At 60.0% G+C, this 41,124-nt stretch carries 28 protein-coding genes and 1 pseudogene; 9 read left to right on the top strand and 20 right to left on the bottom strand.

The features are described 5' to 3' along the window. The 4 genes from IHN22_RS05520 to IHN22_RS05505 all read right to left on the bottom strand — a co-directional run. Positions 1 to 744 (bottom strand): 3-hydroxyacyl-CoA dehydrogenase NAD-binding domain-containing protein (locus IHN22_RS05520; protein WP_191434008.1); only part of this gene is annotated, 744 nt, incomplete at its 3' end. Between the two features lie 74 nt (positions 745 to 818). Beyond that, the gene (locus IHN22_RS05515) at positions 819 to 1,595 is read right to left on the bottom strand and encodes an enoyl-CoA hydratase-related protein (RefSeq protein ID WP_087398400.1); all 777 of its coding nucleotides are present in this window, start codon (positions 1,593 to 1,595) and stop codon (positions 819 to 821) included. A gap of 300 nt (positions 1,596 to 1,895) precedes the next feature. Beyond that, complete coding sequence (gene bsh / locus IHN22_RS05510) at positions 1,896 to 2,867, bottom strand: choloylglycine hydrolase (RefSeq protein ID WP_191434006.1); 972 nt, start codon at positions 2,865 to 2,867, stop codon at positions 1,896 to 1,898. Between the two features lie 123 nt (positions 2,868 to 2,990). Continuing rightward, positions 2,991 to 5,348, bottom strand: a complete 2,358-nt coding sequence (locus tag IHN22_RS05505; RefSeq protein WP_300985569.1) for a vitamin B12-dependent ribonucleotide reductase — start codon at positions 5,346 to 5,348, stop codon at positions 2,991 to 2,993. A 163-nt stretch (positions 5,349 to 5,511) separates the two neighbouring features. Here IHN22_RS05505 and IHN22_RS05500 point away from each other — a divergent pair, with 163 nt between their 5' ends. Further along, the gene (locus IHN22_RS05500) at positions 5,512 to 6,429 is read left to right on the top strand and encodes a CPBP family intramembrane glutamic endopeptidase (protein WP_191434002.1); all 918 of its coding nucleotides are present in this window, start codon (positions 5,512 to 5,514) and stop codon (positions 6,427 to 6,429) included. 1 nt (position 6,430) lies between these two features. On the opposite strand, the gene IHN22_RS05495 is transcribed toward IHN22_RS05500, so the two are convergent. Next, positions 6,431 to 7,960 (bottom strand): putative polysaccharide biosynthesis protein, encoded by a 1,530-nt coding sequence (locus IHN22_RS05495; protein ID WP_300985565.1) that lies wholly within the window; start codon positions 7,958 to 7,960, stop codon positions 6,431 to 6,433. A 149-nt stretch (positions 7,961 to 8,109) separates the two neighbouring features. Between IHN22_RS05495 and IHN22_RS05490 the strand changes: the two genes are divergently transcribed. Next, positions 8,110 to 8,820: a DUF554 domain-containing protein gene (locus IHN22_RS05490; RefSeq protein ID WP_191434000.1), complete on the top strand. Its 711-nt coding sequence runs from the start codon at positions 8,110 to 8,112 to the stop codon at positions 8,818 to 8,820. Between the two features lie 192 nt (positions 8,821 to 9,012). Here IHN22_RS05490 and IHN22_RS05485 read toward each other — a convergent pair whose 3' ends face one another. The 7 genes and pseudogenes from IHN22_RS05485 to IHN22_RS05460 form a co-directional block, all read right to left on the bottom strand. Then, on the bottom strand, positions 9,013 to 10,494 hold the full coding sequence (locus IHN22_RS05485; RefSeq protein WP_191433998.1) for an S-layer homology domain-containing protein: 1,482 nt from the start codon (positions 10,492 to 10,494) through the stop codon (positions 9,013 to 9,015). Further along, a complete protein-coding gene (locus tag IHN22_RS05480) occupies positions 10,488 to 16,601 on the bottom strand; it encodes an InlB B-repeat-containing protein (protein WP_191433996.1) in 6,114 nt (2,037 codons plus the stop codon). The genes IHN22_RS05485 and IHN22_RS05480 overlap by 7 nt, the downstream gene beginning before the upstream one ends. Positions 16,602 to 17,036: 435 nt before the next feature. Continuing rightward, positions 17,037 to 17,339: a helix-turn-helix domain-containing protein gene (locus IHN22_RS12790; protein WP_300985578.1), complete on the bottom strand. Its 303-nt coding sequence runs from the start codon at positions 17,337 to 17,339 to the stop codon at positions 17,037 to 17,039. Between the two features lie 744 nt (positions 17,340 to 18,083). After that, positions 18,084 to 18,242, bottom strand: a pseudogene (locus tag IHN22_RS12785) (helix-turn-helix domain-containing protein); the annotation flags it as partial. Between the two features lie 308 nt (positions 18,243 to 18,550). Further along, the gene (locus IHN22_RS05470; protein ID WP_191433992.1) at positions 18,551 to 19,579 is read right to left on the bottom strand and encodes a glycosyltransferase family 2 protein; all 1,029 of its coding nucleotides are present in this window, start codon (positions 19,577 to 19,579) and stop codon (positions 18,551 to 18,553) included. 12 nt (positions 19,580 to 19,591) lie between these two features. Further along, positions 19,592 to 20,761 carry a UDP-galactopyranose mutase gene (gene glf / locus IHN22_RS05465; protein WP_191433990.1) on the bottom strand — a complete coding sequence of 390 codons (1,170 nt, stop codon included), beginning with the start codon at positions 20,759 to 20,761 and terminating at the stop codon, positions 19,592 to 19,594. Between the two features lie 139 nt (positions 20,762 to 20,900). Next, entirely contained in the window at positions 20,901 to 21,473 is a 573-nt protein-coding gene (locus tag IHN22_RS05460) for an inorganic diphosphatase (RefSeq protein ID WP_191433988.1), read from the bottom strand. Between the two features lie 336 nt (positions 21,474 to 21,809). On the opposite strand from IHN22_RS05460, the gene IHN22_RS05455 reads away from it, so the two are divergent. The 7 genes from IHN22_RS05455 to IHN22_RS05425 all read left to right on the top strand — a co-directional run bounded on the left by IHN22_RS05455 (position 21,810) and on the right by IHN22_RS05425 (position 28,476). After that, on the top strand, positions 21,810 to 22,691 hold the full coding sequence (locus IHN22_RS05455; RefSeq protein WP_191433986.1) for a phosphate ABC transporter substrate-binding protein: 882 nt from the start codon (positions 21,810 to 21,812) through the stop codon (positions 22,689 to 22,691). A gap of 87 nt (positions 22,692 to 22,778) precedes the next feature. Then, positions 22,779 to 23,645, top strand: coding sequence for a phosphate ABC transporter permease subunit PstC (gene pstC, locus IHN22_RS05450; protein WP_191433984.1), 867 nt, complete (start codon positions 22,779 to 22,781; stop codon positions 23,643 to 23,645). A 9-nt stretch (positions 23,646 to 23,654) separates the two neighbouring features. Next, on the top strand, positions 23,655 to 24,521 hold the full coding sequence (gene pstA / locus IHN22_RS05445) for a phosphate ABC transporter permease PstA (protein WP_191434009.1): 867 nt from the start codon (positions 23,655 to 23,657) through the stop codon (positions 24,519 to 24,521). A gap of 12 nt (positions 24,522 to 24,533) precedes the next feature. Beyond that, on the top strand, positions 24,534 to 25,295 hold the full coding sequence (gene pstB / locus IHN22_RS05440; protein ID WP_087187821.1) for a phosphate ABC transporter ATP-binding protein PstB: 762 nt from the start codon (positions 24,534 to 24,536) through the stop codon (positions 25,293 to 25,295). 12 nt (positions 25,296 to 25,307) lie between these two features. Continuing rightward, positions 25,308 to 25,958 (top strand): phosphate signaling complex protein PhoU, encoded by a 651-nt coding sequence (gene phoU, locus IHN22_RS05435; protein WP_087269114.1) that lies wholly within the window; start codon positions 25,308 to 25,310, stop codon positions 25,956 to 25,958. Between the two features lie 29 nt (positions 25,959 to 25,987). After that, the gene (locus IHN22_RS05430; RefSeq protein WP_087269117.1) at positions 25,988 to 26,656 is read left to right on the top strand and encodes a response regulator transcription factor; all 669 of its coding nucleotides are present in this window, start codon (positions 25,988 to 25,990) and stop codon (positions 26,654 to 26,656) included. A gap of 89 nt (positions 26,657 to 26,745) precedes the next feature. Beyond that, positions 26,746 to 28,476 carry a sensor histidine kinase gene (locus tag IHN22_RS05425; RefSeq protein WP_191433982.1) on the top strand — a complete coding sequence of 577 codons (1,731 nt, stop codon included), beginning with the start codon at positions 26,746 to 26,748 and terminating at the stop codon, positions 28,474 to 28,476. 113 nt (positions 28,477 to 28,589) lie between these two features. Here IHN22_RS05425 and arcC read toward each other — a convergent pair whose 3' ends face one another. From arcC to IHN22_RS05385, 8 genes are all read right to left on the bottom strand, one after another. Continuing rightward, the gene (arcC, locus tag IHN22_RS05420) at positions 28,590 to 29,531 is read right to left on the bottom strand and encodes a carbamate kinase (protein WP_191433980.1); all 942 of its coding nucleotides are present in this window, start codon (positions 29,529 to 29,531) and stop codon (positions 28,590 to 28,592) included. A gap of 341 nt (positions 29,532 to 29,872) precedes the next feature. Further along, a complete protein-coding gene (gene ygeW / locus IHN22_RS05415) occupies positions 29,873 to 31,072 on the bottom strand; it encodes a knotted carbamoyltransferase YgeW (RefSeq protein WP_087187816.1) in 1,200 nt (399 codons plus the stop codon). A gap of 105 nt (positions 31,073 to 31,177) precedes the next feature. Further along, positions 31,178 to 32,569 carry a YgeY family selenium metabolism-linked hydrolase gene (locus IHN22_RS05410; protein ID WP_191433978.1) on the bottom strand — a complete coding sequence of 464 codons (1,392 nt, stop codon included), beginning with the start codon at positions 32,567 to 32,569 and terminating at the stop codon, positions 31,178 to 31,180. Positions 32,570 to 32,634: 65 nt separating this feature from the next. Next, positions 32,635 to 33,870 carry a diaminopropionate ammonia-lyase gene (gene dpaL / locus IHN22_RS05405; protein WP_087187814.1) on the bottom strand — a complete coding sequence of 412 codons (1,236 nt, stop codon included), beginning with the start codon at positions 33,868 to 33,870 and terminating at the stop codon, positions 32,635 to 32,637. A gap of 298 nt (positions 33,871 to 34,168) precedes the next feature. Then, positions 34,169 to 36,739 (bottom strand): selenium-dependent xanthine dehydrogenase, encoded by a 2,571-nt coding sequence (gene xdh, locus IHN22_RS05400; RefSeq protein WP_191433976.1) that lies wholly within the window; start codon positions 36,737 to 36,739, stop codon positions 34,169 to 34,171. A 16-nt stretch (positions 36,740 to 36,755) separates the two neighbouring features. Continuing rightward, complete coding sequence (locus IHN22_RS05395) at positions 36,756 to 37,307, bottom strand: 4Fe-4S binding protein (protein ID WP_191433974.1); 552 nt, start codon at positions 37,305 to 37,307, stop codon at positions 36,756 to 36,758. Positions 37,308 to 37,465: 158 nt separating this feature from the next. Further along, on the bottom strand, positions 37,466 to 40,462 hold the full coding sequence (gene ygfK, locus IHN22_RS05390) for a putative selenate reductase subunit YgfK (RefSeq protein ID WP_191433973.1): 2,997 nt from the start codon (positions 40,460 to 40,462) through the stop codon (positions 37,466 to 37,468). 66 nt (positions 40,463 to 40,528) lie between these two features. Beyond that, positions 40,529 to 41,124 (bottom strand): amidohydrolase family protein (locus IHN22_RS05385; protein WP_191433971.1); only part of this gene is annotated, 596 nt, incomplete at its 5' end.

The raw sequence follows: 41,124 nt of genomic DNA, 5'->3' as shown, positions 1-41,124 counted from the left end.
CTCGTTGTACAGGGTGTCCATGATGGCCAGGCACACGTCCAGGCCCACCAGATCGCCCAGAGCCAGGGGGCCCATGGGGTGGTTGGCGCCCAGCTTCATGGCGGTGTCAACGCCCTCCACGGAGGCCACGCCGGTGTATACCAGATCGATGCCCTCGTTGATCATGGGGATCAGGATCTTGTTGACCACGAAGCCGGGGGCCTCGTTAACCTCGACGGGCTCCTTGCCGATCTCCACGGACAGGTCCCGGATGGTGTTGAAGGTCTCATCGGAGGTGTGAGCGCCCCGGATGACCTCCACCAGCTTCATGACGGTAGCGGGGTTGAAGAAGTGCATACCGATGAACTTGTCGGGCCGCTTGGTGGCGGCGGCGATGGCGGTGATGGAGATGGACGAGGTGTTGGAGGCCAGGATGGTCTCGGGCTTGCAGATGCTGTCCAGCTCGGCAAAGATGCTCTTCTTGATGTCCAGGTTCTCAATGGCGGCCTCAACCACCAGGTCGGCGTCGGCAGCAGCCTTCAGATCGGTGGTGAAGGTCATGTGAGCCAGGATGTCGGCCTTCTTGGCCTCATCCATCTTGCCCTTGGCCACCAGCTTGTCCAGGCTCTTGTTCAGACGGCCCTCGGAAGCCTTGATGATGTCGTCGTTGATGTCGCGGACGGTAACATCAAAATCCTTCTTGGCGAAGACCTGAGCGATGTCCAGGCCCATAGTGCCGCCGCCGATGACAACAATCTTTTTCATGACAAAAAACCTCTTTTCAATCTGTTTTTAATTTTAAAGAAAGGATGTATCGAACTGAAACAGAGGATGCTTCCTTACTTGTTCTGGAAATGCTTCTCAGCCCGCTTCTCCAGGAAAGCGCCCATGCCTTCGTCCTTGTCGGCAGTGCCGCAGCAGACACCGAAAGCCTCGGCCTCAAAAGCGGAGCCGGTGGCGATGTCGGTCTGCATACCCATACGGATGCAGCGCTTGGACTCCTGCACGGCGATCTGAGCGTTGGCGCAGATGGCGTTGGCCAGCTCCATGGCCTTGTCCATCAGCTCCTCAGCGGGATAGACCTCGCTGACCAGGCCGATGGCCTTGGCCTCGTCGGCCTTGATGACCTTGGCGGTGAGGATCAGCTCCATAGCCTTGGAAACGCCCACGATGCGGGGCAGCCGCTGAGTGCCGGCGAAACCGGGGGTGATGCCCAGGCCCACCTCGGGCTGACCAAACTTGGCCTTCTCACTGGCCAGGCGGATGTCGCAGGCCATGCTCAGCTCGCAGCCGCCGCCCAGAGCGAACCCGTTGATGGCGGCGATGACCGGCTTGGCCATATTCTCCAGCTTCAGGAACACACCGCCGCCGTGCACGCCAAACTTCTTGCCGTCGATGGAAGAGAAGTTCTTCATCTCGCCGATGTCAGCGCCCGCCACAAAGGAACGGCCCGCGCCGGTGAGGATCATGACATAGATCTCATCGTCCGCTGCCACCTGATCGATGACCGCGTCCAGATCGCTCAGAACCTGGCTGTTCAGCGCGTTCAGCGCCTCCTGCCGGTCAATGGTGACCACGCCCACGTGGCCCTGCTTTTCCAGCTTCACAAAACCCATTATGTTCTGCCTCCTTGTCCTGTAACCTATCTAGAATTGTTATATTTTTAACAAGTTCTCACCTAATAAGTATAACGCACCGCCGCCCAACAGGCAAGTAAAATGCAAGAGAAATTCGTTATTTTTTTATCAATGATTATAGCCAATATGCACAACTCGGTTTCAGAAAGCCGCCTTAACTCTCGGCCGAATTGGCAAACCACATGGTTTTTGGCCCGGTTTTCCCTTTTTTCGCCCTGTTGGCAAGGCGCCGCATTTATGCAATATGTACAAGTGCCGGGGCAAACGCCCCGGCGGGGCTCACGGCACAAAGTGGATCTGCTGCTCCGTGACCAGAGGATGGCAGATCAGCGTTTCTCCCTCCCGCTTTGCCTCGTCCATGGACACCGCGGTGATCTGACTGTTGTCATAGGTCTTGTAGTAATAGGTGCCCGTCCAGCCGTCAATGCAGCAGGAGTAATCCGTGAGGTCCCACTTCCCCTCCGGTGTCCGCACTGCACCCCGGGGCATGGCCACCGCGTCCAGGATGTGAAAGACCTGGCTGACACTGGATATCTCGTCCCGCTCGCAGACGCTGTTCCACTTAAGGAAGGCGGCCCGGACAAAGCGGGAGGCAGGTGACCAGTCTCCCGGCAGGCCCAACGTGCCCATTCCCTGGCCAAAGGGACGCAGTTCCACTCCTCCGAAGCGGTTCTCCGGCTGGGCGGCGGACAGGCCCATATACTGGTTCAGATTGGTCAGGTGGAAATCAAAGGTGGGGTTGTTGGTAAGCACCCCCACCGGGTCCTCAAACAGTCTCAGGCCGTCGGCCATAGGCTCCGCCACCAGGGCCCGCTTTCCGTCGGCCAGGTGCCAATGGAGGGGGGCGTTTGGCATATTGGGGGCAAAGGGGGTATCCAAAATACGGACAGAGCGCAGCTTTTCCTCCGCCTGGTCCACGCTGTCGCAGCTGCCCAGCAGCCAGGGGATCAGCTCATAGGGGGCGGCGGGGGTACCGTCCTTCGAGCCGCAGGGATAACAGGCGTTACCCGGGAAGTTGAGGCCTGCCATATAGAGGCCCTTCTCGTTGACCCCCTCAGCATAGAGGGGGTAGTCCTCCGCCACTGTGGCCATGCCGATGATGGCATAGTGCTTCTTCAGGGCAGGCATGGCTTGAAAGGAAAATGGGTAATTACGTGGAGTAATGACCACCTGCTGGCCAAACTGGTATTCCAGATCCAGGTTCCGCCCAAAATAAGTGTGGTCGGTGGTAAAGGTCAGGCTGGTACACATGGCTGACGCCTCCTGTATTCAAATGAAATGCCTTCCGGCGCATCCCTTAGTGTGACTGTCCCCGCTTCAGGTTATCCGGATTCTGTTGCAAAAAGGGCCTGCCGGAGCAGGCCCTTTTCTGTTTTAGCCGCACTTGGAGTAGCCGCAGTCACGGCAGGTGACGCAGCCGCCTTCGTGCTCCAGCTTTGCTCCGCATTCGGGGCAGAACTTGGCCAGCTTGGCCTCGGCGGGAGTCATGCCCGGCCGGGGAATGGGCGCCGCTTTGGTGGTGGCGCTGATGGGGGCGGGAACAGTCTCGCGATTGCCCTGGGACACCTTGAGCACCTTCTCCAAGGATTTGGCAATGGCGTCGGGGCAGGAGGTCACCGGTACGCCGGACTGCCGCAGGCAGGAGGGGCAGCGGATACCCTTGAGCTGCTGGATGATCTCCTTGGGGTCCATGCCGGAACGGATGCCCACGCTGACCAGCCGGGCCGTAGCCTCGCTCTGGCTGGGGCAGCCGCCCGCTCGTCCGGTGTTGGTAAACACCTCACAGATGCCGTTCTCGTCGTAGTTGACGGTAATATAAAGGTTGCCGCAGCCGATGCGCACCTTCTCGGTGAAACCGGTGGTCACCGCCGGACGGGGCCGGGGCTGGATGTGACCGTAGGCCTCCTGAGGAATCTGGCACTCCTCGCACACCCGGCCAGTGGGGGCGGGGGCGGGCTCCTTGCCGTCGTTGACCTTGCCGATATTGAGCACCTGCTCGTTGCGGCTGCCGTCCCGGTAGATGGTGGTACCCTTGCAGCCCAAGGTGTAGGCCAGGCGGTAGACCTCGGCCACCTCGGCCTTGGTGGCGGAGTTGGGGAAGTTCACCGTCTTGCTGACGGCGTTGTCGGTGTACCGCTGGAAGGCGGCCTGCATCTTCACGTGCCAGATGGGGGACACGTCGTGGGCGCACACAAAGACCCGCTTGATGTCCTCGGGAATGCCGTCCACATGGGCCAGGGAGCCCTGCTCCACGATCTTGCGCATCAGCTTCTCGGAATAGATCCCCGCCTCCTCCAGCTTGTCCTTCAGGATCTGGTTGGTCTCGATGAGGTGGGTGTTGTCCATCACATTGCGGATATAGGCGTAGGCAAACACCGGCTCCACGCCGGAGGACACCCCGGCGATGATGGACAGGGTGCCGGTGGGGGCGATGGTGGTGACGGTGGCGTTGCGGATGGGCTTGCCGTCCTTGTAGATGCTCTGGTCAAAGAGGGGGAAGGCGCCCCGGCTCTCGGCCAGGCGTTCGCTCTCCTGGTGGCCGATGGTGTTGATGGTGTCCATGATCTCCTCGGCCAGAGCCACGCCCTCCTCGCTGTTGTAGGGCACTCCCATATGCAGGAGCATATCGGCAAAGCCCATGACGCCCAGGCCGATCTTCCGGGTGGAGCGGGTCATCTTGTCAATCTCGGGCAGGGGGTACTGGTTGACCTCAATGACGTTGTCCAGGAAGTGGACGGCGGTACGGATGGTCTTTTCCAGCTTTGCCCGGTCCAGCACCCAGCCCGCCACGGTCTTGGTGATGTGGTTGACCAGGTTGATAGAGCCCAGATTGCAGCTCTCATAGGGCAGCAGGGGCTGCTCACCGCAGGGGTTGGTGGACTCGATCTCGCCCTGGCTGGGCACCGCGTTGTCCCGGTTGAGCCGGTCCAGGAAGATGATGCCCGGCTCGCCGGTCTGCCAGGCGGAGGTGACGATGGTGTCAAAGACCTCCCGGGCCTTCAGTTGGCCCACCACCCGGCCGGTGGCCGGGTCCACCAGATCGTACATCCCGTCCGCACTCACCGCCTCCATAAAGGCCTCGGTGATGCCCACGGAGATGTTGAAGTTGGTGATCTCGGAGGTATCGTTCTTGCAGGTAATAAAGTCCATAATATCGGGGTGATCCACCCGGAGGATGCCCATGTTGGCGCCCCGGCGGGTGCCGCCCTGCTTCACCGCCTCGGTGGCGGCATTGAACACTTTCATAAAGGAGATGGGGCCGCTGGCCACACCGCCGGTGGAGTTGACGGTGGAACCCTTGGGCCGCAGCCGGGAGAAGGAAAAACCGGTGCCGCCGCCGCTCTTGTGGATGAGGGCGGCGTTCTTAATGGCGTCAAAGATGTCCTCCATAGAGTCGGCCACCGGCAGCACAAAGCAGGCGGACAGCTGCCCCAGAGGGCGGCCGGCGTTCATCAGGGTGGGGGAGTTGGGCAGGAAGTCCAGATTGGTCATCATCTCATAGAATTCCGCCGCCGTAGCCACCACATCGGCCTTGGGGTCAAAATGGCGGTCGCCTTCGGCTACCGCGTTGGCCACACGACGGAACAAGCCATCCACCGTCTCGGTGGGATTCCCCTGCTCATCCCGGGCCAGATAACGCCGCGCCAGTACAGCCTTGGCGTTTTCAGAAATGGGCATATCGTATCTCTCCTCTGAGTGTATTTCAGTTCTAAGCACAAGATATTGTATCATGAAAAACGCCCATGTCAATATGTCCGATTTCTTGCCCTTTTCACCCGTTCTTGCTATAATGGAGCCCGGAAGCCCTTGTGCCTGAAGCAGGTGCGAATTTCGGACCGTGCTTTGACGGCCCGGCTGGGCTCAATTTGGATTTATTTTTGTGCGAGGTGACGGAATGGATCTCCATCAACCGGACCGGGCCCAACTGCTGCGCCCCCACTGTCAATGGTTCTCCCGGCTGGGATGGGCCCTGTTTGCCCAGATGGCCGCCATGCTGGCGGTCCAGCTGCTGGTGGCCGGCATCGTCCCCAGCGTTTTGAATCACCCCATCTCCCGCTGGTGCCTCTCCGTGGGCTCAGCCTACGGCGCGGGTGTGCCCGCCTTCTGCCTGGTGCTGCGCGGCGTGCCCGCCCCGGGCCCCTCCGCACGCCGCCCCATGGGGCCGCTGAACCTGGGCAAAGCCCTGGTGACCACCCTTGGTCTGGTCTATTTGTCCAATCTGCTCACCCTGCTTCTCACCCAACTGATTGGGATTCTCCGGGGCCAGGCAGTCACCAATCCGGTGGACAGTCTGGCCGGCTACCCTACGGTACTGAACCTCCTGCTGGGCTGCATCATTGCGCCCCTGTCAGAGGAATATCTCTTCCGCTATTTGCTGCTGAACCGACTGCGGCCTTATGGGGATAAATTTGCCATCCTGGCCTCCGCCCTGTGCTTCGGCCTGTTTCACGGCAATCTGAATCAGCTGTTCTATGCCTTTGCCGTGGGGGCTCTCTTTGCCTATGTGGTGCTCCGAACCGGCTGCCTGTGGCAGTCCATCCTGCTCCACGCCCTGATCAATTTTACCTCGGTGGGCCTGGTGCCCCTGCTGGAGCTGCTGGGCCAGACCGGAGAACTGCTGACCTCCCTGCTGGTGCTGGGGTCCATCGTGGTGGGCATGACCTTTCTGGTCACCAGCTGGCGGGATATCAAACTGGAACCAGGCCTGGTCCCCTTCTCCGAGGGCATGAAATGGCGGCTCTTCTTTGAAAATCCCGGCGTCATCGCTTTCTGTCTGCTGGCACTCATCCTGATGGCCAGCTATGTTCTGTAACCTACCTCAAGCGGAAAAGGCGATTTAGCCGCACCCCCTGGGCCTGGAGGGCCGCCAGGTAGAGCACCACACCGAAGAGGGTGCAGGCCCCCACCGCCGTCCACTCCCCTACTCCGCTGTCCAGCAGCACCCGAAAGAGCAGGTTGCCGGTGAGGCCGGTCAGCAGGGCCGCCAGGCCGGGGGCTACCCCCCAGTCAAAGAGCCGCAGCTTCAGTCCGGTAACCCGCCGCACCTGGAACCAGTTCAGGAGCGCTCCCAGGGCGGAGGAGGCCACCACCCCCACCCAGTAGCCGCCGATCCCCACACCGGGGAGTCCCAATAACAGATAGGTGCAGCCCAGCTGCAGCCCGCCGGACAGAATGGAACTGCGGGCTGCAGCTTTTTGTCTGCCCAGTCCGTTGAGGGCGCACCCCAGCACTGCCTGCCAGCAGGACAGCAGCACCCCCACTGACAGGGGGAGCAGATACCGGCCCACCCCCTCCTCCCGAAAGAGCAGCTGGCCCAGGGTGGGGCCCACCACTACCAGCAGAGCCATGGCAGGAAACATAAGCACCGAGGTGGCCAGCATAGACCGGTCGATCCGCCGCCGGATCAGCGGGGTGTTGCCCAGAGCTGCCCCCTGGGCCAGCTTGGGCATGAGCACCAGCCCCAGGGCGCCGATGAAGGCAGTGGGCAGGCAGAGCATGGGCATGGTCATGCCGCACAGCACACCGAACTCCTCCATGGCCCGGCTCACCTCCGCTCCGGCGGCCACCAGCCGCTGGGGGATGAGCACCGCGTTGGCCGAGCCCATCAGGTTGCCCAGCAGACTGGTGAACCCCACCGGCAGGGCGATGGCCAGGATCTGCCGGTTCATCCGCCGGGAGGCCCCCGGCTCTCCCAGCTTCTCCCCTGCCAGCCTGCGGCGGGCCAGCAGCATCAGCGTGATGGAGGAAAAGAGCTCGCACACGATCATGCCCACCACGATAATGGCCACGGTCCGCTCCGGATTCTGGGGCAGGAAGAGCACCAGCAGCCCGAGAACCGCAGCCGCCCGGATGACCTGCTCGCACAGCTCCACCGCCGCCGGGGGCCGGATGGCGCCGGTACCGTAGAAGAAATGCTTGTGCAGGTTCTCCACGCCGGTAAGGAGAATACAGGGCAGCAGCAGCAAAAGCCCCATCTGAGTACGGGCATCCCCCAGCAAGTACACCGAAATGGGATCATACAGCAGGGCAGTGACCGTGGCCAGCACTCCAAACAGTCCCAGGAAGCACAGCAGGCACCGGCGGAGCACCTGGGCCGCCGCTCCCCGCTGTCCCCTGGCATAGTATCCGGCAGACAGGTTGGATACCGCTGCCGTCAGCCCCACCGCTGTCAGAGAGAGCAGCACGGAATAGACCGGCATAATGAGCTGGTAGAGGCCCATGATCTCCGCCCCGATGAGGCGGGAAAGTAAAATCCGGTAGACAAAGCCCAAAAACTGCCCGGCAATGCCGGTACCGGTGAGCAGCAGGGTGCCGTAGAGCATGGATGTCCGGTCGAGCTTCAATGGGCCCTCCCCCTTTCAATGGTCCACTTCCACTCTATTCCGCATGGTTGTCCGGCATACATCCAGAAACCTTTTGACAAATGACGGCAAAGGTTTTATCATAGAACCGTATATTTTAGTGAATTGCAGTATAAAAGTGAGGAATCCCTATGATCGCCACCGTCATCAATGTGGTCCTGATCCTGCTGGGCAGCATTCTGGGCCTTCTGTTCAAAAACCGCATCAGCGCCCGGTTTGCCTCGGGTATCACCTTTGCGCTGGGCCTGTGCGTGCTGGGTATTGGCACTACCAGTATGATTGGCACAGCCGACACTTTATGTGTCATCGTGTGTATGGTAATCGGTACCCTGTTGGGAGAGCTCATCAACATTGAGAAACGTATGGACTCGGTGGGAGACGTGCTTCGCCGCAAACTGATCCGCGGAGAGAGCAACAGCCGCTTTGTGGAAGCCTTTGTAAACTGCTCTGTCCTGTACTGCGTGGGGGCAATGGCCATCAACGGCGCCATGGAGGCCGGGATGAACGGCAATTATGATATCATCATCTCCAAGGCGGTGATCGACGGGGTCAGTTCCATTACCTTTGCAGCCGCCATGGGCATCGGGGTGGCCTTCGCTGCCCTGCCCACCTTCCTCTACCAGGGTGCACTCACTATTATTTTCAGCATCGTGGGACAAGGGATAGACCCGGCCATTGTCACCGAGATGAGCGCCGTGGGCGGCACCATCATCGTGGGTATCGGCATCAATATGCTGGGCCTGCCCAAGGAGAAGCTGCGGGTGGGCAATATGCTGCCCGCCATCTTCCTGCCTCTGGCCTATATTCCCATCCGGGACTGGCTCATGGCAACGCTGGGCTGAGCGGCATAAAAGGCAGACACATGGTAGTTTCCCACGTGTCTGCCTTTGTCTTGCCCACTTAACTTTATCAAAGATCTTGCCGTTTCCGACGCTCTACAGGCCGAATATTTGGATAGGAAGAGGGGCTTCCCAGCGAAAACCATCGCTTGGGAAGCCCCTCTCGTTTTTTACCAAACGGGAACAGATGAAACCTTATTCATCAACAAGCCCTTCGCAAAACCGCATCAGGATCACAGCAACCTCGGCACGGGTAGCATCTCCTTCAGGGCTGAGGGTACGGTCACTGGTACCGTTGATGATTTCAGCGCCCACAGCCCACTGCATGGCGGGAATGGCATATTCGCCCACATCGGCAGCGTCCGTGTAGGAGAGAATGTTGGTGTTCTCTCCGATGCTCACATCGTAACCCTTGTACTGTGCATAGCGGTGGAGCATGGTAGCCATCTGCTCTCGGGTGATGAGATCGTCAGGCCCAAATTTGTTGTTTCCGTATCCGGTAATAATGCCTTCACTGGCGGCCCACCGGACTGCCTCGCCGTACCAGGAATCCAGATCCACATCATCGAACGGCACGGCATAATCCACCACAGGGCTGCCCTCCAGCCGCCACAGAATGGTGGCAACCATGCTTCGGGTGGTGGTCATATCCGGGCTGAAGGTGATGCTGCTGGTGCCGTCCATCAGGCCGTGCTGATAGACGTAATACACGCCGTCCTCATACCAGATATCCGCGGGCACATCCACGAAGGGAAGGTCAATCTGAGTCATCTCATTAAAGGTGGCTTTCACCGTAACGGCACTGTCCGGCATGGTAAAGGTGTATGTACCATCCTTCTCCTCATCCAGCGTGATGGTTTTTCCATCCTGCTGCGTTACGGTAAGGCTGTCAAGCCGATAGCCGTCGTCCGGGGTGACGGTCAGAGTGACCGTCGTGTCGGCGTTGGCGCTGTTCCGGTCCGCGCTGACGGTGCCGTGGTCGCTGTCCTCCACGGTGATCTTGTAGCTGGAGACACCGCCGCCTCCGCCACCGCCACCACCGCCGCTGGACCGCACTTCAAAGGTGGCCGCAACGGTCAAAGCGGTATCGGTTTCCGCAACCGTATAGGTACTGCCGCTGGTAAAGTTCTTGCCGTTCACCGTGAGGGTACTCAGGCGATAGCCGCTGTCGGGCTGTCCGGTAATCACCAGTTTGTCACCGGCAACCACCTTCACGCCGCTCTTCAGGGCAACGCCGTCACGGGTGACCGTCACAGTACCGTTTTCAGCGGTTTCGATGGTCAGAGGAATGCCAGCCAGAATATCCACTGTCAGGCCGATCTCCTCCTGCACATTGGGAATAAACACGGTCACAGTACCGTCGCCGTTGGGTGTGATGGTCGCATCCTCCCGGGCCACAGTCACAGTCTTGATGGCACTGTCCGCAGCAGGCGCCACAGTGAAGGTCACATCGCCGCCCCGGCGGATCTCATTTTCCGGCGCGCCGGGATAGGTATCTGCAGGGTTCCGCTGATCGATGGTAACGGTATAGCCTTCGCCGCCTGCGGGAACCACAAAGCCCTGGTACGTCTCAAACTCCACGGTAACGGTGGTATTTTCGCCGAGGGAGTCAATGGTCAGGGTGTTGGTGAGGTTGCCTTCCACCACTTCGCCGTTGATGGTCCACGCCTTTACCATGTAGCCAGAATCCGGGGTAGCGGTGAACTGGATCTCGCTGCCGCCGGCAAACTGCACCGCGGTATCGGCAGCAATGGGAGGCCGTTCCCGCCAACCACGGAATACTCCACCTCATACAGAAGCGCCTCAGTGAAGGCCGCACCCACGGTGATGTTGCTGCCCACCGTCAGGGTGATGGTCTTATCGCTGCCGGACGCGTCGCCCGTCCACTCCTTGAGCATCCAGTAGTCGTCTGCCGTGGCGGTAAAGGTCACCTGGGTACCGTCAGGCACGGTGTCGCCGGAGTTAAGGGGCTGACCGTCCACAGCGGCGGTGATGCTGCCGTGGGTGGTCTCTTCAATGGTAACGGTGTACTGGGGAATGGCCTCCAGATTTGCCGTCACATTCCATGTGCCTGCGGTCAGAACGGGCACAGTGACGGTGGTCTTGTCTGCACTGATCTGGGCATCAGCCGGCAGGCCGGTCCAGTCCTTCACGCGGTAGCCCTCCGCCGGGCTGACCGTAAAGACGATCTCCTGGCCGCCGGAGAGTTGGTCGCCGGACTGGAAGCCGCGGCCATCTGCGGTGGCGGTGATGGTACCCATGGCATCGTCATTCACCCCGTAGTTCACGGGAATGCCGGCAATGGCGGCAAAGCGGGCCTCCACGTTCACATTGTCGGAAAGGGCGTCGGTGGTGTAGGTGAGATCGGTATGCTCGATCTTTGCGCCGTCCACATACCAGCCCTCAAGGCTATAACCGCTGTCGGCAACAGCAGTAAAGGTAACGGCGGAACCGAAGTCCACATAATCGCCGCTCTTCAGTTCGGCAGCTGCGCCGTCCGCGGTGCCGCTGGCAGTCAGGCTGCCGTTGTCCGCGGAGAAGGTTACCACCGGCTTCTTGGCAAAGGTGATCTCAAAGGTGGTATCAGCAGTAATTGCATACTGGGCGGTCTGCACGCCGTTGACCTTGCCGGTATTCTCATAGAGGACATCGTCCGTGCCGCTGACGGAGATGGTATCCACCACATAGCCGTCATCCGGGGTGGCGGTAATGGTGATGGTCTCGCCATAGCGGGCGGGATCGGTAGCCGAGGCGGTGCCGCCGGTGCCGGTTCTCAGGGTCACCTGCTGCTCCACGCCCCAGAGTTCCACAGCCACGGTGCAGTCGTCGGTGGCCGCATAGGTAAAGGTGTTGCCGGTCTCACCGGGCTGCTCCACACCGTTCACCGTCCAGCACTTCACTTCGTAGTGCTCGTCAGGAACCACGGTAAAGGTAACAGGTCCGGACACGGCAGCGCCGCTCTCGATGGAATATTCGCCCATCTTGGCGGTCAGTGTGCCGTGGGCAGGATCGGCAAAGCTCACCTTGGGCAGGCCGGAGGTGTACTGAACCGTCACATTCAGGTCCTGCATCGGGGTAAGGGTGAGGGTGTTGCCGGTTTCCGGCTGTACCACACCGTTGACGATCCACTCCTTCACCCGGTAGCCCTCATCAGGCTTAGCGGTAAAGGTGATGGTGCCGTCCTCATAGACCACGCTGGGCTTGCTGTCATCATACAGCTCCATGCCCTTGCGCTCCGCCGCAGCGGAGATGGTGCCGTGGGTGCCGCTGCCGTCACCGACAGTATCCACCACGGAGTAGGTGACTGAATACTGATTCAGCGCCGTCCAGGTGTAGTTGACGTCAACATCGGCCGTGACATCGCTGACGGTATAAGAATAGGTGTCGGTACCATCCAGATCGGGGTACTGCGTGATCACATAGCCCTTGTCGGGGACCAGAGTGATGGTGAGGTCGTCGTAGTAGCGCAGGACGTCGGTACCGCTGTTGACGGTGCCGCTGCCGCGCTGGACGGTGATGGTGCCGTTTCCGCCAAAGGCCGAGCCGGTCAGGTCGTATTTCTCGATGGTCTTGAAGGCGGCCTCCACATTGCTGTTGGCCCGGAGGATCAGCTGATATGCGTCCTCCGTAACAATGCCCAGGGAATCCAGTTCCTGAAAGCTGGTAATACCGTTTTCGGTAACGGCCCATTTCTGGATACGGCTGTCGTTTCCTGCCGCCGCGTCAAAATCGACGGTGGTCCCCGGGGTCAGGGTGGTGCCGGACTGGACGGCAATACCGTTGGCCTCGGCCGTCAGGGTGCCGCTGCCGCCATCCACACTCTGGGTACCGTAGGTGAGGGTATAGGCCAGGAAGGACTCAAAGACCGCGCCTACGGTCACATCATTGTCGATCTTCAGGCTGATGGAAGTGACGTCGTTCTTGTAGTCCGCAAACGCGTCCGTCCAGTTCTCGAAGGTGTAATACCGATCGGCCTCCGCCTCAAAGGTCAGTGTGGTGCCCTTGGGAACGCTGATCTTGCCGTTCTCATCCGGAGTCAGAACCGTGTCGCCGTCTTTGACGATAATGGAGCCGCCGGCGGTGACGTTCAGCGTAACGGTCTTGGCAACCTCAGCCATCGGCACGAACACAGCGGACACATGGTGCTCTGCGGCATAGGCGTGGAAGGTGAAGGTATTGCCGGCGGCGGCGTAGGTCTTGTCTGTGCCGCTTCCGTCGGTCACTTTCCACTCCTTGAGGGCATAGCCGTCAGCGGGAGCGGCGGTAAAGATGATCTCATCGTCGCTGCCGAAGGTAGCGCCGGTGGAGGGGAATGCCTCCCCATTCACAGTCGCACTCACGGTACCGTTGGCATCGTCAGCAGTATAAGTGACAATGCTCTCCTCCGCCACCACAGCGGCGGTCACGGTGATGGTGGTGGCCTCCTGAATGGCAAAGTTGAACTGGCCGTCCACCGGGGTAACGGTCTCGGTGCCCTCCTCCGTAGTCAGAGTCACTTCGGTAATGGCATAGCCGGGTTTAGGCGCCACATCCACATAGACGATGGTCTCCTCTTCCACCTTGTCGCCGCTGTGGATTTCCACATTGCCCAGATGGACGGCTCTGACGCTGACTTCATTCTCGTTGTAGTCCATGGTCAGCGGTACATAGGCCTTGGGCGTGGTAATGACTGCCTCGTTGGACCAGACGCTCTCACCGTTTTCACTGTCGGTGGTGACCACGAAGGTATACTCCGTGTTGCTGTCCAGTCCTGTCACGATGTACTCAAGAGTGTTGCTGCCGAGAGGCTCCTCGTTGACCTTCCGGAACGCTGCGTCGTCCTCACCCCTGACGTAGACGTAGTAGCCCAATACGGCCAGACGTCCCGGGACGCTCGGATCACTCCAGGTGAGGTGGACGGAATCCAGGCCCTGCAGCTCTGCCGCCAGATCGTTTACTGCCGGCGCAGGTGCGGAAATGTTGGAAACGTTGTAGGCAATGATGAGGGCGTTGCTGCCTGCGACGCCCAGATTAATGGTGTCTTTGGCCAGGTTCCAGGTAAAGCCGAAGGACTTGGTGACGGATTCGGGGATGCCGTATTCCTCCAGCAGATACTGCCAGTCCAGGTTCTGCACCGCGCCGCTGGTCTCGGTCTCGCTGGCGGTGGTGGTGGAGGTGCTGCTGGAGTGCATATACTCCAGGCTGGCATAGACTCCGGCCTTGGCGCCGTTGTCGCCGATCTCGAAGCCAGCCTTGACAGAGAGTTCAAAGGAGAAGCCGTGCTGGCTCTCAATGCTTTCGGTGGTGGCGCTGCCGTCGGATTTGGTGCTCTGGGTCTCGCCGCCGTTGTAGCCCAGCTGATAGTTGGAGGAGCTGATCTGATCCAGATTGCTGGCATAGCCCCAGGGGTTGCCCTCCTGGCCCAGATAGCTCTTCTGGCCGTCGATCTTCACCATGGGGGTGAAAGCCCCACCGGTCTTCTCTTTCATCAGGGCGTTGTACTCGTCCACAAAGGTGTTGTAATCCACCACGGACATCTGTACATAGGCCGGAGTCTTGGGCACGGAGATGGCAAACCCTGTGCCATCCTCCGTAGACTCCAGGTCATTCCACGACCATCCGCCCTTGTTCTTGTCGTAGAGCTCGTAGGTGTAGGTGATGACCGGGGTGCGCTGGATCACCACGCTGTCGTAGGCTTTGGTGGCAAAGTTGTCGGTGGTGGAGGTGGTCAGGGTCTCCTCAAAGGTCTCCGTCCAGGTGTTGGAGGAGCCAGCCTGCAGTTCCACTGTGACAAAGTTGGTCTCTACCTCTCCGGCAAAGCCCACGCCAAAGGAGGTCTCGTTGCCGGTGCCCTTGGTGTACTCATAGCTCTGGGTGAAGGAGTAGGTGGTCTCGCCGGAGTCACTGCCCAGGTCGATGCCGTCAAAATAGGGAGCCATCTGGAGCACAGCAGACACCTGAGGATCGGTGTAAGTCCAGTCCTTACCCTTGTACCGGGCCAGCACGCCGTCGTCATCCCGGTCCAAGGAGACCAGCACAAAGTTGGTGTCATAGTCCCAGTTGCCCTCGGCGCCGGCGCCGCCCTGGTTGCCAATAAAGAAACCGCCGGACCTTTCGTAGAACATACTGGTGTCAGTGCCGCCGGCGCTGCCCACGCCGCCGCCGTTGCCGTCATAGTTCTTGCCGCCCACGACGCCCAGGCGGTAGTAATAGTCGTCCTCATACCGCTGCTTGTTGGCGTAGACAAAGAAGATCTGCTCATAGCCGTAGTCGTTGCCGTCGAAATTGCCCACGGCCACAGAGGGAATGAAGGTCTCGTCACACACAGTGCTTTCGATAGAATCGTCGTTGTCCTTGACGAAGGAGACGGTATAGAGCGCATTGGCGCCGCCGGTGGAGAAATCAATGATCTTGCCGCCCACAAAGACGTATTCCTCGTGGATGGAGCCGTTAAAGGCCACGCAGGCCAGGCTCAGGGGCGAACGGCTGTTTTCACCGCCGGTGCCGCCGGCAAACCAGCCTGTGGAGGCGACGGAGTGGAAACGGGTCACGCTGTCGTCCGTACCGGGGGAGGCAAAACTGCCATCGGAGCGGGCGTTGAAGACAGCAATGTTCCAGGTCTCGCCGTCCAGGGCATAGGAAGTGTCCGCGTCGGCGGAGTTGGCGTAGGAGGTGACGGCGTTCTTGGTGCCGCCCACCACAATCTCGTCGGTGCCGTCGCCGTCCACGTCGCCGGCGTCCAGGCCGATGGCGGTCATAGTCTGATAGCTTCTCCGGCCATTGCTGATGCCGTTATCCTCCGCCACAAAAACAACCTGGCGGCCGCCGTCTGTCACTGGGCTGGAAGCGTTGCCTCCGTAGGACACGGCCATCATGGGGAGGTAGTATTCGCAGTCAAAGTGCTTGTTGCTGTCGGGGGGCGCCATGAGATAGGAGACCGCCGCCAGATCGTCCTTGCCGTCGCCGTTGAAGTCTCCGGTAGTCAGGGCGCAGCAGAGTTTGTTGCCAAAATTGTTGGTCGTATTGGCCATATCATTACCATGGTTTTCGTTGACATAGCGCCGGTGGAGCAGATTTTTACCGGCACTTTTCTGCGAAACCGTCAGGCTGCTTCCGCTCACATTGCAGCTGAGCTCATAGAGGCCGTAGTCCGTCGCGTTGTCGGCAGTGACAAAGGCCACGAGGGTCTCTTTGCCGTCGCCGTCATAGTCGCCGGCGGTGATGGCAAAGTAGTTGCCCGCCCGCCAGTTTTCCGGGTTGCTGTTCTTGATCCAGCTTGCATTGCCCGGGAATTCATATTTGGCGTACGCCGTGCCGGTTTCCGCATCCTGGACGTGGAGCACAATTTTGTTTGCGCTGGTATTGAAGCCGATGTAGGCGATGTGGTCCTTCCGGCCGGTGCCGGTGGGATCAAAGGCCACAGCCTCCACAAAGGACATCTTTCTCATATTTTCATAGTACCCATAGTTGTCAAAACTGCCGTTCAATCCGTCCTTGCCGAAGTCATTGGGGATGGAATCGCCTTCACCGTCCCAGCCGTCGTACCACAGAAAGGAACTGTAATTGCCGTTGTTGTCGATGCCGTAAATGCCCAGCTCGGACATCTCGTTCATCAGGAAGGGCTGGTCCACACCGTAGCCGTAGGGGTTTTCGGTGCTGTCGGGGTCAAACTCCGACGGCTGTCCCATGTTCAGGATGCCATCGAACTGGGACGAACCCGCCGCCGCGGCAGGCAGCGTCATGCCTGGCATCAGGGATACCAGCAGACACAGGCTGACAAAAGCCGCAAGGATTCGTTTTTTCATTTGCTTTCCTCCTTTGCTTCCGAAGGGGTAGAAGTTTCCGTACCGGAGTGATTTACCGGATTAACGTTGACTGTCTCAGCCGCTCGTCATCCTCCTTTCCCAAAATGGCGGGCTTTTGACGACACAAAAAGGGCGCGCCACGCCGCGAAAGAAACGCAAGCGCAACGCACTCTTTGGAAAAATCTAAAATTTGGAATTTCATAAAGGGGCAGACCTGTTCCGTCTGTCTGGCCATGGAAGTGGACATCCATTTGTCAAGATATTTGCCGTAACTCTTCACCCCATCGCCTCTCTCATTCCGGTAAGCACCGCCGTGTCTCTGCGCATTTCGTAAAATAGCGTATTCACATTATAGCGAAAAGAATCCGGGGTTACCATTACCCATTTTGACCCCTAAAATGGGTGAGGCATATGGGCATACCTCTTGTTGCTTTTTTACCGAAGCATATACTGCTTCAAGTCTTTTCGATTCTCCACGTTGAGCTTTTTCATCGCCTCGGAAATGTGGCTCTTAACGGTATTTATCGAAATATTCAGGTATTCCGCAATTTCCTGATTGGTCCAGCTCCGTGCGGCCAGCATGGCCATGGCAAATTCGGTGGTGGTCAGATCGTCCGCCACATCATGCCCGGTGATAGGGTTGTGAACTCTACGCCAGCCGGAAGAGAACCGATAGGTTATGTCAATAATCCGCTTGAAGTCTTCCGGCCAATTTGGTTTGATGGTCGCCTCCAGCATCGCGCCCAAAAGCCCGTGGTGCTCACCAAAGCCCTCTATGAGATCATCCGGGCGTGCAATCTCCCACGCCGCCAGAAGATGTGTCTGGGCACGATCCGGCTGTTTCATGCTCATGTAGTCCATCACCGCCACCAGATGGAGATAAATGGCGGAGATGGGGTAGGCACTGGCTCCCATGGCAAGGGTGGCTTCCACCACCCCGGCGCTGCGTGCGTATTCCTCTTTTAAATAGAGGTAGTGGGCCTGCACATACAGCGCAAATGCCCGCAGGCCAGGAGGCAGCAGCGGCAGGAATTCCTTCGTGGGCGGCATTTCCGCCGGCAAAGGCAGATGCAGCAGCACCGCCGCCGCAAAGGCCACAAAGACTTCCATGGCGCGGATGGGCGGGGCATTTTCTCCGCCGGCAGCCAATGTGCTTTTGATTTCATTCAGAGCGCATCGGGCATGATCGATCCGCCCCATAGACAGGCAGGCATAGGCAAAAATCCAGCAGGCAGACAACTTGGTCGCCCCATCCTCCGCATTGAGGTAGGGTTCGGTCTCCTGCATGGCTTTTTCCGCCTGACCACTGAAATAGTGGTACTCTGCCAGAGCAATGTTCTTTTTTGTCCCCGCTTTCATTTGCTCGATGGTTTCCAGGCAATGCCCCGGCTGAAAGGCTGTGTTCATCAGAGGCATGAAACCAGGAAAGAGCTCTTGGGGCCGCTGTGTTTGGGGTACTGCTTGGGACAGTTTCTTTTGTTTACGGGGATCACCTGGTTTTTCAGCGTCTTCCGGGATCGCCCAAGATCCGCCGAATCGTTCCGCACCGGGAATACGGCCTTCCGCACAATATTGATTGACCCGCCGTTCGGATATGCCCCATTTACAGGAAGCTTCTTTAATGGAAAGATACCCGTTCACTTCCGTACCGCCTTTCAAGAAAATCTGCTGTGTCTATGCTGTAATCACGGCAAGAGGGCACTCCTCGTCAAAATCTGGGAGTGCATACGTCTTTTTCAAGTATATTGTATACGAATATCAGTAGATTTTCAAGCAATCAGATCATAATCAACAATAGGAATCATCATATTATGGATGAAAAAAGAGTGCTGATATTCCATATCAGCACTCTTTTTCTTATGATATTAACATTTCCGGATATTCTGGCTCTTCCGTCTGAACATATTGTTTTCCCTTTATTATAAGGAAGACACATTTTCCTTTTATGCTCAGTTGAACTTGTAGATCTTGCGGGCCAGCCGGTACAGCTTCACCGACAGCTTCCGGCCCTGATATCCGGGGATGTTGCCCACAAAGGACAGGGAGCGGTACTTGTACTTGTGATAAAGCCCCACGTCCTTGCTGCGCAGATACTCCCACAGTTCGGTCTTTTTGCCCAGGGCCTCGGGAGAGCCGTCCAGAATGAGGAAGATGGAGGAGATGGTCATCATCATGGACAGGTAGCTGCTCATATACCGGGCCAGCCGGGGCTGCTGGGCGTGGAGTTTGCGGAGGTCGTGGCTGTCAATCATGATCTTGTTGACCCGCAGCTGCTGGTCCACCCGGCCCACCATCACCGACTCGTTGACGCTCTGATCGGCCCGGCCGATGAAGTAGCGGTACAGGTCGATATCCATATAATAGATCCGCTTGACGAAGGGCAGGGGCTGGTAGACAAAGATGTTGTCCACATAGAAGGTGTGCTTGGGCAGCACCAGTCCGCAGTCCCGCAGCAGCTGGGTGCGGTAGATCACGCTGTGCATCAGCAGGAACTGGGAGGGACGGAACCGTCCCACCTTGCTCCAGGAGAAGATCTTGTTCTGGGGGAACACATTGGTGTAGCGCACCACCTTCTGGGTGTTGTCCTCCACGTGTTCGTACACATAGTTGGCCACGAACATATCCACCGGCTTCTCCATCTTGGCGAACTTCCGCAGCTTTTCCAGGGCCTTTTGCAGGGCCGCCTCATCCAGCCAGTCATCGGAGTCCACCACCTTAAAATAAAAACCGGTGGCGTTGCGGATGCCCTGGTTGACCCCCTCGCCGTGACCGCCGTTCTCCTGATGGATGGCCTTCACGATGTTGGGATACTGCGCGGCGTAGCGGTCACAGATGGCGGGGGTGTCATCCTTGGTGGAGCCGTCGTCCACCAGGATGATCTCGATATCCTCACCGCCGGTGAGCAGGGTCTCCACACAGTGCTCCATATAGGCTGCGGAGTTGTAGCAGGGCACTGCGAACGTAATGAGCTTTGACATATGTAGCTTTCCTCACTTCAACAGATCGTCACACAGCGCCAGAGCCCGGGCGGCAATGGCATCCATGTTGTAGTACTTGTACTCCGCCAACCGGCCCAGCAGATGGAACCGGGGGAACTGGTCGGCCTCCGCCTTGTACTTGGCGTAGAGGGCGTTGTTGGCCTCGTTGATGATGGCGTAGTAGGGGATCTCCCCCGCCCCGCCGGTATAGGCGCTGGAGTACTCCTTCATGATGGTGGTCACACCGGGCAGCTCCTGACCGGTGAGATACTTGAACTCGGTGATGCGGGTATAATCCTGGTCCATGGTGTAGTTCACCGTGCCGTGGCTCTGCCAGAAGTCCACGGGGTGGGTCTCAAACTGGAAGGTCAGGGTGCGGTAGGGCAGCCGGCCGTAGCAGCAGCCGAACAGCTCATCTGCCGCGCCGGTGTAGATCACCGTGCCGTCAAAAGGCACGCCGTCCAGCAGCACCTGCCCGTCCGCCAGGGTCAGGCGGGCGGCGGCGTCGGTGTTCAGCTCCACGGTGATATCGGGGTGATCCAGCATCCGCTCAAACATGGGGGTATAGCCCTCCTTGGGCATCCCCTGGTAGAGATCCTGGAAGTAACGGCAGTCCTCGGACAGGAACACCGGCACCCGGGCGGTGGTGTTGGGATCAATCTCCTCCGGGCGCTGTCCCCACTGCTTCATGGTGTAGTAGACAAAGACGTGCTCGTACACATAGTCGGCCAGGGCGGCGATCTCAGGATCGGGATTCTGCCGCAGTTCCAGAATGGTGACCTTCTTCTCCATGCCGTAGGCGGCGATGAGCCGTTTGGCCAGGCTGTGGGCCTTCTCCGGGCCGAAGGCCGCCCGCAGGGAGACCAGATTGAAGGGCACCGGCAGTTCCATCCGCCCGTTCTCCGCCGGGATATTGGCCACCACCTGATGCTGATAGCTCAGCCAGGGGGTAAAGCGGGACAGGTACTCAAAAACCCGCTGGTCGTTGGTGTGAAAGATGTGGGGACCATACCGGTGGATAAGCACACCGGCCTGGTCAAAGCAGTCGTAGGCATTGCCGCCCACGTGCTCCCGGCGCTCCAGCACCAGCACCTTTTTCCCACCCCGTTCGGCCAGCTCTCGGGCGCAGATGGCCCCCGCCATACCAGCACCGATAACCAGGCAGTCAAATGGATGATCCATGGGATCCGTCCTCTCTCATTGGAATGATCGCAGCGATTGGATGCGGCCATATTTCCCTGTCCGGGAACATGGCAGGTTCATTTTAACACAGAACTGAAAAAATAGGTGAAAAATTTCAATTAAGTTTTCCTTAACGCCGTTATCGATCAGAAGTGCGGTGATGGGACCGGGGCTCGGCGCCGCCCAGGAAGCACTCGGCGTAGTGGTCCATGGCGTGCTGGATGACCTGGATGGCGGCCGCCCGGTCATTGACGTCTCCGGCCACGGCCTCCTTGCCCTCCAGGGCCTTGTACACCGTAAAGAAGTGGGCCATCTCATCAAAGATGTGAGCGGGCAGGTCCATCAGATTCTGATAGGTGTTGCAGGTGGGGTCGGAGAAGGGGATGGCGATGATCTTTTCGTCATTCTTTCCGCCGTCCAGCATGGAGATGTAGCCCACCGGGTAACAGCGCACCAGGGTCAGGGGGTCCATAGCCTCGGAGCAGAGAACCAGCACGTCCAGAGGGTCGCCGTCATCGCCGTAGGTGCGGGGGATGAAACCGTAGTTGGCGGGATAGTGGGTGGAGGTGTGGAGTACCCGGTCCAGAATGATGAGACCGGTCTCCTTGTCCAGCTCATACTTCTTCTTGCTGCCCTTGGGGATCTCAATGACCGCCACAAAGTCCTCGGGCTGGATACGGCTGGGGCTGATGTCATGCCAAATATTAGACATTGTTGTTTCTCCTTTTGTGATATCGTCTGTCTGGATCGGGACAGGCCCTCTATGGGGCGATTCAGTAATCATTATTATATCTTTCCTCCCCATAGAATACAATACTTCCCTGATGCATTTTTCCACCTTTTGTCTTTTTGCAGTTTCTCCGCAAAATTGACCGGTATCCCTTTTGTAAAGTGGGACATCCTATATTGTAAAGTCCGGAAACTGCCGTGGGAGAGCGACTTTACCCATTCTTTACAATTCGTTGAAGGACAACTTTACAATGGGCCGATATACTGTAGCTTGTTCCGAGAAACCAAGAATACATTGCATGATTGGAGATTGAACACCATGAAAAAGAGAACACTTGCGCTGATGCTTTCCGCTGCTCTGTGCGTGGGTATGCTGGCCGGCTGCGGCGGCGGCAATACAGGCACCGCCACCACTCCCTCCGGCAACACCCCCTCCACCACCGAGAGCGAGACTCCCAGCACCACCGAGCTGTCCGGTACCGTGGTAACCAACGGCTCCACCTCCATGGAGAGCGTGATGGGTTCCCTGATCGAGGCTTTTAAGGAAATCCAGCCTAGCGTCCAGGTCCAGTACACCGGCTCCGGTTCCGGCGCCGGCATCACCTCCGCTCAGGACGGCACCGCCGATATCGGCCTGGCCAGCCGCGACCTGAAGGACACCGAGACCGGCGTGAAGCAGATCACCGTGGCCAAGGACGGCATTGCCATCATCGTAAACCCCGAGAACCCTGTGGCTGACCTGACTGTGGAGCAGATCGCCCAGCTGGCCACCGGCGAGATCACCAACTGGTCTGAGGTGGGCGGCAACGACGCCGAGGTGGTCTTCATCGGCCGTGAGGCCGGTTCCGGCACCCGTGACGGCTTCGAGTCCATCACCGGCACTGAGGACGCCTGCAAGTATCAGAACGAGTTGACCTCCACCGGCGAAGTGATCGCCAACGTGGCTTCCAACCCCAACGCCATCGGTTACGCCTCCCTGTCCGCTGTGGATGACACCGTGAAGGCCATCACCGTGGGCGGTGTGGCTCCCACCGAGGAGACCGTTCTGGACGGCACCTACGCCATTCAGCGTAACTTCAACTTCATCGTCAGCGACAGCACCGAGCTCTCCGACGCGGCTCAGGCCTTTATCGAGTGGGCTACCTCCGCTGATGCCGCCGATCTGATCGCCGGCGCTGGCGCGGTGCCTGTGGCCGAGTAAATCCATCCGCCGTTTTGATTGCCCCCTCGGTCACGAGGGGGCAATCTCTATGACTACAACTCTTTTACGAAAGGCCGGTCATCAACCATGAAACAAAAGCTCCGACCGTTGGAAGTGACCATGAATGTGCTGTTCTTCCTCTGCGGTTTCATTGCGGTCGTCTTCGTCCTGTTCATCAGCATCTACCTGATCATCTCCGGCCTGCCCGCCATTAAGGAGATCGGGCTGGTGGAATTTCTGTTCGGGACCAAGTGGGCCTCCACCGCAGCAGAGCCTTCCTTCGGTATCCTTCCTTTTATTCTGACCTCCATCTACGGCACCGCCGGCGCCATTGTGCTGGGCGTTCCGGTGGGCTTTATGACGGCGGTATTCCTGGCCAAGATTGCCCCGCCCAGAGTCGCCTCCGCCGTGCGCACCGCCGTGGACCTGCTGGCAGGCATCCCCTCGGTGGTCTACGGCCTCATCGGCATGATGGTGCTGGTCCCCGCCGTCCGGGAGCTGTTCAACCTGCCTGACGGCGCCAGCCTGTTCTGTGCCATCATCGTGCTGGCCGTCATGATCCTGCCCTCCATCATCTCCGTGTCCGAGACCGCCCTGAAGGCGGTCCCCAAGGAGTATGAGGAGGCCTCCCTGGCCCTGGGCGCCACCCACATTGAGACGGTATTCCGGGTCTCCGTCCCCGCTGCCTCCAGCGGCATCGCCGCTTCCATTGTGCTGGGCATCGGCCGTGCCATCGGCGAGGCCATGGCCGTCATCATGGTGGCGGGCAACGTGGCCAATATGCCCTCCCTCTTCTCCTCCGTCCGCTTCCTGACCACCGCTGTGGCCAGCGAAATGTCCTACGCCTCCGGCCTCCAGCGTCAGGCTCTGTTTTCCATCGCGCTGGTGCTCTTCCTCTTTATCATGCTTATCAATGTGATCCTCAATACGCTTCTCAAACGGAAGAAGGGGTGATATACTGTGATCGAAATGAAACCTCTTTCCGGAAAGCGGAAGGCCTATGACCGTACCCTCCGTTTCCTGCTCTACTTTTGCGCGATCCTGACCTGCGCGCTGCTGGTGTTCGTCATCGGCTATATCTTCATCAATGGTCTGCCCCACATCTCCTGGGAATTCCTGACCTCCGAAACCAGCTATATCAAGGACACCATCGGTATCCTGCCCAACATTCTTAATACGGTCTATATCGTAGTTGTCACCCTGATCTTTATCCTGCCTCTGGGCGTGGGGGCGGCCATCTACCTCACCGAGTACGCCCGCAACCGCCGGCTGGTGGGCATCATTGAGTTTGCCACCGAGACCCTCACCGGCATTCCCTCCATCATCTTCGGTCTGGTGGGTATGCTGTTCTTCTGTCAGTTCATGGGTCTGAAGGCCTCTCTGCTGGCCGGTTCCCTCACCCTGGTCATCATGACCCTGCCCACCATCGTCCGCACCACCCAGGAGGCCCTTAAGACCGTTCCCCAGTCCTACCGGGAGGCCGCCCTGGGCCTGGGCGCCGGCAAGTGGCGGATGATCCGCACGGTGGTGCTCCCCTCCTCGGTGGACGGCATCGTCACCGGCTGCATCCTGTCCGTGGGCCGCATTGTGGGCGAGTCCGCCGCCCTGCTCTTTACCGCCGGTATGGGTATGGCGCTCAACGACTTCTTCGGCTCCTTCGACCAGTTTATCCACTCCTCCGGTGCTTCCCTCACCGTGGCTCTGTATGTGTATGCCAAGGAGCGGGCCGAGTTTGACGTGGCCTTTGCCATTGCCGCCATCCTGATGCTGCTCACCCTGGTCATCAACCTGACCGCCAAGCTGGTGGGCAAGAAATTAAAGAAAAAATAAGGAGTTCCAACCATGGATGAAAATACGATTCTGTCTGTGAAGGGGCTGGACCTCTGGTACGGCCAGACCCAGGCCCTGAAGGATGTCAGCGTGGACATTCCCGAAAAGCAGGTCACCGCCCTCATCGGCCCCTCCGGCTGCGGCAAGTCCACCTTCCTGAAAACCCTGGACCGGATGAACGACCTGGTGCCCGGCATCAAGATCACCGGCTCCATTCAATACCGGGGCCAGGAGATCTACGACTCCAAGGTGGACGTGACCTGGCTGCGCAAGCAGATCGGCATGGTATTCCAGAAGCCCAATCCCTTCCCCATGTCCATCTACGACAACATCGCCTACGGTCCCCGTACCCACGGCATCAAGAACAAGAGCCGTCTGGACGACATCGTGGAAAAGTCCCTCCAGGGCGCCGCCATCTGGGACGAGGTGAAGGACCGCCTGAAAAAGTCGGCCCTGGGCCTGTCCGGCGGCCAGCAACAGCGTATCTGCATCGCCCGTGCTCTGGCGGTGGAACCCGACATCCTGCTGATGGACGAGGCCACCTCCGCTCTGGACCCCATCTCCACCTCCAAGATCGAGGACCTGATCGCCGATCTGAAGAAAGATTACACCATTGTCATCGTCACCCACAATATGCAGCAGGCCACCCGTGTGTCCGACAAATGCGCCTTCTTCCTGCTGGGCCAGCTTATCGAGTTCGGGGATACCACCCAGCTCTTCTCCGTGCCCAAGGATAAGCGCACCGAGGACTACATCACCGGCCGCTTCGGTTAACAGGAGGCTCTCATGAGAAAAACCTTTGACGCCGAGCTCCAGGAGCTCAATTATGAAATGATCGACATGGCCGCCGCCGCTGAGGACGCTATCGACGTGGTGGTGGAGTCTCTGGCCTCCAGCGACGATGCCGCCGCCAAATCCGCGGTGGAAATGACCAAGCACATGGACGAGATGGAGCGGGACATCGAAAACCGCTGCCTGCGTCTCCTCCTCCAGCAGCAGCCCGTGGCCCGGGACCTGCGCACCATCTCCGCCGCCCTGAAGATGGTCACCGACCTGCAGCGCATCGGCGACCAGTGCTCCAACATCGCTGAGATTTCCCTGCTGCTGAAGGAGCAGCAGCAGACCCAGACTCTGGCAGACATCCGCACCATGAGCCAGAAGGCCGGTGTCATGGTGAAGCGGGCCATTTTCGCCTACGTCAACCGGGATACCGATGCGGCCAATGCCGTGGTCAGCCTGGACGACGAGATCGACCAGCTCTTCCGTACCATCAAGAGCGAGCTGGTGGAGCTCATCGTGGAGAACCGGGAGACGGCTGACCAGGCCATCGACCTGATTATCATCGCCAAGTATCTGGAGCGCATCGCGGACCACGCGGTGAACATCGCCCAGTGGGCTATTTTCTGTGTCACCGGAGAGATCCAGCTCCAGGCCTGAGCCCCCAATACGAAATGGAAGGTGATCCCATGTCCAGAGCCATCGTGGTGGTGGAGGACGACGAGAGCATCCGCGAGATGCTCCGGTACTATTTTCAATCCGTAGGTTATACCGTTCGCCCCTATGAATCCGGCGAGGCCATGTTCGAGGGCGAGACGGCCCATAGCCTTCCCGTGCTGTTTATTCTGGACATCATGCTCCCCGGCATGGATGGTCTGGAGATCCTCCGCCGCCTGCGGGAGGGCCGGGACACCGCCGAGGTGCCGGTCATCATGCTCACCGCCCGCAGCGCTGAGATGGACCGGGTATCCGGCCTGGAAAACGGGGCGGACGACTATGTGGTCAAGCCCTTCGGCATCATGGAGCTCCAGGCCCGGGTGAAGGCGGTGCTTCGCCGCACCGAGCGCCGGGGCGACCAGGTGCTGACCTGCGGGGATCTGGAGATCGATCCCGCTGCCCGGGAGGTCCGCAAGGGCGGTAAGCTGGTGGACCTTACCTTCAAGGAGTTTGAGCTGCTCAAGCTGCTGTGCGCCCGCCGGGGCGTGGCCCTCACCCGGGACGAGATCCTCCAGACGGTTTGGGATTACGACTATACCGGCGAGACCCGCACTGTGGATATGCACGTCAAGGCCCTGCGCCAGAAGCTGGGCGACGACGTGGTCACCACGGTCCGGGGCGTAGGCTATAAAATGTCCTGACGGCCCGCCGCCCTGCCGGGGCGGCTGCCGTCACACCACGGGCGGCCTCCTTCCGCCCGTTTTCCCATTATCTGCGAGAGGAGCCTATTATGAAGAAACGAATCATCGGCGCAACACTGCTCACCGTGGTGTTCGCCCTGCTGATCTCCAATGTTGTGGGGATACTCATGTTCCGCAGCCGGGAGATGGACGCCGCCCGCTCCACCCTGCAGGAGCTGCTGGAGCTGATGGACGCCCAGAGCGCCATCACCGAGCCGGAGGCCCTGATGGAGCAATTCCACGCCGCCGCCCCCGACAAGCGGCTCACCATTATCGACACCGACGGCACCGTGCTGGCCGACACCGGCGCGGACGCCTCCAAACTGGAGGATCATAACAGCCGTCCCGAGGTGATTGATGCCGAGCGCTCCGGCTGGGGCGAGGCGGTGCGCCGCTCGGATACCCTTGGCACCTCCATGTTCTATGTGGCCAAGCGCTTTGCCGACGGCATGATCGGCCGGGCCGCCATGCCCCTGTCCTCTATCAACTCTTTGGTGATGAGCGGCGTCTGGGGCTTCCTGATCGCCTCCATCGCCGCTCTGCTGCTGGCCTTCCTGCTGTCCCGCCGCACCGCCAACCGTATCGTAGCCCCACTCAACTCGGTGGGCGGCGCCCTCCAGGGCGTATTGGACGGCAAAAAGACGCCCGGACTGGAGGGTCTCCAGGCTGACGACGAGCTGCGTCCCATCCTGCGCTACATTGACAAGCTGATGGATCAGCTGGGCGGCTACATTCAGTCCATTACCGCCGAGCGGGACAAGGTCAGCCTGATCTTGGACTGTATGGACGAGGGCCTGATCCTGCTGGATGAGGAAGGCAAGGTGCTGGCCATCAACCGGGCTGCCCGTACCCTGTTCGGCTTCCCCGAGGGAGAGCAGGAGGACGGCGCTCTGCTGCTCACCCGCAGCCGCCGGCTCCGGGAGGCCATCCATGACTGCCAGGAAAAACATTCCTCCATTATGCTGGATGTGGATGCTCTCACCGAGGATGCCCGCTCCCTGCGGCTCTTCGTCTCCCCCGTCTCCGGCCGCCAGTATGAGGGCCAGCCGGTGGGTACCTCCATCCTGGTGTCCGACGTCACTGAGCTGAAGAAGGCGGAGGGTATCCGCAGTGAATTCACCGCCAACGTGTCCCATGAGTTGAAAACTCCTCTGACCAGCATCAAGGGCTTTACCGATATGCTGTCCAGCGGCATGGTAACCTCTCCCGCCGATCAGAAGCGGTTTATCACCATGATCGGTGTGGAAGTGGACCGGCTCATTGATCTCATCAACGACATTCTCAAGCTGTCCGAGCTGGAGTCGGTGGCCATTGACCAGACCGAGGAGCGCTCCGCGGTGCTGGACGCGGCCCATGACACCGCCTCCCTGCTGGAGCCCTCCGCCAAGGCCGCCGGTGTGACCCTGGCCGTGGAGGGCGAGAGCGTCACCGTAGGTGTCCCCATGAGCCGTCTGAAGGAGCTGCTCTTCAATCTGATGGGCAACGGCATCAAGTACAGCGAAAACGGCGGCACGGTGACCACCCGTGTCCATGTACAGGACGGCAAGGCTGTGATCTCAGTGGAAGACCACGGCATCGGCATCCCCGAGGAGGACCAGAGCCGGGTATTTGAGCGGTTCTATCGGGTGGAAAAGGGCCGGGCCCGCAAGAACGGCGGCACCGGTCTGGGGCTGGCCATCGTCAAGCACATCACCCAGCTTTACGGCGGCACCGTCAGCCTGGAGAGCCAGGTAGGCAAAGGTTCCACCTTCACTGTGATCCTTCCCATTCCCAACAACTAAGACAAATCCCCTGCCGGTTCTCCGGCAGGGGATTTTTTATGCCATAAACGTGCCCGCCCCGGAGCCTTCCGGAGCGGGCACGTTTTGCTTTGTTCGTTTGGAGTTTGCTTGGATTACTGATGGATAGCGGTACCAGTCTTGCCGGCCACGCCGTCCTTGGCCTTCTCCAGCAGGGTGATGAGGGCGGAGCGGCCGGGAGCGCTCTCAGCGAACTCCACAGCGGCCTGCACCTTGGGCAGCATGGAGCCGGGAGCGAAGTGACCCTCAGCGATGTACTTGCGGGCCTCGTCGGGAGTGAGGGAGTCCAGCCACTGCTCGTTGGGCTTGCCAAAGTTGATGGCCACCTTCTCCACGGCGGTGAGGATGATAAGGGTGTCGGCCTCCACCTGCTGAGCCAGCACGCAGGAGGCGAAGTCCTTGTCGATAACGGCAGCAGCACCCTTCAGGTGGTGACCCTCGGTCTTGTAGACGGGGATACCGCCGCCGCCGCAGGCCACCACCACCAGGCCGGCAGCCACCATGTCACGGATGGACTGGATCTCAATGATGGACTGGGGCTTGGGAGAAGCCACCACACGGCGATAGCCACGGCCGGCGTCCTCGATGACATTGTAGCCGCGCTCGGCCACCATCTTGTCGGCCTCTTCCTTGGTCATGAAGGCGCCGATGGGCTTGGTGGGATTCTGGAAAGCCTTGTCCTCGGGGTCCACCTCAACCTGGGTCAGCACGGTAGCCACGCCCTTGTTGATGCCGCGGTCCAGCAGCTCCTCACGCAGAGCGTTCTGCAGATCGTAGCCGATGTAGCCCTGGCTCATGGCCACGCACACGGACAGGGGGCAGGGGATATACTTCTCGGGGTCGGAACGGGTCAGCTCGGTCATGGCCTTCTGGATCATGCCAACCTGGGGACCGTTGCCGTGGGCAATGATAACCTCATGGCCCTCCTGGATCAGGTCCACGATGGCCCTGGCGGTCTGCTTCACGGCGATCATCTGCTCAGGAAGATTGTTGCCCAGAGCATTGCCGCCCAGGGCGATCACGATACGCTTGCCCATGTTAAAACACCTCATAATCAAAAATTTATGCTAGGGTCCAGGCGGCGGCAATGCTCACCGCGCCTCTGGCGCGCACAAGCGTTTTGCCCCAAGCAAAACCTTGGCGCAGGCGGAATTCATTTCCGCGGAGCAAGTTTAAATCTTGAGGGGTCCCCAGGGCAGCTCGCTGCTCTGGGGAAATTGCCGCCCAGGGCGATCACGATACGCTTGCCCATGTTAAACACCTCAATATTCGTAAAATAGCGGGGCCCGTCCGCACAGATACAGGCAGGTTGACCTATGCGGACGGGCCTTTAAAAGGAAGGGGAAGGAAAAATGGAAGTCAGATATGGATCAGAATCTTACTTCTGGAACCAACGGGCGATGCCGCGCTCCTCCAGGGCCTTCAGAGTGGCCTGGGGATCCTTAACCTTAGCCAGGAAGATCATAGCGGCGATGATGTAGGGCTTGTAGGAAGCCTCCTTGTACAGAGGATCACGATAGCGATCGAACACGGAAGCCTCGACCTCGCCGTCCTTGCAGGACACGTCGTTGATGTCGGCGGGCAGGCAGTGCATATACAGAGCCTTGCCGTCCTTGGTGGTCTTCATCAGCTCCTCGGTGCAGCACCAATCCTTGTGGTTGGCGTTCTGAGCCAGCAGCTCCTTCTCCAGAGCCTTGATGCCGTCGGTGTCGCCCTCGGCGTACAGGTTGGTGCGCTTCTCCATGGCGGCGAAGGGAGCCCAGCTCTTGGGATACACGATGTCGGCATCCTTGAAGGCCTCAGCCATGCTGTTGGTCTTGGTGAAGGTGCCGCCGGACTTCTCGGCGTTCTTCTTGGCGACCTCCTCGACCTCGGGCATAACCTCGTATCCCTCGGGGTGAGCCAGGACGACGTCCATGCCGAAGCGGCTCATCAGGCCGATGATGCCCTGGGGCACGGAGAGGGGCTTGCCGTAAGAGGGGCTGTAAGCCCAGGTCATGGCGATCTTCTTGCCCTTCAGGTTCTCAACGCCGCCGAAGTGATGGATGATGTGCAGCATATCGGCCATAGCCTGGGTGGGGTGGTCGATGTCGCACTGCAGGTTGACCAGGGTGGGCTTCTGCTCCAGAACGCCGTCCTTGTGGCCCTGGGTCACGGCCTCAACCACTTCCTTCTGATAGGTGTGGCCCTTGCCGATGTACATATCGTCGCGGATGCCAATGACGTCGGCCATGAAGGAGATCATGTTAGCGGTCTCGCGGACGGTCTCGCCGTGAGCGATCTGGCTCTTGCCCTCGTCCAGGTCCTGAACCTCCAGGCCCAGCAGGTTACAAGCGGAAGCGAAGGAGAAACGGGTACGGGTGGAGTTGTCGCGGAACAGGGAGATGCCCAGGCCGGACTCAAAGATCTTGGTGGAGATGTTGTTCTCACGCATATAGCGCAGAGCGTCGGCCACGGTGAAGACGGCCTCGATCTCGTCGTCGGTCTTGTCCCAGGTCAGGAAGAAATCGCCCTCGTACATCTCCTTGAAGTTCAGGGCATTCAGCTTGTCGATATACATCTGCAGAGTCTTGTCCATTGCAATCGATCTCCTTTTCAATATTTAGTCGGTTGGTGGATGGATACGGGTCTCATATCCGCAGGGGCGGCTTGCGCCGCCCCATATGGCCTATGTCAGCGCTTCTTACTTAATGTCGTTGTTGGTCTTGCCGGCGCGGAACTGGGTCACGTCAGCGGTCTTGTTCTCCTCCTTGTACAGGCCGGGCACGGCAGCGTACAGGGCGGCGCAGGAAACCAGGTCCTGCTTCCAGGTGATCTCGTTGGGGGCGTGAGCCTGAGACTCAGCACCGGGGCCGAAGCCCACGCAGGGGATGCCGTAGCGGCCCTGGATGGCAACGCCGTTGGTGGAGAAGGTCCACTTGTCGATCAGAGGACGGTGACGCAGGTGCATGGCGCCGTCGGGCCCGATGCGCTCCTCGCCGAACAGGGCGTGGTGGGCGTCGGCCAGAGCCTGAACGTGAGCGGCGTTCTCCTTGTTGATCCAGGTGGGGAAGTAAGCCTCGGTCTCGTACACCTCGCCGGTCCAGGAGGGACGGTCGTACATATACATGGAGACCTTCACGTCGTCGCCGTACTTCTTCACGTTGGGCAGGTTGCGGATCTCCTCCAGGCAGGAATCCCAGGTCTCGCCGGCGGTCATACGGCGGTCGATGGAGATGGAGCAGGAGTCAGCCACAGCGCAGCGGCTGGGAGAGGTGTAGAAGATCTGGGAGGTGGTGCAGGTGCCGCGGCCCAGGAAGCGGGCGTCCTCGTAGTGATCGGGGTTGTACTTGGGGTTGAGCATCTTCACGAGGCCCTTGATCTCGGTGGAGTCGGCGTCGTCGTTCTCGTTGAGGGCGCGCACATCCTGGAGAATGTCAGCCATCTTGTAGATAGCGTTGTCGCCGCGCTCGGGAGCGGAGCCGTGGCAGGAAACACCCTTCACGTCCACGCGGATCTCCATACGGCCGCGGTGACCACGGTAGATGCCGCCGTCGGTGGGCTCGGTGGAAACCACGAACTCAACCTGCTCCTTCTTGATGCCCTTGGCGGGGAAGAACTTGTTGACGATGTACTGCCAGCACATACCGTCGCAGTCCTCTTCCTGCACGGAGCCCACAACCATGATCTTGTAGCCGTCGGGGATCAGGCCCAGATCCTTCATGATCTTGGCGCCGTAGGTAGCGGAAGCCATGCCGCCCTCCTGGTCGGAACCGCCGCGGCCATAGATGACCTCGTCATCCTCGTAGCCCTCGTAGGGATCGTGGGTCCAGTTGTTGATGTTGCCGATGCCCACGGTGTCGATGTGGGAGTCGAAGGCGATGATCTTGTCGCCCTTGCCCATCCAGCCAATGATGTTGCCCAGGCCGTCCACCTCGACCTCATCGTAGCCCAGCTTCTCCATCTCGGCCTTGATGCAGGCGACAACTTCCTTCTCCTCGCAGCTCTCGCTGGGGTGGGAGATCATGGCCCGCAGGAAACGGGTCATATCAGCCTTGTAAGCTTCGGCAGCAGCTTTGATCTTCTCAAAATCCATGGTAATGACCTCCATTTTCAATTTATTTCACGGTTTCATCGGGACATTTCCCGGTCAGCACAAACTTAGTAAGGCTTCTGGGGGGTATCGATGGTGGGATACTCGCCGTCCCAGATCACCCGACGGAACTTCAGGGGATCGGTGTTGCCCTCGGTGGAGAACATGAGCACCTGGCTGAAGCGGTTGAGCTCCAGAGCGTCACGCAGCTCCTTGTAGGTGTCGTCGCACATGATGGCGTCCAGCACGCCCATACCCACGGCACCGGACTCGCCGGAGATCACGGTGGGATCGCCCTTGACAGGCACGCCCAGCATACGCATACCCTTGGCGCTCACCCAGTCGGGGCAGGAAATGAAGGCGGAAACATGGTTGCGGAGGATATCCCAGGAGATGGTGTTGGGCTCGCCGCAGGCCAGACCGGCCATGATGGTCTGGAGGTCGCCGGTGACGATGCGGGGCTTGCCGTCGTTGGCCAGAGCACCCTGATAGAGGCAGTCAGCAGCGCGGGCTTCCATCACCACGAACTTGGGAGGATCGTTGGGGAACAGGTTGGTGAAGTAGCCCACCACAGCGCCGGCCAGAGAGCCCACGCCGGCCTGCACGAACACGTGAGTGGGGCGGTTCACGCCGCACTGACGGAGCTGATCGGCAGCCTCGTTGGCCATGGTGCCGTAGCCCTGCATGATCCAGGAGGGGATCTCCTCGTAGCCGTCCCAAGCGGTGTCCTGCACGATGACGCCGTGCTCGGTCTGCTCAGCCTCGGCGGCGGCCATACGCACGCAGTCGTCGTAGTTGACTTCCTCGATGGTGACCTTGGCGCCCTCCTTGGCGATGTTGTCAAAGCGGGACTTGGCACTGCCCTTGGGCATATGTACCACAGCCTTCTGGCCCAGCTTGTTAGCAGCCCAGGCCACGCCGCGGCCGTGGTTGCCGTCGGTGGCGGTGAAGAAGGTGGCCTGGCCGAACTCCTTGCGGAAGGCCTCGCTGGTCAGGTAGTCGTAGGTCATCTCGGAAACGTCCCGGCCCATCTCCTTGGCAATGTACTTAGCCATGGCGAAGGAACCGCCCAGCACCTTAAAGGCGTTGAGGCCGAAGCGGTAGGACTCATCCTTCACATACACGCCGCCCAGGCCCAGGTACTTGGCCATGCCCTCCAGCTGAGCCAGGGGGGTGATGGAGTACTGGGGGAAGGAGCTGTGGAAGAAGCGGGCCTTGGCCACGTTGGACAGGGACATGACGTCCAGCTGCTTGTCGTCGCTCTTCGGCATTTTATTGAGGACCCATTTGAGCTGGTCTTTCATCGAACACTCGCCTCCAAATTTTCTTTGCGCACTCGCAAACTTTCTTTTGTTTTCTGAGACCATCATACCACTTGTTTTCCAGTTGTCAAGAGGAAATCAGAAAAAAATATTGAGATACTAAAAATTTTTTTGGTGACGTCTCAAACCCTCTGGTTTCAGTGGGTTTTCCCCCCTCCCCTCTTCCCGGTCAGAGCAAAAAAGGAGGCCTCAGAGCGGTGGTTTTTCCACCGCTGATCTGAGGCCCCCTGGAAGGTCTTTGGGCGGCCTCCGTGACTGGGTAACTGGGTATGAGCGTTGCTTACTTTTTGTAGTAGGTCTTTTCCATGGGCAGGCTGGTACGCAGGATGTGATCCTTGGCGTAATAGGCGCCCTGGACAGCCGGTGCAGTGGGGATGGTGGCGATCTCACCGATGCCCTTGGCGCCGTAGGCGAAGGGCAGCAGCTCGTCCTTCTCCACATAGATGGCGTGGATATCGGGGATCTGGTTGGACCGCATCAGGCCCAGAGTACCGTACTTGACCTGGGGCACACAGTCCTTCAGGGGGAAGTCCTCGGTGAGGGCGTATCCCAGACCCATGAGCACGCCGCCCTCGATCTGACCCTGGATGGAGGTGGGGTTGACCACCTTGCCGGAGTCGTGGGCTGCGTAGACTTCCTTGACCTGGCCTTCGTCGTCCAGGATGACCACATGGGTGGCAAAGCCGTAGGCCACATGGCTCTTGGGATTGGGCTTGTCGGAGCCCAGCTTGTCGGTGGGATCGAAGAACTCGGCGAAGTACTCCTTCCCTTCCAGCTTGGACAGGTCGCCGTTCACCTCGTCCATATCCTTCTTCAGATCCACGGCGGCCATACGCACGGCCTCGCCGGTAATCAGGGTCTGACGGGAGCCGGAGGTAGTGCCGGAGTCGGGAGCCACTTCAGAGTTGGCACCCATGTTCCGCAGCAGCAGCCGGGGCAGCCCGGTGGTCTGGGAGAGAACCTGGAGGAAGACGGTGGCGCAGCCCTGGCCGATGTCGGAGGCGGCGGCATACAGCTCCACCATGCCGTCACGCACCACCAGCTTGCAGCGGCCCTTGTCGGGCAGGCCCACGCCCACGCCGGCGTTCTTCATGGCACAGGCGATGCCCGCGTGATCCATGTTGGCCTCGTACACGTCCTTGACCGCCAGCAGGGTCTCCTTCAGAGCGGTGGAGCAGTCGGCGATCTGGCCGTTGGGCAGCACCTTGCCGGGCTCAATGGCGTTGCGGTAGCGGATCTCCCAGGGGGAGATGCCTACCTTCTCGGCCAGCAGGTTGATGTTGGACTCCAGGGCAAACTCGCTCTGGCACACGCCGAAGCCACGGAAGGCACCGGCGGGAGGATTGTTGGTATAGTAGCCGAAGCCACGGATGTCGGTATTCTGGTAGCAGTAGGGGCCCACGGAGTGGGTGCAGGCACGCTCCAGCACGGGGCCGCACAGGGAGGCATAGGCGCCGGTGTCGAAGTAGATCTCGCAGTCCAGGCCGGTAAAGATGCCGTTCTCATCGCAGCCCAGGGTGAAGGTACCCTCCATATAGTGGCGCTTGGGGTGGAAGTTGATGGACTCCTGCCGGGTGAACTTCACCTTCACCGGCTTCTGGACCTTCAGGGCCGCCAGCACCGCCAGGTGCTGCACGGACACGTCCTCCTTGCCGCCGAAGCCGCCGCCCACGAACTTGTTCTCCACCACGATGCGGTCGGGCTCCCAGCCCAGCATGATGGAGATCTCCTTCCGGGTGTCGTACACGCCCTGGTCGGAGGTGTACACCTTCACGCCGTCCTTGTAGGGGAAGGCCACGGCGCACTCGGGCTCCAGGAAGGCGTGCTCGGTGAAGGGAGTCTTGTAGCTCTGGGTCACCACATACTTGGAGTTGGCCAGGGCGGTCTTGGCGTCGCCACGGGTCACGTGACGCTGCTGGCACAGGTTGCCGTTGGGGTGGAGCTTGGGCGCATTCTCGGCCATGGCCTCCTGGATGGAGCGCACCGGCTCCAGCTGCTCGTAGCTGATCTTCACCAGCTTCTTGGCCTGGGCCAGGGTCTTCTCATCCTCGGCAATCACCAGGCAGATGGCGTCGCCCACACAGCGGGTGATATCGCCCTTGGCGATGAACACATCCCAGTCCTGCTGGATGTGGCCCACCTTGTTGTTGGGCACGTCCTCAGCGGTGAGGACAGCCAGCACGCCGGGCAGCTCCAGGGCCTTGGAGGCGTCAATGTCCAGCACCTTTGCTCTGGGATACTGGGAGCGGACTGCGGAGGCGTGAACCATGCCCTCCATCTCGATGTCGTCACAGTAGGCACCGCTGCCCAGCACCTTGCCCCGCACGTCGGTGCGGAAGGCCCGGTCGCCCACGCCGTAGATGTCGCCCTTCTCCAGCTCGGGGTCGATCTTCTCCTCCCCCCGAAGGATGGCGGCGGTGAGGGCGATGCCCTCAATGATCTTTTTGTAGCCGGTACACCGGCAGATGTTGCCCCGGATGGCCTTCTTGATGTCGGCCTCAGAGGGGTTGGGATTCTGGTCGATGAGGGCCTTACCCGCCATCACCATGCCGGGGATACAGAAGCCGCACTGGACGGCGCCCACCTTGCCGAAGGCGTACACAAAGGCCTCCTGCTCGTCGTGGGACAGGCCCTCTACGGTGAGGATGGTCTTACCCACCGCCTTCTTGGTAGTGAGGACACAGGACTTGACGGCCTTGCCGTCCACTACGATGGTACAGGTGCCGCAGGCGCCTTCGCTGCACCCGTCCTTGACGGAATAGAGGTGCAGATCGTCGCGCAGATAGCGCAGCAGGGGCTTATCCTCCTCGGTGGTACGGAGGACGCCGTTTACGGTAAAAGAATAGCTCATCTGTGGTCCCTCTTTCCTATGCAAAGTCAGCCACGGTAAAGACGCCGTCAGCGTCCACAATGACGCCCCGGGGGCACTTTACCGCGCACATTCCGCAGGAGATGCAGCGCTCCGGATCGATGACCGCGTGGTTGTCCACCATGGTAATGGCGGCCGCCGGACAGTTGCGCTCGCACATACGGCAGGTGATGCAGCTGACGTCGCAGGCATTCCGGGCCACGGGGCCGGCATCCTGATTGGAGCAGCGGGGCACGATGGTGGTGTCCGCGTCCACCAGACGGATCAGGCCCTGGGGACAGGCCTCCACGCACAGGCCGCAGCCCACACAGGCCTCCCGGTCCACCACGGCGGCGCCGTGGACACCGATGTGGATGGCGTCCAGACGGCAGGCCTCCACGCAGCTGCCCAGGCCCAGGCACCCCTGAGCGCACTCCAGCACTCCGTCGGCAAAGGCCTGCTTGGCCATGGTGCAGTCCAGGTAGGACAGGTCTGCCTCTCCCCGGCGCTTGGCCCGGCTGCCGCCGGCGCAGTATACCATGGCGATACGATTGTTTTGAGTCGGTGCCATGTTGGGTTCCTCCTTACACAGGGCGAGCTCCAGGGATTCCCGCCCGGTCAGTATTCCATCGTCCAATCCACCTATCCCCCACGCGCACGCAAAGCCTCAGTCAACACTGAGGCGATGCGCGCTGCCGTGGGGGGTGGCAGTGGAACCGATTTACACTTTTACTTCAGCAGATAGCTGTAGCTGTCGTACACAGCGCAGATCAGCTTGCGCAGGGGCTCGTACAGACCGCAGCCGGCGTCGGCCACATCGTACTCCTTGACCTGGCCGCCCAAACGGACCCGGGTCTTGGTGCCCTCCAGCTTCAGGAAGCCCTCGTTCTCGCTGTTGACGAAGTCCTCCTCGCTCCAGAACAGGGTGAACTTATCCTTGTAAGGACGGCTGTCGTAGGGGCAGAAGGTACCGCAGTTGCCGCACTCGTTACACATACCATCCACGTGGATGATCTGGCGCATCCGCATACCAGGCACGGCGATGGCCACGTTGGCACGGTTGGGGCACACCTCGGTGCAGGTCTCGCACACGGTGGCGCAGCCCAGGCAGCGGATCTCGTCGCAGCTGCTGCAATCGGTGCAGACGTCGCCGCGCTTGGCCAGAGGCTTCTGGTAGTCGGGGTTGACGTTCTTGTCCACATAGACGTTCACGTCGAAGTCCTGAATGGCGCGGGCGGCCTTGGTAGCGCCGGCAATGGCCTCCACCACGGTGCCGGGGCCCTTCTGGCCGTCGCCGATGACGTAGACGTTCTTCACGGAGGACTCCAGGGTATCGGCGTTGACCACAGCCTTGCCGCGGTTATCCACTTCCAGGCCGTTGGCGGTGTACAGCTCGGTGTCCACCTTCTCGCCCACGGCGGTGATGACGGTGCAGGCGGGGACCTCAACCACCTTGCCGGTGTCCACGGGGGACCGGCGGCCGGAGGCGTCGGGAGCACCCAGCTCCATCTGGTGGCAGGTGAGCACGCCGTCCTTCACACCCACGGGAGCCAGCAGCTCGCAGAACTCCACGCCGTCCTCCAGAGCCAGCTCCAGCTCCTCCTGATCGGCGGGCATATAGCGCTTGGTACGGCGGTAGACCAGGGAGACCTTCTCCACGCCGGGGATGCGCTTGGCGGCCCGGGCAGCGTCCATAGCGGTGTTGCCGCCGCCGATGACCACCACGTTCTTGCCCAGATCCAGGCTCTCGGGGGCCTTCTTGGCCTTCTCCAGGAACTCGATGACGTTCATTTCCTCGCCGTACTCCATGCCGGCGCTGCCCTTGTGCCAGGCGCCGGTGGCCAGGATGACCTGGGTGTAGCCCTTGTCGAAGAGGTCCTGCACGCTCTTGACCTCGGTATTCAGCTCCACCTTCACGCCCATGGCGTTCATCAGCTTGACGTCGTTGTCGATGGCTTCGTCGCTGATACGGAAGGCAGGGATCACGTGACGGACGATGCCGCCCAGGGAGTCCTTGCGCTCAAAGATGGTCACGTCCACACCGGAGCGGCCCAGGAAGTAGGCGGCGGACATACCGGCGGGGCCGCCGCCGATGACGGCAACCTTTTTGCCAGCCACGGGAGCAGCGGGCTTCAGCTTGGGCAGCAGGGCCTCAAAGCCGCTCTCGGCAGCCTTCAGCTTCTGGGTGCGGATGTACACGCTCTCGTCATAGGCGTTGCGCATACACTTGTCCTGGCAGCGGTGAGAGCAGATGGTGCCGGTGATGAAGGGCAGAGCATTGCGATGGGTGATGATCTGGAGGGCCTCCTCGTACTTGCCCTCGTTGACCTTCATCAGGTAGGCAGGGATATCCTGCTCAATGGGGCAGCCGTTGCGGCAGGGCGCCTCGAAGCAGTCGATGAGAGGCACCTTCTTATCCATCTTGCGGCTGGGGATGGGCTTCATGGGCTTCTGGTAGTGGACGTCGGTGACAAACTCCTTCACCAGAGCGTCGGCCTTGGCCACGTCCACGCCGGTCCAGGGCTCGTAGCTGATGTCCATCAGCTCCTTGCCGATCTGGCTGAAGCGCTGATAGCCGCCGGGCTTCAGGACGGTGGTAGCCATAGTGATGGGCCAGATACCGGCCTCAAACAGCTTCTTGATGGAGTGGATGTCGGCGCCGCCGGAGTAAGAGATACGCAGCTTGCCCTTGAACTCCTTGGACAGCATCCCGGCCAGGGACAGGGAGAGGGGGTACAGGGAGCGGCCGGACATATACATCTCCTCGCTGGGCAGCTCGCCGGCCTTCACGTCCACGGGGAAGGTGTTGGTGATCTTCACGCCGAACTCCAGGCCCCGCTCGCCGGTGAGCTTCATCAGGCGGTGGAACATGGGGATGGCGTCCTCCCACTGCAGGTCCTCCAGGAAGTGGTGGTCGTCAAAGGCGATGTAGTCAAAGCCCAGACCGTCCAGGGTCTTGCGGGCGAACTCATAGCCCAGCAGCGTGGGGTTGCACTTAATATAGGTGTTCAGGTTCTTCTCGGTGATGAGGTAGGTGGCGATGCGCTCGATCTCATCGGGGGGGCAGCCGTGGAGGGTGGACTCGGTGATGGAGTCGGACACCTTGGGGGAGATGGCCTTCACATAGGCCTCATCCACGTTCTGGAACTTATCCAGGTTAGCCAGAGCCCAGTCCATGCACTCCTTCCAAACCTCGGTCTGGGAGGCGTCCATCATGCCGTTGATGTACTTGTCCACCTTCTCGCTCTTGATGCCGGCCAGGTCGTAGCCCACGCTCATGTTGAACACGAAGCCGTTGGGATCGCCCAGCTCCAGCTCCTTGGCCAGCAGCTTGCAGGCGAACCAGGCCTTGACGTACTCGGCGAAAGCCTGGGGCACATACAGCTCGGTGGACCACTCGCAGTTGTAGCACTCGTCGGCGGCGGTGATGCAGGGCTTGTTGACGCACTTGCTCAGCTCGTCGCCGTCCATGACCTGAACGGTCTTGACCTCAAAGAAGCGGCTGCCGGCGGCGTAGGCGGCGATGATGTTCTGGGCCAGCTGAGTGTGGGGGCCGGCGGCGGGGCCGTAGGGAGACTCGATCTTCTCCTCAAAGATGGGCAGGGTCTTGCCGTTGGTGTGCTTGACCAGCTTGGACACGCCGAAGATGGAACCCTGGCTCTTGTACTCGCTGAGGATCCAGTTCATCAGGTGGGCAAAAGGCATGGGACGCATAATATCGCTCATAATCAAAACCTCCAGTTATCGTTATAACTCGGAATTACATTTTGTTTTCAGTTTTTGGGGGATTTCTCAGTAAGTGCAGTGGTTCAGCTCGCCCCACAGCTTCTTGGACTGCTCCATGCACCAGGCGTTGATCTTGTCCTCGTCAATGCCCACGAACTCGCGGTCCTTGTACAGCACCTTGCCGTTGATGATGGTGGTGCGGCAGTTCTTGCCCATCATGCCGAAGAGCATATGCCCGTCGATGTTGGCGTCGGAGAAGGGGGTGAAGGGCTTGTAGTCCATCACGATCACGTCGGCGGCGGCGCCGGGCTTCAGCACGCCCAGAGGCTTCTTGAAGTAGCGGGAGCAGATCTTGGCGTTGTTCTGGAAGAGCATCCCGGTGGCCTCGCACCAGCCCACGTTGGGCTGACAGACGTTGTGGCGCTGCATGGGCAGCAGAACCTTCAGGCTCTCCAGCATATCGTGGGTGTAGGCGTCGGTGCCCAGGCCGATGAGGATGCCCCGGTTGTACAGCTGCAGCACGGGGGAGCAGCCCACGGCGTTGCCCATGTTGGACTCGGGGTTGTGGCAGACCATGGTGTTGGTCTCCTTGATGATGTCCATCTCGGCGGGAGAGACGTGGATGCAGTGGCCCAGCATGGTCTTTTCGCCCAGGATGCCGT

It is taken from the genome of Flavonifractor sp. An112 (genome assembly GCF_904377885.1).
In the GTDB taxonomy this organism is placed as follows: Bacteria; Bacillota; Clostridia; order Oscillospirales; family Oscillospiraceae; genus Flavonifractor; species Flavonifractor avicola.
The sequence above is the reverse complement of the archived record's forward strand: the minus strand, read 5'-3'. Positions and strand labels throughout refer to the sequence as shown.

Bases quoted from the DNA above. Each gene is read 5' to 3' on its own strand.
- IHN22_RS05515 (WP_087398400.1), bottom strand. From the start codon at position 1,595: ATGGGTTTTGTGAAGCTGGAAAAGCAGGGCCACGTGGGCGTGGTCACC.
- bsh (WP_191434006.1), bottom strand. From the start codon at position 2,867: ATGTGTACCAGCCTGACCTTTACCACCGACCACACTTATTTTGGGCGG.
- IHN22_RS05505 (WP_300985569.1), bottom strand. From the start codon at position 5,348: ATGATACAATATCTTGTGCTTAGAACTGAAATACACTCAGAGGAGAGA.
- IHN22_RS05500 (WP_191434002.1), top strand. From the start codon at position 5,512: ATGGATCTCCATCAACCGGACCGGGCCCAACTGCTGCGCCCCCACTGT.
- IHN22_RS05490 (WP_191434000.1), top strand. From the start codon at position 8,110: ATGATCGCCACCGTCATCAATGTGGTCCTGATCCTGCTGGGCAGCATT.
- IHN22_RS05485 (WP_191433998.1), bottom strand. From the start codon at position 10,494: ATGGTAAAGGCGTGGACCATCAACGGCGAAGTGGTGGAAGGCAACCTC.
- IHN22_RS05480 (WP_191433996.1), bottom strand. From the start codon at position 16,601: ATGAAAAAACGAATCCTTGCGGCTTTTGTCAGCCTGTGTCTGCTGGTA.
- IHN22_RS12790 (WP_300985578.1), bottom strand. From the start codon at position 17,339: ATGCTGGAGGCGACCATCAAACCAAATTGGCCGGAAGACTTCAAGCGG.
- IHN22_RS05470 (WP_191433992.1), bottom strand. From the start codon at position 19,579: ATGTCAAAGCTCATTACGTTCGCAGTGCCCTGCTACAACTCCGCAGCC.
- glf (WP_191433990.1), bottom strand. From the start codon at position 20,761: ATGGATCATCCATTTGACTGCCTGGTTATCGGTGCTGGTATGGCGGGG.
- IHN22_RS05460 (WP_191433988.1), bottom strand. From the start codon at position 21,473: ATGTCTAATATTTGGCATGACATCAGCCCCAGCCGTATCCAGCCCGAG.
- IHN22_RS05455 (WP_191433986.1), top strand. From the start codon at position 21,810: ATGAAAAAGAGAACACTTGCGCTGATGCTTTCCGCTGCTCTGTGCGTG.
- pstC (WP_191433984.1), top strand. From the start codon at position 22,779: ATGAAACAAAAGCTCCGACCGTTGGAAGTGACCATGAATGTGCTGTTC.
- pstB (WP_087187821.1), top strand. From the start codon at position 24,534: ATGGATGAAAATACGATTCTGTCTGTGAAGGGGCTGGACCTCTGGTAC.
- phoU (WP_087269114.1), top strand. From the start codon at position 25,308: ATGAGAAAAACCTTTGACGCCGAGCTCCAGGAGCTCAATTATGAAATG.
- IHN22_RS05430 (WP_087269117.1), top strand. From the start codon at position 25,988: ATGTCCAGAGCCATCGTGGTGGTGGAGGACGACGAGAGCATCCGCGAG.
- IHN22_RS05425 (WP_191433982.1), top strand. From the start codon at position 26,746: ATGAAGAAACGAATCATCGGCGCAACACTGCTCACCGTGGTGTTCGCC.
- arcC (WP_191433980.1), bottom strand. From the start codon at position 29,531: ATGGGCAAGCGTATCGTGATCGCCCTGGGCGGCAATGCTCTGGGCAAC.
- ygeW (WP_087187816.1), bottom strand. From the start codon at position 31,072: ATGGACAAGACTCTGCAGATGTATATCGACAAGCTGAATGCCCTGAAC.
- IHN22_RS05410 (WP_191433978.1), bottom strand. From the start codon at position 32,569: ATGGATTTTGAGAAGATCAAAGCTGCTGCCGAAGCTTACAAGGCTGAT.
- dpaL (WP_087187814.1), bottom strand. From the start codon at position 33,870: ATGAAAGACCAGCTCAAATGGGTCCTCAATAAAATGCCGAAGAGCGAC.
- xdh (WP_191433976.1), bottom strand. From the start codon at position 36,739: ATGAGCTATTCTTTTACCGTAAACGGCGTCCTCCGTACCACCGAGGAG.
- IHN22_RS05395 (WP_191433974.1), bottom strand. From the start codon at position 37,307: ATGGCACCGACTCAAAACAATCGTATCGCCATGGTATACTGCGCCGGC.
- ygfK (WP_191433973.1), bottom strand. From the start codon at position 40,462: ATGAGCGATATTATGCGTCCCATGCCTTTTGCCCACCTGATGAACTGG.